The organism is Acetobacter sp. DmW_136, from assembly GCF_008690365.1.
GTDB lineage: Bacteria > Pseudomonadota > Alphaproteobacteria > Acetobacterales > Acetobacteraceae > Acetobacter > Acetobacter oryzifermentans.
This window is the reverse complement of record NZ_VHON01000028.1, coordinates 1-57,671: the sequence shown is the minus strand read 5'-3', so window position 1 is coordinate 57,671 and position 57,671 is coordinate 1. Positions and strand designations below refer to the sequence as shown.

At 52.7% G+C, this 57,671-nt stretch carries 53 protein-coding genes, 1 other RNA gene, 2 pseudogenes and 1 riboswitch (1 of these 57 running past the window's edge); of the genes and pseudogenes, 24 read left to right on the top strand and 32 right to left on the bottom strand.

Features of this window, described 5'->3' with window-relative positions:
* Positions 1 to 317: the 3' end of a S10 family peptidase gene (locus FKW31_RS09735; RefSeq protein ID WP_150178425.1), read on the top strand. 1,276 nt of this gene lie to the left of the window's left edge; the window shows 317 of its 1,593 coding nt (coding positions 1,277-1,593); its start codon lies off the left edge, out of view; its stop codon occupies positions 315 to 317.
* Between the two features lie 68 nt (positions 318 to 385).
* Here the strand turns inward: FKW31_RS09735 and rpsI are convergent, their stop codons facing one another.
* Both rpsI and rplM read right to left on the bottom strand, forming a co-directional pair.
* A complete protein-coding gene (gene rpsI / locus FKW31_RS09730) occupies positions 386 to 874 on the bottom strand; it encodes a 30S ribosomal protein S9 (protein WP_003624653.1) in 489 nt (162 codons plus the stop codon).
* A gap of 5 nt (positions 875 to 879) precedes the next feature.
* Positions 880 to 1,356 (bottom strand): 50S ribosomal protein L13, encoded by a 477-nt coding sequence (gene rplM / locus FKW31_RS09725; RefSeq protein WP_006115057.1) that lies wholly within the window; start codon positions 1,354 to 1,356, stop codon positions 880 to 882.
* Between the two features lie 206 nt (positions 1,357 to 1,562).
* Here rplM and FKW31_RS09720 point away from each other — a divergent pair, with 206 nt between their 5' ends.
* Positions 1,563 to 2,894, top strand: coding sequence for a hypothetical protein (locus FKW31_RS09720; protein WP_150178424.1), 1,332 nt, complete (start codon positions 1,563 to 1,565; stop codon positions 2,892 to 2,894).
* The gene (locus FKW31_RS09715; protein WP_150178423.1) at positions 2,894 to 3,766 is read left to right on the top strand and encodes an NADH-ubiquinone oxidoreductase; all 873 of its coding nucleotides are present in this window, start codon (positions 2,894 to 2,896) and stop codon (positions 3,764 to 3,766) included. Before FKW31_RS09720 ends, FKW31_RS09715 begins: the two co-directional genes overlap by 1 nt.
* A 27-nt stretch (positions 3,767 to 3,793) precedes the next feature.
* Here FKW31_RS09715 and phoU read toward each other — a convergent pair whose 3' ends face one another.
* Genes phoU through pstC form a run of 4 tightly spaced genes read right to left on the bottom strand, consistent with a single transcriptional unit; the run spans position 3,794 to position 7,216 of the window.
* On the bottom strand, positions 3,794 to 4,510 hold the full coding sequence (phoU, locus tag FKW31_RS09710) for a phosphate signaling complex protein PhoU (RefSeq protein ID WP_006115060.1): 717 nt from the start codon (positions 4,508 to 4,510) through the stop codon (positions 3,794 to 3,796).
* Between the two features lie 17 nt (positions 4,511 to 4,527).
* Entirely contained in the window at positions 4,528 to 5,358 is an 831-nt protein-coding gene (pstB, locus tag FKW31_RS09705) for a phosphate ABC transporter ATP-binding protein PstB (protein WP_089179738.1), read from the bottom strand.
* A complete protein-coding gene (gene pstA, locus FKW31_RS09700; RefSeq protein WP_006115062.1) occupies positions 5,355 to 6,230 on the bottom strand; it encodes a phosphate ABC transporter permease PstA in 876 nt (291 codons plus the stop codon). Before pstA ends, pstB begins: the two co-directional genes overlap by 4 nt.
* Before the next feature lie 2 nt (positions 6,231 to 6,232).
* Positions 6,233 to 7,216 carry a phosphate ABC transporter permease subunit PstC gene (gene pstC, locus FKW31_RS09695; protein WP_063354702.1) on the bottom strand — a complete coding sequence of 328 codons (984 nt, stop codon included), beginning with the start codon at positions 7,214 to 7,216 and terminating at the stop codon, positions 6,233 to 6,235.
* 264 nt (positions 7,217 to 7,480) lie between these two features.
* Between pstC and ilvD the strand changes: the two genes are divergently transcribed.
* Positions 7,481 to 9,349 carry a dihydroxy-acid dehydratase gene (gene ilvD / locus FKW31_RS09690; RefSeq protein ID WP_150178422.1) on the top strand — a complete coding sequence of 623 codons (1,869 nt, stop codon included), beginning with the start codon at positions 7,481 to 7,483 and terminating at the stop codon, positions 9,347 to 9,349.
* Positions 9,350 to 9,474: 125 nt separating this feature from the next.
* Here ilvD and FKW31_RS09685 read toward each other — a convergent pair whose 3' ends face one another.
* From FKW31_RS09685 to FKW31_RS09660, 6 genes are all read right to left on the bottom strand, one after another.
* On the bottom strand, positions 9,475 to 10,170 hold the full coding sequence (locus FKW31_RS09685) for a hypothetical protein (RefSeq protein ID WP_035352260.1): 696 nt from the start codon (positions 10,168 to 10,170) through the stop codon (positions 9,475 to 9,477).
* A 465-nt stretch (positions 10,171 to 10,635) separates the two neighbouring features.
* A complete protein-coding gene (locus FKW31_RS09680) occupies positions 10,636 to 11,631 on the bottom strand; it encodes a quinone oxidoreductase (protein WP_150178421.1) in 996 nt (331 codons plus the stop codon).
* Between the two features lie 101 nt (positions 11,632 to 11,732).
* On the bottom strand, positions 11,733 to 12,761 hold the full coding sequence (locus tag FKW31_RS09675; RefSeq protein ID WP_006115067.1) for an aromatic acid exporter family protein: 1,029 nt from the start codon (positions 12,759 to 12,761) through the stop codon (positions 11,733 to 11,735).
* A complete protein-coding gene (locus tag FKW31_RS09670) occupies positions 12,762 to 14,294 on the bottom strand; it encodes a DegQ family serine endoprotease (protein WP_150178420.1) in 1,533 nt (510 codons plus the stop codon). It abuts the gene before it with no gap.
* A gap of 132 nt (positions 14,295 to 14,426) precedes the next feature.
* Positions 14,427 to 15,062: an SGNH/GDSL hydrolase family protein gene (locus FKW31_RS09665; RefSeq protein ID WP_150178419.1), complete on the bottom strand. Its 636-nt coding sequence runs from the start codon at positions 15,060 to 15,062 to the stop codon at positions 14,427 to 14,429.
* 33 nt (positions 15,063 to 15,095) lie between these two features.
* Positions 15,096 to 16,307 (bottom strand): OpgC family protein, encoded by a 1,212-nt coding sequence (locus FKW31_RS09660; protein WP_150178418.1) that lies wholly within the window; start codon positions 16,305 to 16,307, stop codon positions 15,096 to 15,098.
* Positions 16,308 to 16,464: 157 nt separating this feature from the next.
* On the opposite strand from FKW31_RS09660, the gene FKW31_RS09655 reads away from it, so the two are divergent.
* Positions 16,465 to 17,580: an Mrp/NBP35 family ATP-binding protein gene (locus FKW31_RS09655; protein WP_150178417.1), complete on the top strand. Its 1,116-nt coding sequence runs from the start codon at positions 16,465 to 16,467 to the stop codon at positions 17,578 to 17,580.
* 80 nt (positions 17,581 to 17,660) lie between these two features.
* On the opposite strand, the gene FKW31_RS09650 is transcribed toward FKW31_RS09655, so the two are convergent.
* The 3 genes from FKW31_RS09650 to thyX form a co-directional block, all read right to left on the bottom strand.
* Entirely contained in the window at positions 17,661 to 17,942 is a 282-nt protein-coding gene (locus FKW31_RS09650; protein WP_089179743.1) for a hypothetical protein, read from the bottom strand.
* Positions 17,943 to 18,065: 123 nt separating this feature from the next.
* Positions 18,066 to 18,344, bottom strand: a complete 279-nt coding sequence (locus FKW31_RS09645) for a hypothetical protein (protein WP_150178416.1) — start codon at positions 18,342 to 18,344, stop codon at positions 18,066 to 18,068.
* A gap of 22 nt (positions 18,345 to 18,366) precedes the next feature.
* A complete protein-coding gene (gene thyX, locus FKW31_RS09640; RefSeq protein ID WP_150178415.1) occupies positions 18,367 to 19,275 on the bottom strand; it encodes an FAD-dependent thymidylate synthase in 909 nt (302 codons plus the stop codon).
* A gap of 120 nt (positions 19,276 to 19,395) precedes the next feature.
* Here thyX and ssrA point away from each other — a divergent pair.
* The 4 genes from ssrA to FKW31_RS09620 all read left to right on the top strand — a co-directional run bounded on the left by ssrA (position 19,396) and on the right by FKW31_RS09620 (position 22,579).
* Positions 19,396 to 19,723: a transfer-messenger RNA gene (gene ssrA, locus FKW31_RS09635) on the top strand.
* Between the two features lie 167 nt (positions 19,724 to 19,890).
* Positions 19,891 to 20,427, top strand: coding sequence for an SspB family protein (locus tag FKW31_RS09630; protein ID WP_089179745.1), 537 nt, complete (start codon positions 19,891 to 19,893; stop codon positions 20,425 to 20,427).
* Between the two features lie 46 nt (positions 20,428 to 20,473).
* Positions 20,474 to 22,126 (top strand): fumarate hydratase, encoded by a 1,653-nt coding sequence (locus FKW31_RS09625; RefSeq protein WP_006115076.1) that lies wholly within the window; start codon positions 20,474 to 20,476, stop codon positions 22,124 to 22,126.
* A 60-nt stretch (positions 22,127 to 22,186) separates the two neighbouring features.
* Positions 22,187 to 22,579 (top strand): VOC family protein, encoded by a 393-nt coding sequence (locus FKW31_RS09620; RefSeq protein ID WP_006115077.1) that lies wholly within the window; start codon positions 22,187 to 22,189, stop codon positions 22,577 to 22,579.
* Positions 22,580 to 22,627: 48 nt separating this feature from the next.
* Here the strand turns inward: FKW31_RS09620 and FKW31_RS09615 are convergent, their stop codons facing one another.
* The 3 genes from FKW31_RS09615 to alr all read right to left on the bottom strand — a co-directional run bounded on the left by FKW31_RS09615 (position 22,628) and on the right by alr (position 26,845).
* The gene (locus tag FKW31_RS09615) at positions 22,628 to 24,160 is read right to left on the bottom strand and encodes a glucoamylase family protein (protein ID WP_150178414.1); all 1,533 of its coding nucleotides are present in this window, start codon (positions 24,158 to 24,160) and stop codon (positions 22,628 to 22,630) included.
* Positions 24,161 to 24,409: 249 nt separating this feature from the next.
* Positions 24,410 to 25,669: a D-amino acid dehydrogenase gene (locus FKW31_RS09610; RefSeq protein WP_089179747.1), complete on the bottom strand. Its 1,260-nt coding sequence runs from the start codon at positions 25,667 to 25,669 to the stop codon at positions 24,410 to 24,412.
* 30 nt (positions 25,670 to 25,699) lie between these two features.
* A complete protein-coding gene (gene alr / locus FKW31_RS09605; protein WP_150178413.1) occupies positions 25,700 to 26,845 on the bottom strand; it encodes an alanine racemase in 1,146 nt (381 codons plus the stop codon).
* A gap of 128 nt (positions 26,846 to 26,973) precedes the next feature.
* On the opposite strand from alr, the gene FKW31_RS09600 reads away from it, so the two are divergent.
* A complete protein-coding gene (locus FKW31_RS09600; protein ID WP_006115081.1) occupies positions 26,974 to 27,426 on the top strand; it encodes an Lrp/AsnC family transcriptional regulator in 453 nt (150 codons plus the stop codon).
* Positions 27,427 to 27,430: 4 nt separating this feature from the next.
* Here the strand turns inward: FKW31_RS09600 and rbfA are convergent, their stop codons facing one another.
* From rbfA to rimP, 5 genes are read right to left on the bottom strand one after another with little or no spacing between them, the layout of a single operon-like run.
* Positions 27,431 to 27,895, bottom strand: coding sequence for a 30S ribosome-binding factor RbfA (rbfA, locus tag FKW31_RS09595; RefSeq protein ID WP_006115082.1), 465 nt, complete (start codon positions 27,893 to 27,895; stop codon positions 27,431 to 27,433).
* Positions 27,892 to 30,567 carry a translation initiation factor IF-2 gene (gene infB / locus FKW31_RS09590; RefSeq protein WP_150178412.1) on the bottom strand — a complete coding sequence of 892 codons (2,676 nt, stop codon included), beginning with the start codon at positions 30,565 to 30,567 and terminating at the stop codon, positions 27,892 to 27,894. Before infB ends, rbfA begins: the two co-directional genes overlap by 4 nt.
* Positions 30,564 to 31,214, bottom strand: coding sequence for an RNA-binding protein (locus tag FKW31_RS09585; RefSeq protein ID WP_035352270.1), 651 nt, complete (start codon positions 31,212 to 31,214; stop codon positions 30,564 to 30,566). Before FKW31_RS09585 ends, infB begins: the two co-directional genes overlap by 4 nt.
* A 13-nt stretch (positions 31,215 to 31,227) precedes the next feature.
* A complete protein-coding gene (nusA, locus tag FKW31_RS09580; protein WP_003624601.1) occupies positions 31,228 to 32,772 on the bottom strand; it encodes a transcription termination factor NusA in 1,545 nt (514 codons plus the stop codon).
* Between the two features lie 30 nt (positions 32,773 to 32,802).
* Complete coding sequence (gene rimP, locus FKW31_RS09575) at positions 32,803 to 33,408, bottom strand: ribosome maturation factor RimP (protein WP_006115085.1); 606 nt, start codon at positions 33,406 to 33,408, stop codon at positions 32,803 to 32,805.
* 233 nt (positions 33,409 to 33,641) lie between these two features.
* Between rimP and FKW31_RS09570 the strand changes: the two genes are divergently transcribed.
* From FKW31_RS09570 to FKW31_RS09560, 3 genes are read left to right on the top strand one after another with little or no spacing between them, the layout of a single operon-like run.
* Positions 33,642 to 34,238 carry a hypothetical protein gene (locus FKW31_RS09570; protein WP_150178411.1) on the top strand — a complete coding sequence of 199 codons (597 nt, stop codon included), beginning with the start codon at positions 33,642 to 33,644 and terminating at the stop codon, positions 34,236 to 34,238.
* On the top strand, positions 34,235 to 35,518 hold the full coding sequence (locus tag FKW31_RS09565) for an AAA family ATPase (RefSeq protein ID WP_150178410.1): 1,284 nt from the start codon (positions 34,235 to 34,237) through the stop codon (positions 35,516 to 35,518). The genes FKW31_RS09570 and FKW31_RS09565 overlap by 4 nt, the downstream gene beginning before the upstream one ends.
* A gap of 43 nt (positions 35,519 to 35,561) precedes the next feature.
* The gene (locus tag FKW31_RS09560; protein WP_150178409.1) at positions 35,562 to 36,530 is read left to right on the top strand and encodes a hypothetical protein; all 969 of its coding nucleotides are present in this window, start codon (positions 35,562 to 35,564) and stop codon (positions 36,528 to 36,530) included.
* Between the two features lie 6 nt (positions 36,531 to 36,536).
* On the opposite strand, the pseudogene FKW31_RS09555 reads toward FKW31_RS09560, so the two are convergent.
* The 4 genes and pseudogenes from FKW31_RS09555 to acnA all read right to left on the bottom strand — a co-directional run bounded on the left by FKW31_RS09555 (position 36,537) and on the right by acnA (position 42,740).
* Positions 36,537 to 37,453, bottom strand: a pseudogene (locus FKW31_RS09555) (LysR family transcriptional regulator).
* Between the two features lie 211 nt (positions 37,454 to 37,664).
* Positions 37,665 to 39,224, bottom strand: coding sequence for an ABC transporter substrate-binding protein/permease (locus FKW31_RS09550; protein WP_082823214.1), 1,560 nt, complete (start codon positions 39,222 to 39,224; stop codon positions 37,665 to 37,667).
* Positions 39,221 to 39,982 (bottom strand): amino acid ABC transporter ATP-binding protein, encoded by a 762-nt coding sequence (locus FKW31_RS09545; protein WP_003624594.1) that lies wholly within the window; start codon positions 39,980 to 39,982, stop codon positions 39,221 to 39,223. Before FKW31_RS09545 ends, FKW31_RS09550 begins: the two co-directional genes overlap by 4 nt.
* A gap of 64 nt (positions 39,983 to 40,046) precedes the next feature.
* Positions 40,047 to 42,740: an aconitate hydratase AcnA gene (gene acnA, locus FKW31_RS09540; RefSeq protein WP_035352276.1), complete on the bottom strand. Its 2,694-nt coding sequence runs from the start codon at positions 42,738 to 42,740 to the stop codon at positions 40,047 to 40,049.
* 191 nt (positions 42,741 to 42,931) lie between these two features.
* Here acnA and ccmA point away from each other — a divergent pair, with 191 nt between their 5' ends.
* Both ccmA and ccmB read left to right on the top strand, forming a co-directional pair.
* A complete protein-coding gene (gene ccmA / locus FKW31_RS09535) occupies positions 42,932 to 43,678 on the top strand; it encodes a heme ABC exporter ATP-binding protein CcmA (RefSeq protein WP_150178408.1) in 747 nt (248 codons plus the stop codon).
* Entirely contained in the window at positions 43,675 to 44,343 is a 669-nt protein-coding gene (gene ccmB, locus FKW31_RS09530; protein WP_006115092.1) for a heme exporter protein CcmB, read from the top strand. The genes ccmA and ccmB overlap by 4 nt, the downstream gene beginning before the upstream one ends.
* 58 nt (positions 44,344 to 44,401) lie before the next feature.
* Here the strand turns inward: ccmB and FKW31_RS09525 are convergent, their stop codons facing one another.
* Together FKW31_RS09525 and FKW31_RS09520 are read right to left on the bottom strand one after the other, a co-directional pair.
* Positions 44,402 to 45,190 carry a YfdX family protein gene (locus FKW31_RS09525; RefSeq protein WP_193562067.1) on the bottom strand — a complete coding sequence of 263 codons (789 nt, stop codon included), beginning with the start codon at positions 45,188 to 45,190 and terminating at the stop codon, positions 44,402 to 44,404.
* A gap of 47 nt (positions 45,191 to 45,237) precedes the next feature.
* Positions 45,238 to 46,551 (bottom strand): type III PLP-dependent enzyme, encoded by a 1,314-nt coding sequence (locus tag FKW31_RS09520; protein WP_193562064.1) that lies wholly within the window; start codon positions 46,549 to 46,551, stop codon positions 45,238 to 45,240.
* 275 nt (positions 46,552 to 46,826) lie between these two features.
* Here FKW31_RS09520 and FKW31_RS09515 point away from each other — a divergent pair, with 275 nt between their 5' ends.
* Positions 46,827 to 47,807: a YihY/virulence factor BrkB family protein gene (locus tag FKW31_RS09515; protein ID WP_370513051.1), complete on the top strand. Its 981-nt coding sequence runs from the start codon at positions 46,827 to 46,829 to the stop codon at positions 47,805 to 47,807.
* Positions 47,808 to 47,906: 99 nt separating this feature from the next.
* Here the strand turns inward: FKW31_RS09515 and FKW31_RS09510 are convergent, their stop codons facing one another.
* Positions 47,907 to 48,500 carry a septal ring lytic transglycosylase RlpA family protein gene (locus FKW31_RS09510; RefSeq protein WP_089179755.1) on the bottom strand — a complete coding sequence of 198 codons (594 nt, stop codon included), beginning with the start codon at positions 48,498 to 48,500 and terminating at the stop codon, positions 47,907 to 47,909.
* Positions 48,501 to 48,760: 260 nt separating this feature from the next.
* Between FKW31_RS09510 and aroQ the strand changes: the two genes are divergently transcribed.
* From aroQ to accC, 3 genes are read left to right on the top strand one after another with little or no spacing between them, the layout of a single operon-like run.
* Positions 48,761 to 49,213: a type II 3-dehydroquinate dehydratase gene (gene aroQ / locus FKW31_RS09505; protein WP_035352282.1), complete on the top strand. Its 453-nt coding sequence runs from the start codon at positions 48,761 to 48,763 to the stop codon at positions 49,211 to 49,213.
* Positions 49,213 to 49,686 carry an acetyl-CoA carboxylase biotin carboxyl carrier protein gene (accB, locus tag FKW31_RS09500; RefSeq protein WP_006115098.1) on the top strand — a complete coding sequence of 158 codons (474 nt, stop codon included), beginning with the start codon at positions 49,213 to 49,215 and terminating at the stop codon, positions 49,684 to 49,686. Before aroQ ends, accB begins: the two co-directional genes overlap by 1 nt.
* Positions 49,686 to 51,029 carry an acetyl-CoA carboxylase biotin carboxylase subunit gene (gene accC / locus FKW31_RS09495; protein WP_006115099.1) on the top strand — a complete coding sequence of 448 codons (1,344 nt, stop codon included), beginning with the start codon at positions 49,686 to 49,688 and terminating at the stop codon, positions 51,027 to 51,029. The genes accB and accC overlap by 1 nt, the downstream gene beginning before the upstream one ends.
* Before the next feature lie 95 nt (positions 51,030 to 51,124).
* Here the strand turns inward: accC and FKW31_RS09490 are convergent, their stop codons facing one another.
* A complete protein-coding gene (locus tag FKW31_RS09490; protein ID WP_063354727.1) occupies positions 51,125 to 52,612 on the bottom strand; it encodes a sugar porter family MFS transporter in 1,488 nt (495 codons plus the stop codon).
* Between the two features lie 171 nt (positions 52,613 to 52,783).
* Positions 52,784 to 52,937: riboswitch (TPP riboswitch) on the top strand.
* Between the two features lie 83 nt (positions 52,938 to 53,020).
* Here FKW31_RS09490 and thiC point away from each other — a divergent pair.
* Positions 53,021 to 54,898 (top strand): phosphomethylpyrimidine synthase ThiC, encoded by a 1,878-nt coding sequence (gene thiC, locus FKW31_RS09485; protein WP_063354728.1) that lies wholly within the window; start codon positions 53,021 to 53,023, stop codon positions 54,896 to 54,898.
* Positions 54,899 to 54,970: 72 nt separating this feature from the next.
* Here the strand turns inward: thiC and FKW31_RS09480 are convergent, their stop codons facing one another.
* Complete coding sequence (locus tag FKW31_RS09480; protein ID WP_089179756.1) at positions 54,971 to 55,501, bottom strand: hypothetical protein; 531 nt, start codon at positions 55,499 to 55,501, stop codon at positions 54,971 to 54,973.
* Positions 55,502 to 55,575: 74 nt separating this feature from the next.
* On the opposite strand from FKW31_RS09480, the gene FKW31_RS09475 reads away from it, so the two are divergent.
* The 4 genes and pseudogenes from FKW31_RS09475 to FKW31_RS16420 form a co-directional block, all read left to right on the top strand.
* The gene (locus tag FKW31_RS09475) at positions 55,576 to 55,935 is read left to right on the top strand and encodes a cupredoxin domain-containing protein (RefSeq protein WP_006115103.1); all 360 of its coding nucleotides are present in this window, start codon (positions 55,576 to 55,578) and stop codon (positions 55,933 to 55,935) included.
* Between the two features lie 3 nt (positions 55,936 to 55,938).
* Positions 55,939 to 56,760 (top strand): FTR1 family protein, encoded by an 822-nt coding sequence (locus FKW31_RS09470; protein WP_150178405.1) that lies wholly within the window; start codon positions 55,939 to 55,941, stop codon positions 56,758 to 56,760.
* 33 nt (positions 56,761 to 56,793) lie between these two features.
* Positions 56,794 to 57,345 carry an iron transporter gene (locus FKW31_RS09465; RefSeq protein WP_006115105.1) on the top strand — a complete coding sequence of 184 codons (552 nt, stop codon included), beginning with the start codon at positions 56,794 to 56,796 and terminating at the stop codon, positions 57,343 to 57,345.
* Between the two features lie 164 nt (positions 57,346 to 57,509).
* Positions 57,510 to 57,671: pseudogene (locus tag FKW31_RS16420) on the top strand (carbohydrate porin); the annotation flags it as partial.

The window sequence follows — 57,671 nt, the reverse complement described above, 5'->3', positions numbered from 1 at the left end:
CATCGCTGAGCTATTCACTTTTGAACATGAAGGTGAATGAGGAGTGGGATTATCGGGATGGCGGCAGCCCCATTGTCCGCCCTATTCCGACGCTCCGCCGCCTTCTGGCACTTAACCCAACCCTGCGGGTTTTTATTGCCAACGGGTATTATGATCTGGTCTGCCCTTTTGCCTCATCCCGCTGGGTGGCTGAGCATATTCCAGTAGGCAGAAACCGCATTGCCCTGCACACATACCCCGGCGGCCATATGATTTACATCCGGGCAGACAGCCGCGCAGCACTTGCGCAGGATGCCAAAACTTTCATGACACCATAAAAAAAAACGGGTGGGGAATTGCTTCCCCACCCGTTTCCGCCAAACGGTAAACCGTTTTTCCTGACAGATCAGCGCTTGCTGAACTGGAAGGAACGACGAGCCTTGGCGCGACCGTATTTCTTACGTTCCACCTTACGAGAGTCACGCGTAAGGAAGCCAGCAGCCTTAAGGATGCTGCGCAGTTCTGGTTCGTAATGTGTCAGCGCACGGCTGATACCATGACGAACAGCACCTGCCTGACCAGACAGACCACCACCCGTTACGGTGCAAACCACATCGAACTGATTGTAACGGTCAGACACAAGGAAAGGCTGGGTCAGCAGCATGCGCAACACGGGGCGCGCAAAGTAAGTGCCAACCGGGCGACCATTAACGGTGATTTCACCCTTGCCAGGCTTGATCCACACGCGAGCAACTGCGTCCTTACGACGGCCTGTTGCATAGGAGCGGCCCTGCGCATCACGCTTGGCTTCATAAACCGGGGCATCAGAAGCAATTTCTGGAACCACGGTCTTCAGATCGGCCAGCGTGCCTGTACGTTCCTGAGTTTCAGACATTCTGCTCAGCCCTTCTGCACGTTAACAACGTTCTTGCGGTTCATGGCCGCAACATCAAGCTGCTGGGGGTTCTGGCCAGCATGCGGGTGTTCTGCACCAGCATAAACATGCAGGCTGCGCATCTGCTGACGCTGCAGCGGACCGCGCGTGATCATGCGCTCCACAGCTTTTTCAACCAGCTGACCCGGATTTTTGCCTTCAAGGCGCTGCTTTACAGTGCGTTCCTTGATGCCGCCGGGGTAACCGGTGTGATAGTGGAAGAGCTTCTGATCAGCCTTACGGCCTGTCAGGGCAACTTTTTCCGCGTTGATGACAACAACGTGGTCACCGCAATCAACATGCGGAGTAAACTGAGGCTTATGCTTGCCGCGCAGGCGCTGGGCAATGATGACGGCGAGACGACCTAGAGCGAGACCTTCGGCATCGATCAGGATCCAGTTCTTCGTCACCTCCGCGGGCTTCAGCGAGAGGGTGGTCTTCATGACACTGATTCCATACTAGAACAGTTGTGTATCCAAGATGGCGCCTTATGCGGTGCCTAAAACAAAACGTCAAGCATTGTTTGCGTTGATGTCTGTATTTTCAGGGGGTTTTCTATAGGTAACATGTTACCGTGCCAGCGCTTGCAGCCCCATCCGCCATGCACTAAAGCTGGTTTTGTGTCCCGAAACAGTAGGATTTCCAACGGGTGAAGAAGAACGTTCTGATCATGATTTCCGGCATTGCCATTCTAGGCGGCATTGGTTGGCTTGGTGCACGCCATGCCGAACACCTTATGCTGGACAAAAGCATAGAGCGTTTTAGGCAAACCTTGGGGCCTGATGCTTCTTTTACCTACAAAAAAGCCACCCCCGGTGTGCTGGGGCGCAGTGTAAAATTTACCAGCCTTGTATTCCGCCAAGGGCCAGAAACCATAACGGCAGATGAAGCAGAGGTTTCTAAACCCGTTACCAAGGGCTCCGAGTCTCCGCTTATCGAGCATCTTTCCTTCCGCAACTTTCAGATGGCAGATACGGCAGGCAGTTTACATCTGGCAAAATTGGCCATGGAAGGCGTTACGCTTCCGGTAAAGGAAGACGTGCACACGCCAGCCCATACGCTTTCTATCCAACATGCAGAAGCCACAAAGCTGCACGGGTTTATTGATAGCCTGCAATCCGATATCTCTGCTGATACTGTTACAGTAGATGATTTTGGAGAAAGCATGGCCTCGCATCTTGAGGCCACAAAGCTGCAATTTTCTGCGGATGTCCCCCCTGCCCGCCATGTTTCTGCTGACCATGTTGGCATTGATGGCCTAGATCTGGCTGGGTTGTACAATAGCCTTACAACCGGCGCGGCTTATACTGCCCGCAACGGCACCCGCGATATCCAGATTGATCATCTTGCCATTGATGGCGACAGCCCACTTTTGCGCGCTGTGAAAATTCTGTCTCATTCCAGCAAATCCGAATCTGCTGAGCAGGAAGTTTCCAGCGTGCAGGATGCAGAACTCTGGCCGAGCATGCCTAATCTCGCGTGGTTACCCACCCTGGGTTATGATCGCCTACACGCCTCTCTGGTTTTGAACGATACACATGATCTAAAAACAGACAAACTGCATATTGAAGAACTGAGTATAGATGCTGCTCAAATGGGCCGTCTGCATTTGGATGGAGATTTTGCGCAGGCAGGTTCCCACGCTGTTGTGGCTGCAAACGCAGATATGCAGGTTTTACATATGCATATGAACTATATGGATCATGGGCTTGTACCTAAAATATTGGATCAGGCTGCCAAGGCGCGCAACATGAACCTGCACGATATGCTGGCCACATGGCAAGAACAGACCAAGCAGGGCAATAACCCAATTCTGACCCAAGCACTTACCTATGCCCTACACCCTGAAAAAGGCCCGTTGGATATCTATATCCAGCCGCAACGCCCGCTCCCACTCATGACAGTTCTGGCATCTTTAGGGGCTGTGGGTGTGGCACCACAAATTGCGCAGCAGGTTGGCCTTTCCCTGCATACGCCGTAATGCTGCCTCTTCATACACTTCAGCCTGCGTCAGATCCGGTTCATGTTATTGGGGCCTCAGGCCGTTCTGGGCGAGCTGTGTGTCAGGCTTTGCTGGCACAGGGTATTCCCATCATCCCGGTTGTGCGTAACGCCAGCCGGGCTGATGGGTTAGAAAATATTCGCATTGCCGATCTGACAGCCCCTACCGAGCTTTTAAAACCCGTGTTGGTAGATGCCACGCGTATTGTCTGCACAGCGCACGCGCGTAATATCCCTGCCTTGCTGGCTGCTGCGCCAGCTTCTGCCAAACTGGTATGTCTTGGCAGCACACGTAAATTCACACACTGGCCCGATGCACACGGCAATGGCGTTCTGTTAGGTGAAAAAGCCCTTATGGCTTCGGGGCGAGACAGCATTATTTTGCACCCCACCATGATTTATGGCGCTCAGGGTGAAAATAATGTGCAGCGCCTAGCTGCACTCCTACGCTTTTTGCCAGTTATCCCTTTACCAAATGGCGGAACAGCTTTGGTGCAGCCTATCTGGCAGGGAGATGTAACCGCCAGTATTCTGGCCGCACTTGCACAAACATGGGACGGCCCACGCAGCCTTGTTATTGCTGGAAAAAACGCCGTAACCTACAAACAGTTTGTCACTTTGGTGGAACAGGCCAGCGGATTACCCCCGCGCCCATTTATTTCATTACCTGCCAAATTGCTGATGGCGTGCGCCCATGTAACCTCTCGGCTTCCGGGGTTACCTGAAATCGGGCCAGACGAAATTCGTCGCCTGCTTGAAAACAAGAATTTCGATATTTCACCAATGCAGCATTTTTTAGGCGTGCAGCCCATAGATCTGCAGGAAGGATTAGCGCGTACCTTTAAAGGCTGATACGCGCCAACCTTTGATCTTATACAATCAAGACTCTTTATGAGTGTCTTTTCTGGCAGCGCCACCGCGTGGGCGCACTGCTGGCAGCATATTGCCGGTTACAGCGTAGTACACCCGCTCTGCAATATTGGTGGCGTGGTCACCAATACGTTCCAGGTTTTTCGCAACAAACAAAAGATGGATACATGGGCCGATCTTACGCGGATCTTCCATCATATACGTGACCAGTTCACGGAACATGGCTGTATACAGCTCATCCACAGCGGTATCTGCATTCCACACTTCCATGGCGCGGGTGCTGTCATTTTCCACCATGGCCTCAATGGCCTTGTGCAGATTTTCCTGAACAAGACGCGCCATTGCCCGTAACGGGCTGAAGGAAAACGCACCGTCCAGCGGCTCCACCTTCATGGCGCGGCGGGCAATACTGGAAGCGTAATCACCAATACGCTCCAAATCACCGCTCATTTTCAGAACAGCAACAATCATGCGCAAATCCACCGCCATTGGTGCGCGCAGGGCCAGAATGCGGATCGCCAGCATTTCTGCCTCACGCTCCAGCGCATCCACCTCTGTATCCAGTTCGGGTGGTTCAATAGCGGCTTCTTCGTCCTGATCCACTACTGCGGCAATAGCCTGCGCGGTTTGGCGTTCCACCAAGCCACCCATGCGGGCAACAATTCCACGCAGTCGATCAAGCTCCTGATCGTATCGGGTAACGGTATGTGCGGGTTCGTTTCCCATAACGTGTTCCTTTCTGCTTACCCAAAGCGGCCGGTAATATAATCCTGCGTCTGCTGTTCACGCGGGGTTGTGAACATGCGCGCTGTGCTGTCCACTTCAATCAGCTTGCCCATATAGAAAAATGCTACCTGATCCGCACATCGCGCAGCCTGCTGCATGTTGTGCGTTACAATAGCAATGGTGAACTCTGTTTTCAGTTCATCCAGTAACTCTTCAATACGAGCGGTGGAAACTGGATCCAACGCACTTGTGGGTTCATCCAGCAGAATAACTTCAGGCCTTACGGCAATCGTGCGGGCAATGCACAAACGCTGCTGCTGGCCACCAGACATAGCCGTAGCAGAACTGCTGAGCCTGTCCTGAACCTCAGACCACAAAGCCACGCGTCGCAGAGCATCTTCTACCCGCCCATCCATTTCTGAACGAGAAACACGCTCATGCAGCCGAATGCCAAAAGCAATGTTATCGTAAATGGACATGGGGAATGGTGTGGGTTTCTGAAACACCATGCCAATACGTGAGCGCAGTACGTTCAGGTCCACTCCGGCAGACAGAATATTCTGGCCATCAAATATCACCTCGCCCGTGGCCTTTTGCCCCGGATACAGATCATACATCCGGTTCAGCACACGCAGCAGAGTAGATTTACCGCACCCTGAAGGGCCAATCATACCCGTTACGCTGCGTTCGGGAAAATTAAGAGAAATATCGTGCAGCGCGTGTGACTTACCATAATAGAAATTCAGATCCCGCACTTGCAAAGCAATCGGGCGGGCATCTTTTTCTGTCTCGGCAACAGTCACTGTCTGCTCTGCGGCAACGGTTTCCGTTTGGACCTCTATGCTCATGTCCGTCCTCCACGGGTTCCGACCCGCACCACAATATTAATAATCAACACACCAAGTGTAACCAGCAGCGCACCTGTCCAAGCCTGCTGCATCCAATCCTGATAAGCTGAACCTGCATACTGGTAGATAGCCACAGGCAGGCTGGCCATGGGCCGATTCATATCAACAGACCACTCGGAATTCCCCAGTGATGTAAACAGCAACGGTGCTGTTTCACCCGCCACACGCGCCACAGCCAGCAGCACACCTGTAAGAATGCCGCCACGTGCTGCACGCAGGCAGATAAACAGGATCACCCGCCATTTTGGAGCCCCTAGCGCAATACCGGCCTCACGCATGGCAACGGGCACCAGATAAAGCATATCTTCGGTTGTGCGCACCACAATCGGCATGGCCAGAATGGCAAGGGCCAGAGAGCCTGCATAACCAGAAAAATGTCCTAGCGGCGCCACCAGCACCATATAGATGAACAGGCCAATCAGAATGGATGGAGCAGAAAGCAGCATATCAGAAACAAAGCGCACCGTGCGCGCCAGCACGCTGTTTGTGCCGTATTCTGCCAGATAAATACCTGTCAGCAGACCTGCTGGCGTGCCCAGCAGAATTGCCAATCCGGTTTGCAAAATGCTGCCCATAATGGCATTGGCCAAGCCGCCATTCTGGCCCGGTGCGGCCATAGAATGTGTAAACAGGTTAATGCTTAGCCCAGCTAACCCGTTTTTAAACAGTGTCCATAAAATGGACCCCAGAACACACACAACAATCAGCATGGCCAACCAGCTCAGGCCGGTCGCCATTCTGTCGGTCACTTTCCTGCGCAACAGAAGCGAGGCAGAACGATCAGACCGAAGCAGGGAACGTGATGTGGCCATTCTTAACCTCCCGCAGCTTTCTGCCCACGGGCCAGAAGCCAGCGAGAGAACCAGAGTGTCAGGAACGAAATCGCCATCAGAATAGCCCCCAGCGCCATAAGAGACGCCAGCTTCAGGCTCCCTGCCGGGCTTTCGGGAAATTCCAGAGCAATAAGAGAGGCAATGGTGTTGGCCGGTGCAAAAAGTGACCAACCAATATGGTTGCTATCCCCAATAACAAAGGTCACAGCCATTGTTTCACCCATGGCACGGCCCATGCCCAACACAACAGCGCCAATCACACCCTGCCGAGACCACGGAAGCACCACGTTGCGCATAACCTCCCAGCGCGTTGCGCCCAACCCGTAGGCACTTTCACGCAATACCGTGGGCATGGAAACAAACACATCCCGCATAACGGCGGTAATGGAAGGCGTAATCATAATCGCCAGAATAAGGCTGGCAGTGAACAAGCCGGTGCCAAACGGTGCGCCTGCCACAAGCGCAGAAAGCCCAGGCACATGCCCGAACAGATGCCGCGCTGTAGGCTGCACATAGTGGGCAACCAACGGCACCACCACAAAAAAGCCCCACATCCCGAAGATAATGGAAGGAACAGCAGCCAGAAGCTGCACAGCCATGCCAATAAAAGCCGCCGCTGCCGGAGGCGCAAGGGCTGCCAGCCAGAATGCAGTCCCAAAAGCCAATGGCACCGCCACAACAAGCGCCATCGCACTGCTGACAATAGTGCCAAAAACGGGTGCCGCCGCCCCAAAATGCTGGGTAACGGGGTTCCACACCGCAGATATAAGGAATTCAGGCCCAAACACAGCAAAGGCTTTCCAGCCCCCTACTGCCATCACACCAATAATGGCCCCCAGCACCACCAGAACACCAACACCGGTTGCTATCACCAGCATCCTGAAGAAAGGATCTGCTGTGCGAACACCTCCGGCTGGGTGGTTCTTTTTTGTTGCGGGCAGGGGCTGCCTTGCGGAAATTTCCATCTGCTCTCCGTTCCGAACGTCCGCCGGATGCGAGGAGGAATACTGAACGCCTCCGTCTCCTGCAACATACCCCCCGCAAGAAAGCTGGGTAAAAGCAGATTTGTCACAAAACTGTAGCAGGAAAAACCACTATCCGCGGTCTAGCCACAATCCCGGCCTGACAGAAGTTTCTTTGTAGTCTAATGTGCAGCCCCCATATATCTGGCGGAAGCCAGATTGCTCCGGAACCACACAGCAGACAGAAACCAGAGAGAAGACCCCACCATGGCCGGTTACAGATCCCGCACCACCACACACGGGCGCAACATGGCAGGCGCTCGTAGCCTGTGGCGCGCCACCGGGATGAAAGACTCCGATTTTGGCAAACCCATTATTGCGGTTGCCAACTCCTTTACCCAGTTTGTGCCCGGCCATGTTCACCTTAAGGATATGGGCCAGCTTGTGTGCCAATCCATTGCAGAAGCTGGTGGAATTGGCCGTGAGTTCAACACCATTGCGGTGGATGATGGCATTGCCATGGGCCACGGCGGCATGTTGTACAGCTTGCCCTCGCGCGAGCTAATTGCTGATGCTGTGGAATATATGGTGAATGCACATTGCGCAGACGCATTGGTGTGCATCAGCAACTGCGATAAAATTACGCCGGGCATGCTTATGGCCGCCATGCGGTTGAATATTCCCACCATTTTTGTTTCCGGCGGCCCAATGGAAGCCGGGCGCGTAACATTGGCGGATATTGAACAGCGCGCAGACCTTGTGACCTCCATGGTTTCTGCTGCCAACCCAAATGTAAGCGATGCCGATTCGCTGGCTATTGAACGCTCCGCCTGCCCCACCTGCGGCTCCTGCTCTGGCATGTTCACGGCCAATTCCATGAACTGCCTAACCGAGGCACTGGGCCTCTCCCTACCCGGCAATGGCAGCCTTGTGGCCACACATTCCGCACGCCGCGGCCTGTTTGTAGAAGCAGGCCAGCGTATTGTGGATATGGCCCGGCGTTATTATGAGCAGGACGATACCTCCGTGCTGCCACGCAGCATTGCCACAATGGATGCGTTTGAAAACGCAATGTCCGTGGATATCGCCATGGGCGGCTCTACGAACACCGTACTGCACCTTCTGGCCTCCGCCCATGAAGGCGATGTGCCTTTTACGATGAAGGACATTGATCGCCTTTCCCGCAAGGTGCCGCATCTGTGCAAGGTTTCTCCTTCCCGCCCAGATGTGCATATGGAAGATGTGCACCGCGCTGGTGGTGTTCCAGCCATTATGGGTGAGCTGGATCGGCTGGGCCTGTTGCATCGCGATGTGCCCATGGTGCATGCCGCCAACTTGCCTGAAGCCTTGAAAAATTGGGATATCCGCGCACCAGGTGCTGAAACCAACACCACAGCACGAGACTTCTTCCGCGCCTCTCCGGGCGGGGTGCGCACTACAGAAGCATTCTCGCAGTCCAGCCAGTATCATGAACTGGATATGGATACAGAAAACGGTGCCATCCGTAATGGCGCACACGCGTATAATCAGGATGGTGGCTTGGCTGTTCTGTACGGCAATCTGGCCGAAGATGGCGCTATTGTTAAAACGGCGGGTGTTGCCGCTGGCTTGGAAACATTTTCTGGGCCAGCACGTATTTTTGAAAGCCAGGATGCCGCTGTTTCCGCCATTTTGGGCGACAAGATCAAACCCGGTGATGTAGTGCTGATCCGCTACGAAGGCCCCAAAGGCGGCCCCGGCATGCAGGAAATGCTCTACCCCACCAGCTATCTGAAATCCAAAGGGTTGGCTGAAAAATGCGCCCTCATTACAGATGGTCGCTTTTCGGGCGGAAGCTCCGGCCTGTCTATTGGCCATATCTCCCCTGAAGCAGCCGAAGGCGGGGTTATCGGTTTGGTAGAGGAAGGCGATATTATTGAAATTGATATCCCCAACCGCAAACTGGCTGTAGCTGTACCGGAAAGCGAATTGTCTGACCGCCGGGCACGTATGGATGATCTGGGTGATCAGGCATGGCAGCCCAAGCGTGACCGTGTGGTCTCCAACGCCCTGAAGGCCTATGCGGCCCTGACCACCAGCGCAGCCCGTGGTGCCGTAAGAGATGTAAGCCAGCTTACGCGGCGGACACCGCGTTAATACGCAGCTTTTCAGCACATTAAGCAACAAAAAGCCCCGGTGGAAAAATCCACCGGGGCTTTTTCATGCCGTTTCATCCAGACCGGATATCACCTCAAAAAAATGATATCCGCGCAGATAAACTCTTACTGCCCAGCTGCTGCCGGAGCTTCAAGCGGAGCAGCAGCAGGAGCCGCCTGTGTTGCAGGGGCTGCTACGCTATCACCACCCGGAGCAGCAAGTTGCGGCCCACTGGTGGGCGGCTGGGGCACGTTTTCATTGGTGATGACATAAGAAATGGATTCCGCACGGGTAATATCCACCACGTCACCAATTTTCAGAGTCGCCAGAAAATCCTGCATAGCCTGCGTACGCAAAACGGCAACATGCAGCGCGCCATCGTCCGTTACAAAAGAAACCGTGTGGGTTTTCAGGTCAATCGCCTTAATGGTGCCACGTTCACGATTGAAAGCTGCAATAACACCACGTGGGTGGCCGTGCGCATAACCACGGGCAGTTGTGAGTGTGGATTCGGGCAGCGGGCTACCTGGAGGGGCCATCTGGGCACCTAGTGTTTCCACAAAGCGAATTTTGAGGTGATCACCTTCATGCAGATGCGGCAGATCACGCACAGCACTACCATATTCAATGGTGATCAGATGCCCATTGCCTTCACGCAGCAGCACTTCACGCGCATCACGGTCCACTGTTTCAACCACAGCGGTTGCGGTCTGGTTTTTCAAAAGCACGGAAGCCTGAGCATGAGCTGCGGAAGGAGCAGCAGCTAAGCCAGCTACAGCGAGCGTGCACACAGCCACAGAACCTGTGACCAAAGAAGACATACGGGAAACGAGAGGATGCAACGCTCTTAATCCTTTCCAACATCAGTCTGATGCAGCCATGCGCCAGACACTGGGTTATTTTAATGCCCGTGATACAATGGTTTCACCATAACACAAGCCATGACGCCATGTTATGGTGTCTGACAACGACGCGATCAGAAAACAGAAAGCCCGTCTGGCAGACCAGACGGGCTTTGCTGCATGAAATCTGCAAGAAGCAAATTTTATGCGCAGGACTTCTTCTTACGCAGAAAATACACCACTGTTGCAATCAGTCCGGCAACCAGAAGGCCACGCACACATGGAGATTTCGGGCACTTAACCGCACACTTGGACATGTTTTGTTATCCTTGATCTATTCCGCCCGTTACAATCAGGCAGATAAGTTACCCTACCCTATACGGGCCTGCACGTCATGCCATTGAAATAAATGTTGGCATATGTTCATGACAGCTGCGCAAAAATCTAGACTGTCAGAATCGTACTACCTGTTGTGCTGCGCGATTCCAGCGCCCTATGCGCTTGCTCGGCTTCTGCAAGCGGGAAGCGTTGGCCAATTGCTGGCTTCAACACCCCCTGCTCTACCATTGCAAACAGTTCCTGCGCCCCAGCCTCCAACTCCTTGCGGTCTGCAATATATGTCATCAAAGATGGGCGTGTCAGATACAAGCTTCCATGAGCACTTAAGGTACCTACAGATACCCCGGTAACCGGCCCGGATGCATTACCATAACTGACCATAAGCCCACGTGGCGCAAGGCAGTTCAGGCTGGTTTCAAAAGTATCTCGCCCAATACTGTCATATACAACGGGTACCATTTTCCCGTCAGTCAGTTCCCGTATCTGGGCAGGTAAATCTGATATGCCAATAACAACATCTGCCGCACCGCAAACCTTGGCAATAGCCGCTTTTTCCTCTGTAGAGGTTACGCCTATCACCCGCACACCCAGATGCCGCGCCCACTGGCACACAAGCTGCCCAACACCCCCTGCCGGGGCATAAACCAAAATATCCTGTCCTGTACGAACCTGATAAACTTGGCGCAACAACATATGGGCCGTAAGGCCACGTAAGGTAACTGCCGCAGCAATCTCAAATGGAATAGCATCTGGCAACACCACCAGCCTGTCTGCTGCAATGGTGCGATAACAGGCATAGGCCCCCAAAGCTCCGGCATAAGCAACTCGCATACCGGGCCGAAGATGTTGTACCCCGTCACCCACTTTTTCCACCACGCCTGCGCCCTCATTCCCCGGAATAGCTGGCAAAGTTGGAAACGGGTACAGACCGGAACGAAAATAGGTATCTATAAAATTAACACCTATGGCTTCCTGCCGTAGCAGCACTTCCCCTTTTTGAGGCTGGGGAACCGGAAGCGTTTCAACACGCAATACATCTGGTGGCCCTGTGTGATGTACACGCACAACTGTGTTGAGATCACTTGCCATTTCTTGCCTCATTTTCCACTGCTCGCTGCATGCCCCTCCGTCATGTTTCCAAGCAACACAGCGGCCTATAAGTTTATAGCGTTCCAGACATGCAGGGCCTGCCTTCCTGAAAATCAGGGGCGGTCTGCGTCATCCTCACCCAGAAAACTGATAATATGCTTCAAATCCGTAAGCAGGATTCCCACAACAAAACGTATGATGGGGTCTGCCGTTTCATCTTCTGCTGGAAGGGCAGAAATAACTTCTGCCGCCACACGGCTATCATTACCTGAACGGGCAGTGGCTTCATCATTGCAGCGCTGAATAACCCATTGGAACCCACGCAGCAGACCAGCACTAATGGTGGCCACCTGTTGTGGAGGGATAGTGGAGCCTGAATGTGGAAAACGCAGCATGGCGCGCGCTACCACCAATGCATCCATTTGCAATTGCCGCACTTCCTTGGGCAGTTGCGCCAGCATGGGGTCTCGTTGCTCCAACGGTTTCCAGTGTTCGCGCCGCGCCTCTTCCAACGCAGCCTGAACCTTGCGCAACGATGCCGCGCAATCATCATTCATGTCCTGAATGGTCACCCAGTCTGTATTTCCAGAGCGAGCTTTTTGCAGCATGGCCACAATTTGCGTCACTGTTTCCGCAGCGTTGCGAAAGGCATCTCGTCGTGCCTGCTCATGCAGCACAACGTACGTTACCAGTGTGGAAACACCTACCCCGATCAGAATAGCCAACACGCGCTCAATAGGCCGGAGGTAAGGATCTCCTTCTGATGGAAACAAAGTGGCAATCATAAGCGTAACCACGCCCATGCGTGCTGCGGGCTTCCAGCTGACCAACACGGCCAGTGGAATAAAGGCGATTGCAAAGGCCTCCCATAATGGCCAACGCAAAAACATCATCAGCGTAATGGGTACAATACTGGCAACCGCTCCAATCAGGGTGCCAACAATCTGATCCCGCCCTTTGGAAATAGTATCCGTAATGCTGTTTTGCGTGACAATGACGGAGGTAATAATGGCCCAACCCGGCTCCTGCAGATTGGTAAGCCACACCATAAAGCCAGAAAGACCAACGGCACTCAGCAGCCGTACGGTCTGCCGCGCCACAGCATTGTTCAGCCATGGCGCCTGAATAGAAAATGGAACCATTTATTGAGACGTATCTTCACCCGTTAAGGAAAACGGAATCCAGCGCAAACCATCCGAATCATGCACAAGCAGCAGCACTGAACGCTTTTTGTCCTTCTTGGCTGCTTCAATCCGTTTTTTCAGATCTGCTGGCGTATTGACTTCTGCCTGCTGCACTTCGGTAATCACATCTCCGGGCTTTAACCCTCGGTCTGCGGCAAGACCATCATCCTGCACCGATGTCACCAGCACCCCTTTCTGATTTGCAGACAGGCCGTATTTCTGCCGGGCTGCTGTATCAATCACACCAACAGAAAAACCAAAATCTGCAAAACTAATAGTTTCCTTGGTTTTAGATGGGGCCGCTGGTTTCTGCGGTGTATCAGCCGCAGGCTCGGGCAATGCTGCAATAGTGACAGGCAGATCCAAGATTTTACCATGCCGCCATACACCAAGATGGGCCACACTGCCTACCGGCAATTGGGCAGAAAGGCGTGGTAATGCCTTGCCTTCAATCGGCTGCGCATTCAGCGCCTGAATAACATCCCCGGTCTGCAAGCCCGCTTTGGCAGCGGGGCCATTTTTTTCCACCCCGGCCACCAAGGCGCCGCGGGCAGGCGTAAGCCCCAGACCATCCGCAATATCCTGCGTAACATTCTGGATTCTCACTCCCAGCCACCCGCGTGAAACCTTGCCGGTTTTACGCAGTTGCTCGACCACATTGCGGGCCTCGTTGGAAGGAATGGCAAACCCAATACCAACAGATCCGCCGGAGGGCGAATAAATGGCTGTATTTACGCCAATAACCTGCCCATTCATATCAAACAACGGGCCACCGGAATTGCCTTTGTTGATAGGCGCATCTGTCTGGATGAAATCATCATACGGGCCTTGGTCAATATTGCGCCCGCGTGAGGAAATAATACCTGCCGTAACCGTGCCAGACAAACCAAACGGGTTGCCAATAGCCAGCACCCAATCCCCCACTCTGTGGCTATCACTATTACCGAACTGTACAAAAGGCAGAGGCTTTTTACTTTCCACCTTCAGCAGTGCCAGATCTGTTCTATCATCATGCCCAACAGCCTTGGCCGTTAGTACCGTGTTATCCTGCAAGGTAACCGTAATACGGTCTGCCTTACGGATAACGTGATTGTTGGTCACGATGTACCCGGTAGGATCAATAATAAAGCCAGACCCCAATGCCTGCATCCGCCGTGGCGGTGCATCTGGCTCGGTCTGCCTGTTCATGAAATCATGAAAGAACTTCTCGAACGGAGAGCCCTGCGGAAAATTGGGCATCTGTGGCAGTTGGTCATCTTCATCATCATCGTCCGAATCTGCCCGCACTGTCTGGGTGGTAGAAACATTCACCACAGCAGGCAAAAGCTTTGCCGCCAGATCTGCAAAGCTTTCCGGCACACGCTGCGCAACCACGACAGGTGGCGCAGTCGTGGAAGCCTGATCTGCCTGCGCAGGATACGCAAAGCTTGCCCCCGCCAGCAAAAGACCAGACAGAGAAAAAACACGGGCAAAACGGGCAGATATACGCATGAAGAAACAGTCTTTCTGTCAGACAGCGGCAGGAAAGGATATTGTGAGTTTATGGCATGAACATACTGAAAGGTCAGCCCGATTTACACATGCGGTTTTTTGTTCTGCCCATATCGACCCAATTTGAAGCCGTTATTCCGCCGCTAAATCCAACACCCACTGAGCCACGGCCTCACCTAACAGGCGGTAGCCCGTATCACCCATATGAATGCCATCGGGGGAAAGATCTTCCCGCCCTAAACCGTATGCTTTGCTCCACAGCTTCATCAGCTCAAAACGTGGGAACACGGGCATTTCCAGTTCCTGCCCCAGCGCATGCACCGATGCCTGAAAAGCTGACGCCACGGGGCATTCATCCAACAAACGGCACCATTGCAAATCCATGAGCGCAACGTCTGCTCCATTTTCACGCAGGGCAAGCAGATCATCCCGCGTTATCTGTTCAAAATCTGTCAGATTTATGCCTGTTAGCGGATCATTTACACCGCCTTGCCAAATTACAAGATCTGCCTTGTCCGCCAGAACCTGTGCCAGCCGTGCATGCATCTGCATGGCCCCTTGCCCACCAATACCGCGATTGATGACTTCCAGCTTATCAGGCACCGCAGCGCGCATTTTTTGCTCAAAAACACCTGCATAACTGGTAGCGAGTGATGAGGCACCTACCCCTTCTGTAGAGGAAGATCCAAACAACGTTATTCTTACTGGCTTTTTGTGCCGCAAAAGCTGGGCCACATGCGGTAGGGAAGAAACCTTGGTTAAGGACATGGTGTTTCCTTCACAACAATCGCTGGCGCTGTCTTACTTACTGGCAGCCAATGCAGCCCGTTGGCGTGTACGGCGGGCATCCAGCCAAGCAGCCAGCCAGAACAGCACAGCCAGCCCCACAATGTTGACCGCCACCTGTAAGCCCCAACCTTCACCAAACGTGCTAAAAATAAGCCGTGCGTACAGATCCAGCACCGTGCCCACCACAAAGATTTCCAAGGAATGACGGCCAACCCGTGCCAGAATTTGCCCCAGCTTACTTTCCGCCGCCCACTGCCGCGCTTTATCTGAGGACTGAACCAGATAAAAAATGGCCACAACATCCAGCAGACGAAACGGAGAAAGCCATGTTTTAGCAGGCGCTATGGAATCTCCAAACGGGCGGAAATCTGGCAGCCCCCACAATGTCCATGGAAAAGCCTGAATGGCAGAAAACGCCAGATACAACATGCTGGCTATCACCAGTAACCGCTTCTGCGGCAGATCCCCCCCACGCCGCTCGGTTTCGGCTGAGGCCGTAAGACCCAGCGCAAACAGAAACTGCCATGCAAACGGGTTGAAGTACCACCCATCCGGGTCCAGCCAGTTAGGAAAGTTTATTTCTGGATCAAAATTAACGAACAACCATACGGCACCAGAAAGCACGAGCGCGAGTGAGCGATGCACACGCATTAGCACATAAAAAAGTGGGAACCCGCCCAGCAGAACAATATAAAGAGGCAAAATGTTAAGGTTACTGGGCAAGGCATCAAACATCATCACACGCCAGACCCAGCCCATGCCATGTGCCAGTTCAGGCTCCAGATAATCGACTGAAACCGGAGTAAAATGACGCCATGCCCTTACGGTGAAGACATAAGCCGCCACCATAATAGTCTGGCCAATATAAAGCTGCACACACCGGCGAAAAATCCGCTTTAGAATTGTGGGTACACCGTATTTTCTAAAGCCACGCCCATATGCCAACCACGATGCATACCCTGCAAGCAGCACAAATACTTCCGCCGCATCTGCAAACCCGACATTGCGCATGGTAAAACGGTTGAGCAGGTTTTGAGGGATATGGTCTATAAACATCATCAGCAACGCCACACCACGCATGGCATCAATCCGATGATCTCGCCCTCGGCCCGCAACAGGCTTGGGTGGCTGTGCAGAAACAACACCAGATCCTGAAGTTTTTTCAGCCTGTGAGGTCATTTTGTTCACCCGGCCATCCGCCACTGCATTTACCATGTGCGTCATCTACCGGCCTCATCTGTTCTGTGCCAGAAAAAATCTGTCACACGCAGGAAACACTCTAAGCCTGCACACCATCCCGCGCAGCGCTGCCTCTTGACGGCAAGCCATGCTTGCTGTTGCCAACACATCAAACCTCATTACCTTCAACAGGAGCAAAATTGTGGCCCAGCCTCCCTCCATTTCCTCTCAGGACATCGCGCGCGTTCTGGAAAATGTAAAAGACCCACAAACGGGCAAAAACCTGCTGGCTTATGGGCATCTGGAAGGCTGTTCACTCACAGAAGGCAAGCTTTCTGTGGCCTTTGCTGTCGCGCGCGAACACGCCCAAACAATTTCTGCTTTATGTGATGGTGCAGCCCGCCAACTAGAAACACTCCCGGGTGTGCAAAGTGCAAGCATCATTCTCACCGCACATCGTCCCGCCGGGGCAGCAGCTAAACCCAAATCAACATCTGGCGGACATCGCCCTTTAGGGGGCACGACACCCGCTAATGGCAATGCCCCTATTCTTCCCGGTGTAAAAACCATTATTGCCGTAGCTTCGGGCAAAGGCGGCGTGGGCAAATCCACCACCGCAACCAATCTGGCTGTTGGGCTTGGTTTGGAGGGCCTGAAAGTTGGTCTGCTGGATGCCGATATTCACGGCCCTTCCCTGCACCGCATGTTGGGCGCAAGAGGCAAGCCTGAAGTTGTAGATGGCAAGCTGCAACCCGTTGAAGCATGGGGCATCAAGGCTGTTTCCCTTGGCATGCTGGTAGATGAAAAGGCCGCCATGATCTGGCGAGGCCCCATGGTGATGGGCGCCATCAACCAACTGCTGACAGATGTGACATGGGGAAATCTGGACGTGATGGTGGTGGATCTTCCACCCGGCACTGGGGATGCGCAGCTCTCTCTTACGCAAAAAGTGCCTCTAACTGGGGCTGTTATTGTGTCCACTCCGCAGGATATCGCGCTAATTGATGCGCGCCGTGGGGTGACAATGTTTGAAAAAGTAAATGTGCCCGTATTGGGGCTAATTGAAAATATGTCCTATTTCTGCTGCCCGAACTGTGGACACAACACAGAACTATTCGGCCACGGCGGCGCCAAAAAAGAAGCCGGAGCCATGGGCGTACCTTTCCTTGGGGAAGTCCCTCTGCTGGCAGACATTCGCGCCAGCGGAGACAAAGGCGTGCCTGGCATTATTGAAAACCCGGATGGTGAAGGCGCCAAAGCGTGGCGCCACATTGCACATACAGTTGCAGAGATGCTGCGACCACAGATACAAAAGTAAACAATTTTAAAAGCAGAAACAGGCCTTTCCATTAAGTAGTAAGGGAAAGGCCTGTTTTTTCTATAAACCTAACAAACAGTTTATTTGGATTTCGGCTTATGTGCCGGAGATGTTTTTGAACCTTTTTTGAAAAAAGCCCGGCACTTGGGGCTGAGCTTATCCTGCTTACGTTCCATACATGCTGTAATTTTCTTTTCATTGGGAATAGCCAGAGCACAAAGGCGCACAGCATCCCCTTTACAGGCTTCTGTCTGCTTATCCCGCAATGTGTCTGCATGAACAGGATATGCCAGCCCGATCATGGCCACACCAGAAAATACCATAGAGATACGCCGCATAAAATGTGTCATTCTATACTCCATTAAATTTCAGAATTTTCCAAGCACTTGTAACATGCCAAGATTAAGGATTTGTACATTTAAAAATACTCACAAACCCAAGCAGGTTGAAAGACATATCCTCACCTGCCCTTCTGCATGACATCCTTACCGGCCAAGCTGAGGGCAGATATTTTTTATTCCACCTTGTGCATGATCACAGAATTGGAAATGCCAATTATCTTTGGTGGGTGGAGCATTCAAAAACAGAACACCCCACACAACTACAAGCGCTACGGCAATAACCACAAAAGGCCATAGTGGCGGCAAATGCCCTGCCTTCAAAGGTTTCCGTAGCGTTGTGCTTTGCTGGCCTTCCTGCACAATCTGCTCAAAGAACGGTGTTCCCCCCTTTGATGCATCTGTATCATCCGGCTTGTTTATCATGATCAGGATAACACTCTAGCAATCAGCCTTTCAAACTGGCCAGCATTTCATCCCATTCACGGCGGCTAAGGCCAGAACCTTTCTGCTCTACTGTTTCTCCAGCCAGCATACGGCGCAAAACCTGCATCATTGTTGCCGAGAACGTGACAGCACCACGGCGATATTCTTCAAAGGCGCTGGCTGTTACCGGCACCCATGCATGCAGAATTTTCAGCATGATTTCTGCATAAACCCGGATTTCATACTGCGCATGCGGGTCTATCCGCAGGGCCAGAAAGTGCATGAGGTTATGGAGGTCTATTTTCCAGTACCACTGGGTATAGGTGTTCAGGGTCAGATTGATACGCCCCAGTTCACGCGCCAGACCGTATCCATTTTCTGCATCCAGCATTTTTTCGTAATCACGATACGTGCGCATGGCATCATCACGCAGGATATCCAAAACCTCGGCTGCCTGCTCTGGAGCCAGAATCTGCCCTCGGCCCTGCCGGTTTACTTCGCTCTGGGCGGCCATATGCTCTGGCTCAGGCAGGTAAAATTCACTGTCCAGAATGGAATAGCGTGCCGAATATTCATTCACGCTGGCCATGCGATGGCGAATCCACTGCCGCGCCACAAAAATCGGCAGTTTGACGTGAAATTTCATCTCACACATTTCAAACGGTGAGGAATGGCGATGGCGCATCAGATACCGGATCAGCCCCGCATCTTCTGAAACCTTGCGGGTGCCCCGACCGTATGAAACGCGTGCAGCCTGCACAATGGCAGCATCGTCCCCCATATAGTCAATAACACGCAAGAACCCATGATCCAGCACTTCCTGCGGTTCATACAGCATAGCTTCCAGCGCCGGCACGGTAGGCCTGCGCGTGGCAAAGGTTTCCTGCCCGTGAGCTGCTATTTCCGCCCGCTGTTCGTCGGTCAGTGACATGGTCTGGCCCTTACTAAAATCTTTGCAAAACACGGAACTGAGCCAATAGCGACCACCCCGCGAAACGCGGGTATTTTACGTACACAACGCACTATAGGAAAGAGGGAGAAAGGGTTAATTCCGCTTGCAATCCATTACCGGACTTCCTATGTTTGGGGTGTGAGAAGTTCGCTTCTGACTATGGCAATAAACGGGGTATGGAATAGGCGTAGTGGACCCGGGGGCGGTACCCGGCGTCTCCACCAATCATTCAGCCTGTAAAGGTTTGGACAGATGGGGACGAAATAGGCTCGACACGCGCAGTAAAGATATTCTTTTTGCCCGGTATTGTACCACCGTTATCGGGCTATTTTTACAAGTGCCAATGATAACACTGAGGTGCTCGCTGTCGCTGCATAAGCGATAAGCGCGGTTCGGGAGGGCACCGGGCAACAGAAGCCCTCCCACCTCATTTCCCCGTTCAGTTCTGCTTCAAACACCACAGCTTGCATGGCTGGTGTTGCAACAAACATGCCCGGCGTGCTTGCGCTTGCGTGATCTTTCGCGCATCCCTGCGTTATATAGATATCGATCAAAAAGCCGGGGTCTCCCCGGTGGCGGCAAGGAGAAAATGATATGGCTGATGACCACGACCCCACACAGGACGAATCCCTTTTTCCGGCCACCAGCCTGCTGCCTTATGAACGCTGGTTGAACGATGCCTCACGCAGCGTGATGCTGAATGCGCTCGAACATGTGAGCCGTGAAGGGCTTGCAGGAGAGCACCATTTCTATCTGACTTTCCTTACGGATTTTCCCGGCGTGGATATTCCTGCCCGACTTCGCGCCCAGTATCCGCATGAAATGACCATCGTGCTCCAGCACCAGTTCTGGGATCTGAAGGTGGACCGAGCAGCCAAAACTGTTTCTGTCGGCCTTTCCTTTGGGGGTGTTGGCTCCATACTGGTTATTCCCGTGCAGGCCATTACTGGGTTTGCTGATCCTGCCGTAAGGTTCAGCCTGCATTTTGCTGCCATGGAGCCAACGGAGGAACCCACACCGGAAGAACCTACCACTGGCCAGCCCGAACAGGACAGGCCGGAGGAAAGCGACTCGTCCTCACAGGTCGTGAGTCTTGACGCTTTCCGCAAGAAAGGACCATCACCCGCCTGAAGCCCCGGCGCAAACGGGGCCAGGTTGACGGAGAAGACACGAAGAAATGACCAGCCAGCCCCCTCGCCCCCCGGTGCCGGAATTTGCCTATTCTCCCCTATTCCCGCTGGGAGAGGATAAAACCACCTATCGCAAGCTGGATCTTGCGGGTGTGAGCACATCACAGTGCGGTGGCAAAACCGTGCTGCATGTTACCCCCGAATCCCTTACAGAACTGACAGCGCAGGCTTTTCATGAAGTGGCGCATTTTCTGCGGCCAGCACATCTGGCGCAGCTTGCTTCCATTCTGAAAGACCCCGAAGCTTCGGATAATGACCGCTTTGTAGCGCTTGATCTGCTAAAAAATGCCTGCATTGCAGCAGGTGGCGTGCTGCCCATGTGTCAGGACACTGGCACCGCTATTGTGTTCGGCAAAAAGGGCCAGCGCGTCTGGGTGGAAGGGAACGAGGAAGTTGCCTTCTCCAAGGGGGTGTACGAAACCTATACACGCACCAATCTGCGCTATTCCCAGATGGCGCCGCTAACTATGTTTGATGAAAAAAACACCGGCACCAACCTGCCCGTTCAGTGCGATCTTTTTGCCAGCCCCGCTGGTGAGCACGATGAACAGATGGATCTGATGTTCGTGGCCAAGGGGGGAGGCTCTGCTAACAAAACCTTCTTGTTCCAAGAAACACGCGCCCTGCTGGGGTCTGAACAGCAGTTGCTGGATTGGCTGGACACCAAAATCAAGACGCTTGGCACATCTGCTTGCCCGCCGTACCATCTGGCCATTGTTATTGGCGGTATGTCTGCCGAACAGACACTCAAAACAGTTAAGCTGGCTTCCACCCACTGGTACGATTCCCTTCCAACCAAAGGGGATATGACCGGCCACGCCTTCCGTGATGTTGAGATGGAACAGAAGGTGCTGGAACTTACCCGCAAGTTGGGCATTGGCGCACAGTTTGGTGGCAAATATTTCTGCCACGATGTGCGCGTTATCCGCCTGCCCCGGCACGGTGCATCTTTGCCTGTTGGCATTGGCGTTTCCTGTTCGGCAGATCGGCAAATCAAGGCACGCGTTACAGCCGAAGGTTTCTTTCTGGAACAGTTGGAGCATGACCCTGCCCGCTTCCTGCCTGAAACCACAGATGAACATCTGGAAGGCGAAGCCATCAAAATCGACCTGAACCGGCCGATGGATGAAATCCGTAAGGAGCTTTCCAAATATCCCGTCAAAACCCGTTTGGCTCTTACAGGTACCGTGGTGGTTGCGCGTGACATTGCCCATGCCAAATTCCGCGAACGCCTGCAAAAAGGCGAAGGCCTGCCGCAGTATCTAAAAGATCATCCCGTTTATTACGCAGGTCCGGCCAAAACGCCAGCTGGCATGCCTACAGGCTCCTTTGGCCCCACAACTGCTGGCCGTATGGATTCTTACGTAGCAGAACTTCAGGCCAATGGCGGTTCCTACGTCATGCTGGCTAAAGGCAACCGCTCCAAGGCCGTAAAGGATGCCTGCCAGAAATATGGTGGCTTCTATCTGGGGTCTGTCGGCGGCCCTGCCGCACGCTTGGCTAAAGACTGCATCCGCAAAGTAGAAGTGCTGGAATACCCCGAACTGGGCATGGAAGCTGTCTGGAAAATTGAAGTAGAAGATTTTCCTGCGTTTATTGTTATTGATGATAAGGGCAACGACTTCTACGCTGAGTTGTAAGACAGCAGCCTTGGCCCCTTTGCTGCAAAGGGGCCAACAGCAAGGGAGCGATGCGGTTTCATGCGTTTTACAGTAGATCGGTTAGACCATGTGGTGCTGACCGTAAGGGATGTAGAAATTTCCGCCTCATGGTTCCAGCGTGTGCTGGGGATGGATCGGGAAGAATATGGCCGTAACAATCGCACGGCGTTACGTTTTGGGGGACAAAAACTTAATCTGCGCCCTTACAACGCCGAAGGGTGGGAAACTGCCACTCACGCCCTACCCGGTGGAAACGATTTATGTTTTGTAACTGCCATTACCAGTGAAGATGTTTGCGAACACCTAAAAACCTGCGGTGTGACCATTGTAGAAGGCCCCGTGGCACGTCTGGGTGCATTAGGCCCTATTACATCCGTTTACTGCCATGATCCGGATGAAAATCTTATCGAAATTGCATCTTATCAAGGTTAAAAAATGGCTTCCCTCTTAAGTTTTATAAAAGAGGGAAGCCTGTCATTTTCAGCCTTTACGGCGCACGATTGATGAAGGTTGTTGCGCAACCTGTTGCAGCCACCCACCATGAAAACCAGCTTGAAGCAGGCCGCGGCGAATAACGGTGCTTTGCCGCATTGTCTCCCACACAAAGCCACTCCGCCAGTTTTCCACCATCAGCAAAATAGGCCCTTGGTCGATACCCAGGTAAGTATTATCCGCCCAGTAATCCTGCTTTGCATCATGAAAACTGGGATTGAACGAATCTGCAAAACCATATTTGCCATAAATATGATTTCCGTATTTGCTTTTCATAGTGCGTAGCGCTGGAATAGCAATTTCTGGCGCAAAGGCAACAGAACCACCGGCTGCCGTTGGGGCAATGGTGCCATCATCCTGCGTATAATCACGCCCAACACCGCGTGCACTGTAAGACAGAAAATGGCGTGTCTGCCCGTTTTCTGTTTTGGTCACATCGCCGGGACCATCACTGGCTGTCAGGCCCCATGTATTGGCATCGTATCCCTGCCATTTACCGGGGTTAGACACAGCATAATTACGTTGTGCATACACAGCGCGCCGGCTGTTTTCAAAATAATCAATGCCCTTGCTGCTAATCCAATTATCCTGAATGCCACGGAAATCTATCCACGCGTGGGAATACTGATGCCCAAACAACGGCGCAAAATTCAGGAATGTCTGCCCGTACTCCTCGCCCCATCGCTTATCATTTGTTGCCAACCACGCCTGCCAAGAAACAGGCTGTAAGCCATGTTCTGGGGCACCTAAAGCAAGAATATACAGCATCATCCCTTCGCTGTACCCTTCCCAGTAATTGGGGAGGAAACCATGCTCGGGTGACCACCCCATGCTCAACCGATGGTCCGGACGTTCCATCCACTGCCAGTCCACCCGATTAAAAAGTTGGTCTGAAAGCTGGCGAATTTCTTTTTCCTGCGTTGTATCCTGCGTATAAAAATTACGACAGAACAGAACACCCTGCATTAATAATGCGGTATCAATACTGGAAAGTTCAATATCCGGATTCAGACGCAAGCCTGTGCGGTTATCCAGAAAATGATAGAAAAACCCGTGATAACCAGAAGCTTTGTCCGCACTCTCATTTTGCGGTAGTTTCCACATATAGCGCAGCGTTGTAAGCGTACGTTCTACAGCCTGCTGCCGCGAAATATAATGGCGCTTAACACCAATACCATAAGCAGTCAGGCCAAAGCCTACGGAAGCAACACTATCCTGCTTTTGATCTGATGGATAGCGATCTGGAATAAGCCCCGTAGCCGGATCTGCTGAATCCCAAAACCACTGGAATGTACGGTGTTCCAGATCCGATACCATAGCCACATCAGCCGGTGTGGGAACATAAGCCTGTGGTGCCTGCCCAGAAGGTGCAAGCGCATAGGCCTGCCCACTAATACTGGCAACACCAAGAAAGAGGCTTCCGGCAAGGAGCAAAGCCCCTGTTTTTAGAAAAGATTTTCTTTTTTCAGAAAGATCCGGCTTTTTACTTTTCCATACATCAGGCACGCACTTTGTTTTCATAACCGCCAAAAATCCGATTGTTACCCCAAACCGCCCCGACCATTACGTTACAAAACCGCACTGCCACGGCTTGTATGCAAGACGCATGAAAACATTCCAGCAACTGTGCAAAGTTCCCACAAACGTGAGCATGAAACACAGAGCATGCAAAAACAATGCTTTTCAGGATAGATTTTTTGCGGTGCGCACAAGCGGAAAACGCATAAAGCACTTTCCGCCCGCACCTGAAAACAAGTTCTGATAATGAAATTATGACTGACGATAACGGAAGATATTCAAATCAGCCGTATCAATATCTGGCTTTTTGTTGGACATAAGATCCGCCAAAACTTTGCCAGATCCACATGCCATAGTCCACCCTAACGTACCGTGCCCAGTGTTCAGGAACAGATTATCCAAGCCTGTGCGCCCGATAACTGGTGTGCCATCTGGAGTCATTGGGCGCAGCCCTGTCCAGAAAAGCGCCTGCTCTACATCGCAACATCCAGGAAACAAATCTGTTACGGAATGTTCCAGCGTTTCACGCCGTGGCTTACGTAAACGGCGGCTAAAACCAGCCAATTCCGCAGTGCCCCCAATACGCACTCTGTCTCCCAGCCGAGTAATACCAATTTTGAATGTTTCATCCATAATAGTAGAAACCGGCGCAGCATCTGCATTTTGAATAGATGCTGTTAAAGAATAACCTTTTACAGGATATACTGGAAGATCAATCCCCAAAGGCCGTAGAAGGGCGGGAGAAAAACTGCCTAATGACAGTACATAGGAATCTGCGGTTAATACGCCGCGAGACGTTTCTACACCCGTAACACGCCCACTTTCTGAACGAATGCGGCGCACAACCGTATCGTACAGAAACTTCACGCCTGCTTCCTGCGCCATACTGGCCAAACGCTGTGTGAACTTAAAGGCATCTCCGGTTTCATCACCCGGCAAACGCAAACCACCTACAATCTTCTGGCGAGATGCGGCTAAACCTGGTTCGGCAGCCACGCAGCCTTCTACATCCAAAAGTTCGTAGGGCACATTGTATTGTTTAAGAACAGCAATATCCTTGGCTGTTGCATCAAGCTGTTTCTGGGTTCTAAAAACCTGTAGCGTGCCCTGCTGGCGGTCATCATACGTAATGCCTGTGCTGGATCGTAAATCCTGCATCACATCACGGCTATATTCTGCCAACCGAACCATACGGCCCTTATTGCGATCATACGCAGCAGCCGTACAGTTTTCCAACATCTGCAAAAGCCATTTCCACAAATGCGGGTCTGGCATTGGCCAAAACACAAATGGCCGATACTTCATCATCAACCAGCTAATGGATTTTAGCGGCACACCCGGTCCCGCCCATGGGGCAGAATAACCGGGGGAAACCTGCCCCGCATTAGCAAAACTGGTTTCCATACCAGCTTCCGGCTGGCGGTCCACCACTGTAACCTCATGCCCTGCCTTGGCCAAATACCAGGCAGATGTAACCCCTACAACACCACTTCCCAGAACCAGAATTTTCATTTCTGCTTATCTTTCTGTTGGGTAAACTGTTCAGGCAGCCGTTGTGTAAACACGGTGATAACGCCGCCCCAGAGATGTCAGTACTTCGTAACCAATTGTGCCTTCTGCTTTGGCTACAGCATCCACGCCGTAAGACGCGTTTAAAAGTTCCACCATGCTATCTTCCTCCAGCAACCCTTCGGGCACTTCAGAAAGATCAACAGTCATGGAATCCATAGAAATGCGGCCCAGAATTGGCAGCCGATACCCTTTATACCAAGCACAGCCAGCCGCAGCCCCTGCACGGGCAAAGCCATCTGCGTAACCAGTTGCAATGGTGGCAACACGGCACGGACCATGCGCTTGCCATGTCAGCCCGTAACCTACCCGATCCCCTTTGGATAAATGACGAATTTGCAGAATATGGGCTTGCAGGCCAACCACTGGCTTAAGTGGGTTCTCACCCTCATTTTGTGGTGCCACGCCATATAAAGCCGCACCAGGGCGCACGAGATCAAACTGAAACTGCGGCCCCAGAAAAATGCCAGATGAGGCAGAAAGGCTTAAAGCTGCTTTGGGCAGCATACGTGCATATGCCTCAAACCGTTCACGCTGCATGGTATTTGCTGGGTTTTTTGGAGTATCTGCGCAAGCAAGATGGCTCATCACCAAGCTGACGGATAAGCCTTCCAGCAGTTCTGGAGATACTGCCAGTTTATGGATATCAGCTTCTGAAAGGCCAAAACGAGACATGCCCGTATCAAGCTGAATGGCCACATCCAGCGGCTTATCTATTTTGGCTGCCAGCTCTCGCAAAACAGCAACCTGTTCTAAACTATTCAGAACAGGCCGCAAATTATTGCGCACACAAACTTCAGCTGCATCTGGCCGAGGGCCGTGCAACACCGTTACCGACGTTGTGGAAGATAGATAGGGCCTAAGAGCAAGCCCTTCATCTATGTGTGCAACAAAAAAATGTTCTGCACCCGCTTTTTCCAAAACGGGAGCCACCTGCGCAACACCCAGCCCATAGGCATCTGCTTTAACCACTGCGGCGCAAACTGTTTTGCCCAATCGGCCTTTAAGGTAACGGTAATTTTCAGCAATGGCGGATAGATTAACCGTAAGAACTGCCCCTGCGCGAGATGCTGGCCACAGTGTTCTAGCTGAGGACGAAACAGTATTCACAACCGCCACCCTTATTTGTTTCGATTTCAGAATTTTAACAGGTATTTTATAAGATATCCTGTCTGTGTGTTGCAGAATATATTATTTTTCCTATATTTTAGAATAAAATTTCAATATCAGCCCACAAAAGGCAGATTATGCCAGACCGTGTAACAGAAGCTATTTTACGGCACCTTGAACATAACGGCCGCCTAAGCAATGCTGAACTGGCTGAAAAAGTGGGCCTTTCGCCTTCTGCTTGCCTGCGCCGCGTGCGCATGCTTGAACAACAGGGCACCATACAAGGCTACCGCGCCCTTATTACCCGGCAAAAAAGCCCGGCAGTTGCCACGATTATTGTGCAGATCACGCTGGAGAAGCAGACAGAAGAATGCCTTCGGCGTTTTGAAAGCCGCATCAAGGAATGTGCCGATGTTAAGGAGTGTTACCTGATGACAGGTGATGCCGACTATCTACTGCGCGTAGAAGCCCGAGACATGCAGGATTACGAACGTATTCACAAAGAGGAATTATCCCGCATGCCGGGTGTTGTGCGTATTCAAAGCAATTTTGCCATTCGCCCCGTTGTGCAGCAGGGCAAATGTAACTGAACGATTAGTCTTCCGGTTCTTCATCTTCCGAGGAAGCGCCCAAATCACGCTGCACTTCGGGTGAGCGCAGCAGTGTATCCATATGCATGGCCGTATCCAGCGCTGTATCTGGCTGGAAATGAAGCTCCGGCACAGTACGCGCACGTATTTTATGCGCAAGCTGTGTTCTTAACCACGGAGCCACCCGCTTTAACGCAGGTAGAAGCTCAGCAACATCACTACGTCCCAAACGAGTAATAAAGACCGTTGCGTGACGAAAATCTGGAGAAAGCCGCACCTCTGTTACCGTAAGGGCAACATCTACCAGATCCGGATCACGAAACGTGGTGCGTGCAAAAACTTCAGCCAGCACACGCCGCACTTCTTCCCCTACCCGCAACTGACGCTGCGATGGGCCAGATGGAGCAAGACCGGCGAGATACCCCGCCGGCCCTGCTACTTTACTGCCTGATCCGTTCTTACGGCTCATGCTGGAACCAGCTCACTTTCAAAGCATTCCACCACGTCGCCTTCGCGCAGATCATTGTAGCCTGCAAAGGAAAGGCCACATTCGTAACCTTTGCTAACTTCCTTCACATCGTCCTTGAAGCGCTTGAGCTGGCTCAAATCGCCTTCATGAACCACTACGCCGTCACGCAGCAGACGCACGCCACAGCCACGTTTGACAACGCCTTCTGTAACGTAACAACCAGCCACCTTGCCCACCTTGCTGATTTCGAACACACGGCGGATTTCGGCATAGCCAAGGAACTTTTCGCGATGCTTAGGTGCCTGCTTACCGCGCACAAGCTGTTCCACATCATCAGCAACCTGATAGATGATGGAATAGTAGCGGATATCCACACCTTCGCGCTGCGCCAGTTGGCGCGCCTGTGCTGTGGCACGCACATTGAATGCAATAATCACCGCATCCGATGCCTTGCCAAGCTGCACATCGCTTTCCGTGATCTGACCAACAGAAGCATTAAGAACGCGAACGCCCACTTCTTCATTTGCCAGCTTGAGCACTGTTGTCTGAATAGCTTCCGCAGAACCTTGAACGTCTGCCTTGATCAGAACAGAAACTTCTTTCTGATCACCTGCCTGAATACGGGCTAGCATCTGATCCAACGTGCCACGTGCAGCAACCTGACCAGCCACTTGATGTTCTTTCAGCTTACGCTGACGGAACTCGGAAATCTCACGTGCGCGGTTTTCGTTTTCAACCACCACGAACGGAGCACCAGCAGATGGCACACCAGAAAGACCCAGCACTTCAACCGGCATGGAAGGCCCTGCATCCGTAACCTGGCGGCCACGATCATCCAGCAGAGCACGCACCCGGCCCCATTCGGTGCCCGCAACCACGATATCGCCTTTATGCAGCGTACCTTTTTGCACCAGCACAGAAGCAACAGAGCCGCGGCCACGATCCAGACGGCTTTCAATAACGGCACCTTCAGCAGCCCGATCTGGGTTGGCCTTCAGTTCCAGAATTTCTGCCTGCAGAAGAATGGCTTCTTCCAGCTTGTCCAAACCAGTGCGTTTAAGAGCGGAAACTTCGATATCCTGAACGTCACCGCCCATGGATTCCACCACAATTTCGTGGCTCAGAAGTTCCTGACGCACCCGGTCAGGTTTAGCGCCCGGCTTGTCGATCTTGTTGATAGCAACAATCATCGGCACGTTTGCAGCCTTAGCGTGCTTAATGGCTTCAACCGTCTGAGGCATAACACCATCATCAGCCGCCACAACCAGCACCACCACGTCCGTAATGGATGCACCACGAGCACGCATAGCCGTAAAGGCTTCATGGCCCGGGGTATCCAAGAATGTGATCTTGGAGCCGGAAGGCAGAGTAACCTGATAAGCCCCAATATGCTGGGTAATACCGCCTGCTTCTCCACCCGCAACGTCTGTTGTGCGCAGAGCATCCAGCAGGGATGTCTTACCGTGGTCAACGTGACCCATGATTGTAACAACTGGCGGACGCGGACGCAGAGCTTCTGGTGCGTCTTCCACACCTTCAATCCCCAGTTCAACGTCTGCCTCAGAAACACGGCGCACGCGATGCCCGAATTCTTCAACAATCAGTTCAGCTGTATCTGCATCAATCGTCTGGGTAACTGTTGCCATCACGCCCATTTTCATCAGCGCTTTGATAACTTCACCCTGACGGGCAGCCATACGGTTTGCCAGTTCCTGCACGGTAATGTTTTCCGGCAGAACCACATCACGCACAACCTTCACCTGATCGGAACGCAAACGTTCCAGTTCAGCCTGACGGCGTTCACGCTCGCGCTGACGACGAACAGATGCGAGTGACCGCGTCTTATCATCATCACCTTCAATCGCGGCCTGCACGTCAATACGGCCTGCACGACGGCCACCACCGACATCGGACTTACGCCCACCACCACTTTTACGATGGTTACCAGGGGGCGCCTTGCGAGATGCACCACGGCGCGGCGCATCGTCACTTTCCATGTCACGGCCGCTACGCAGACGCAGTGTTTGCGCAGCCGCTGGTTCTTTTTCCTTAGCTTCAGCAGGCTGAGAGCGTGAGGGAACAGGCTTCAGCGGCTTGGCTGGCATAATTGCACGTTCAGCCAACGGACGCAGGCGCCCAACCGGCGGAGCCAGTGTGACTTCACCCGGAATGGGCACAGCCGAAACAACTGGCTCTTTCACGGCGATAGGCTGAATGGAATCAATGCGTGATTTACGCTCTTCCTCTTCAGCAGCAGCCTTTGCTGCTTCGGCTTCTTCAGCCGCGCGCTTATCTTCCTCTTCCTTACGGCGCGCTTCTTCAGCAGCCGAAAGAATACGGATTTTTTCAGCTTCGCGCTGCTCGGCTTCACGCCGGGCGGCTTCTTCCGCTGCTTTTTTCTGTTCCGCCAGCACACGCTGACGCATGGCCAGTTCAGCGGCTGTTAGCGTACGACCGCCACCGCGCGCTCCACCGGCACGTCCGCCAGAACCACCCGGGCCGGCACCACGTTTTTTGCGCACTTCAACCTGCACAACCTTGGAACGGCCATGACTGAAACTCTGCCGCACGGACCCGGCATCAACCGTCCGTCCGACCTCCGAACGCCCTGCCGGCCGAAGGGACAAACGCCCCTTACCCTGATCCTGATCCTGATCCTTGCCTTCGCTCATTGACCCGCCTGTTCACACCCATGCGCCGGAAAGGTCCGGGGCATGCGAGGGCCGCCTTCAGCAACCCCCGTAAAACGCTTATTCTCACAACGTAAGCGCTGTGCCAGCCCTCCGGCTGAAAGCGCCACGTTCACCACTCGTTCCCGCCCAAAAATCTTTGCCAGATCTTCAGATGACAACGCCTCAACGACAGGAATATCGCGTTGGCCGGAAACCAGCCTCTCCCGCTCTTCCCTGCTTCCATCCAGTGCATGAACAACAATGGCAGCTTTACGCTGCACCAGCCATTCCCGCACCTTCATAAATCCACTTGTAGCCTGACCAGCTCTGCGAGCCAGCCCTACAAGTTCACTCATCCGCCGGAGCAGTCCTGTTTCTACACGGGCTACTATATCTTCCGGCACCTTAACCTGTTGGCGTGCGGCGCGTGAAAAAACGCCCCGAACACGCGCCTGTTCTATCACATCCCGGCGGGGGCTCAACCATATTCCCCGCCCCGGCAGACGTGCATCTAGATCAGGCACCACTTCACCAGATGGTGAAATCACAAACCGGATCATTAAAGAAGGTTCGCCTTCTTCACGCGTTACCGCGCACCTCCGAAGGCTGCCTTTCTCTTCTGTTTCTGGCAAGAAATCACCACCCACTTTATATCAGGCCTCAGGCGTTGGCCTCACCTTCCTTGGTATCGGAAGGCTGCTGATTTTCATCCTCAAACCAATGAGCTCGTGCTGCCATGATGATTTCATTGGCGGCATCTTCCTCAATGGCATCGGTGCCCAAGATCTCAACCAGTTCATCACCGGCCAGATCTGCAAGGTCGTCTAAGGTTTTTACACCCTTTTCACCCAATGTCACAAGCATCTGGTTTGTAAACACGCCCATATCGGCAATATCGTCCACAACACCTAGCTCTTTCCGCCGATCATCCAGCTTTTGTTCCTGCTGAACGAGGTAAGATTCAGCACGCTGAACCAGCTCCTGAACGACCGACTCGTCAAACCCTTCAATGCCAATCAGCTCATCTGGATCTGCAAAAGCCAGTTCTTCGATGGAATGGAAGCCTTCCGTGACCAGCAGACCTGCAATTACGTCATCCACATCCAGCGCTTCAACAAACAGCGCTGTCCGACGGCGGAACTCTTCCTGACGGCGTTCGGATTCTTCCGCTTCTGTCAGAATATCAATATCCCAACGCGTCAACTGGCTGGCCAGACGGACATTCTGCCCACGACGGCCAATAGCCAAAGAAAGCTGCTCATCCGGCACAACTACTTCTACGCGACCGGCTTCTTCATCCATCACCACCTTGCTGACTTCAGCAGGCGCCAGCGCATTCACTACAAAAGTAGCGGCCTGCGGGCTCCACGGGATGATATCAATCTTTTCGCCCTGCAATTCGGCCACAACAGCCTGCACACGGGAACCACGCATACCAACGCAAGCCCCAACGGGATCGATAGACGCATCACGAGAAATCACGGCCATTTTGGCGCGAGAACCAGGATCACGCGCAACGGCTTTAATTTCAATAATGCCATCATAAATTTCTGGCACTTCCTGCGCAAACAGCTTGGCCAAAAAGGCCGGATGCGTGCGGGAAAGGAAAATCTGCGGTCCACGCGGCTCATCACGCACATCATAGATATAGGCGCGCACGCGATCCGAGTTACGGAACGTTTCACGCGGGATCAACTCATCACGTCGCAGCAGCGCTTCTGCCGAACCAATTTCAACCAGCAGATTGCCGTATTCGGTCCGCTTAACGGTGCCGTTTACAATTTCACCTACGCGATCCTTGAATTCGTTATACTGGCGCTTGCGTTCATATTCACGCACGCGCTGCACAATCACCTGCTTGGCAGTTTGCGCAGCAATGCGCCCAAAATCAATCGGGGGCAGTGGATCGATCAAGTATTCGCCTGCCTGAATTTCTGGGCGAAACTTACGGGCAATGGAGAGCGCAATCTGCGTATCTTCATTTTCCACTTCATCCACCACTTCCGTCCAACGGGACAAGCGCACATCACCTGTCTTGCGGTCGATGGTGGCACGAATGTCCTTTTCGTGCCCATATTTGGCGCGTCCGGCTTTCTGGATCGCCTGTTCCATGGCTTCCAGCACTTCTTCACGCTCAATACCTTTCTCGCGCGAGACAGCGTCTGCAACCAGCAAAAGTTCAGGACGGGAAACAGAGGTATCCATACTCTCAGCTCTCCAAAACAGGCAGCTTTATCAATGCACCTTGGGCCCGGAAGAATCGTTATCATTCTTCTGGGCGGGATCAGTGCCGGGCGCAGGTTGCACCATACGGGCACTAGCTTCAATCAGAGCATCTGTCAGCACCAGCCGTGCACGCCGGAGTTCTTCCAGCGGCAAGGCAACTTCCGTGCCATCATCCAGACGCATCCGCGCAACAGTTCCATCAGACCCCAGAACCACACCAGAAAAGCGGCGGCGCCCATTTACCGGCAGCAGAACTTCTGCCTTGGCCTGGTGCCCGGCAAAGCGGTTCCAGTCCTTCGCACGGGTAAGGGGCCGATCTATTCCGGCAGAGGAAACTTCCAGCGTCCACGCCCCAGGAATGGGGTCTTCAACATCCAGCACGGCACCTACCGCGTGGCTGATCCGCTCACAATCTTCCACATTAATCAGGGAACCATCTTTGCGATCCGCCATGATCTGCACGGTCGGACGCTCACGCCCCAGCACAGCAACACGCACAATCTCATAACCCATATCCTCAACGGCAGGGGCTATCAGCGCAGCAACGCGGGCTTCTAGGCCAGAGTGAGTAGAAAGGTCTGTATCCAATGCAAAAAAGGCGGCCGTCAAGGCCACCCCCCGAAACGTAAAACAAATTGAGAAGGATGGCTCTTTATGTAAGGGATGTGGAGTGAAACCGCAAGGGTAGAATAAAGCTACTGCCCGCCATGCAAATCTTTACCCTTTATAAAAAACAATTTTACGGGCTGGATGCAAATTGCACATTGCAGGGCACGCCGGACATGCTTTTATTAACCCTATTGCGACATATTTGCCATCCTCCACACTGCAAGGGCTGACCTTTCAATATGCACAAAGAGCCAGAACCCGCATGGAAGCCACAACCGCAGCCACAGGCAGCAGATAAACCTTCTGGCGTGCGTATGGCTCTGATTGGGCTGGCAACATGCGTTATCATGGCGGGAGCTGGCGTGCATTTTATGGGCGGTGGGCACGGAAATACCGCCCCCCCTGCAGCAGAAAACAACACCCAAGATCATGATAACAGCGCCAACCGTATGGGAATCCCCCTTACGCTAATTGCCTCGCAAAAAGCTGCTCAAGCGCTTGCCAAATCCGATTATACAGAACAGGAACAGGCAGATATTCTGGCAGGTATCAAACGGCGAGACATTCGCTTAGTGGCCATGCCTGTTTACGATGCCACAGGCGCAGGAGGCACAATTACGCTTATTTGTGGGCCGTGGCACCATACAGTGCATTTGTCCCCCACCCCGCAAACCGTCATTCTGCCCATTACGATCAGTGGCAATGTTGATATCATACCGGCATCAGACCCCGGGCCTACTGGTATTGGAAGCGGTGCCATTACGGTATTCGGCCCACAAACACTGCCGATTATGTATAAAGGGGATACTCTGCCACTAACGGTGATTGCGCAATGAAGGGACTTTTACCCGCCCTAAACCGGCTGATGCCGTTGATGATGGTGATCTTTCTGGTGCTTGCCAGCATACAGATTGCCCTCAGCCTGCATCTTTCCCTGCATTCCATTACGCATGTTTTGCAGTGGTGCGCACCAGCATGGCCGATTTTGGCCGTAAGTGGCATTATACTTACAGTAGCAGGGCTGCTGTTTGAAACACGCGCCGAGAAGCTGGCGCGCAAAGGGCTTTTACGCCGACGGGGATTCATCATGGACGTTCATGCCAGACTGACCAACCGCGCCGCACTGGAAGAAATGATGGCGCGCGAGCAGCGTGAAACCACCATTGATGCGGAAGAACTGGCAGCCAACCTACGCGCCCGCGTTATTGGGCAGGACCAGGTATGCGAGGATGTGGCTGCGCAGTTGCGCCGCCGCCTTGCCTTGCAGGTACGCGGGAAACCAGTAGGTATTTTTCTGCTGGCCGGGCCTCCGGGCACAGGCAAAACCTATCTGGCCAAACAACTTGCCCGCCAACTTGAACGCCCCCTGCTGCATTTTGACATGACACAGATGAGCAGCCCCCACGCAGCAACCCAGCTATTTGGCTCCCCCAAAGGTTATGTGGGTTCAGACACTTACGGAAAGCTGACTGGCGGCCTGAAGGAAAAGCCGGATGCTGTTGTGCTTCTGGACGAAATTGAAAAAGCACATCCGGATGTGTTCAAAAAGTTCCTGACAGCATGGAACGATGGGCACATTACCGAGGCCTCTACCGGGCAACAGATTTCTACCGTGCGCGCAATTTTTGTGCTGACATCCAACATTGCAACAGATGCACTAACAGAAATTGCAGACCGCCTACATGATGACCCAGACCGTATGCGCGCCGAATCGGTAGAAGCCTTGCGTCAGGCTGGGTTTGCGCCGGAAGTTCTAAACCGGTTGGATCGTATATTTATCTTCCGTCCGCTACAGGGGCTGGATATCGCCCGCGTGGCCGCGCTGGAAATTGAAACCATGATTGAAAGCTACGGCCTGAAAGTGGAAACCGGCGGTATTGATGCCACTCTGCTAATGGACGTTATGCGCCGCCAGAGCCGCATGGGAGATGCTGCCTCTGCCCGAGATCTGGTGCGTTCGATTGAAGATATGATCAGCGAATCCCTGATTGTAGCCCGCCAGCAAGGCGCCAATATGGTGCGGCTGGTAAAGGAAGATGATGGTGCAGTTGTTGCAAAAGTGGCGGACAACCGCACGGATGAAGGCGATGGCATTCATGCGCGCCTGATCCCATAAGCGGCCCTTTACTGTTTATTATTCCGGCACAAGGCTGTTCTGCATGTCTGCTTTTACCCGATTGTGGCAACGCGCTCCTGTTTGGCGTGTAGCGCTGTTTACCGCTGGCGCATGCAGTGTATTTTCCGTGATATTTCCTGCCCCTTGGCTAACTTCACGCTTGCCAGCTTATGCAAAACTTACATCCCAAATCAGCCATATGCTGCCTGCTGGTGCACCTTCTGCCGATTCGTCGGAAGATGCACTTCGTCCGGATGAAGATCGGCGCACCGTTTCCGCGCCCCCTATGGATGCACAATTTGAAGGTACGCTTTCTTTTGCGGGCCGCCAGCTTCCCTTACCTGCGGGCAAATGGCACCCTCTCCTGAATTATCAGGATGATGTTGCGCACGGGGAAATTCTGACATCGCTTTATGTGCGTTCTGAACAAGGCATTGTAACAGGCTTACTGGTTGCTCAGGCCACCACGCAATCTTTGCCCATTACAGATACGCAGCTTGTGCAGGATGAATGCCACAGCAACTTTAACTTTATGTCAGAAGCCCTCCCGCAAGATGGCACACACACAGAATGCTGGATGACATCCCCTATTCGAGTAGTGAATAACGTTTTTCTGACATCCAACCCCGCATTACAGGCTTTACTGGGAAGCCCCATGTTTATTCCCCCTGCTGTGCAGCGCCTGACAGGTATGGGCTTTGATCTGCCCCCCGTTCTGGTGGATGCCGGCTGGAATCGGATTGAAAAAAGCAAATCCGGCCCCGGTGTGGATTTCATGAGTGTTCACATGCTGACAAGCCCGGCGGAAGCTGGCAGTAAAATCGTACCAGGTGCGCCAGAAAACTGGTCTCGCGCAGGTATGTCCGATTCGTCTGCTGTGTCAGACTTTGTCCGCCGCACTAACGCATGGCTACGCGGATGGAGCCCTTATCTGCGCCAAGGGTTTGACAGCAAGCTACCGGATACTGCTCTACCCACAACTGTATCAGCAGACCCGGCGTTCCACGGTTAAAAACCGTTAAACGGCCTGATGCATCTTACCTTCCCGCAAGAGATCTGCGGAAACTTCTATCAGAAAATCCAGAACTGTCCGGGTGCGCAGGGGGAGTGTACGTGGGCCAGTATGCACAGCATAGAATGGCAGGGAAGGAATATTCCAATCTGCAAACAGGCGAGTAAGCCGACCATCGGCAACAGCCTCACGCACCTGAAACTCTGGCAACAGGCCAATGCCCAATCCAGATTCCACTGCATACAACACAGCTTCACTGCTATTGGCACGGAAAACAGCTGATGGTGCAATTACGCTTTCTTCACCATCCCGCTCAAAATTCCAATCCAACCGACTAGAGCCGTAATTATATACGACTCCCGGATATTCAGGCAGATCACGCGGGTGCATTGGCTTGCCACACAGCGGGCCAGACAAGATGGTGCGGCCACCAACCATTTGCGCACAACGCCCAGTTTACGGGCAATAAGAGAACCCTCGGCTATGTCCCCTACCCGCACAGCCAGATCCAGCCCTTCTTCTACCAGATCACCAAATGCATCACGCATAACAACTTCAATAGCCAGATCAGGGTGCCTTTCTAGCAACTCTCCTATCCGGCGTGTCAGACACAATCCAAAAGCTGTGGTTACCCCCAGGCGCACCAAACCAGATACAGAAGCACGACGGCGCCCCAGCACTGTTTCTGCCGTTTCCAGAATTTCCAGCACTTCATAAGCATGCGGAAGAAGGCTTCTGCCATCTTCCGTCATGGTAAGGCTGCGCGTGGTGCGCGCAAACAAAGTTGTACCATAATGCGCCTCTAACAACGCAATATGGCGGGAAATTGTGGGCTGACTAACACCTGTCTCACGCGAGACGGCAGAAAACGAGCCTGTAGCCGCAACGCGAACAAAGCTGTGAAGCGCGGAAAGAAGATCCATTGAAGTCCAGCACTGTTCCTGTGAACACGCGGATATTACATTACAACTTCTTACCAGCAAGAAGTGTATCTAATGTTGCGCGTATTCCTGATTTATCGGCAATTTTGGAACAAGCTGGCAGGTCGCACAACATCCGTCAGGCTCTATTCCGCCATGTGACAGATGCACTTGCATTTGTCTTGCATGACGGAACAGATATCCCAAACAAGTTTTACCGGCGGCGCATATGCGGTTGTGCCAGCTTTTTTTCTGCCATACGTGCCAGACGCACAAAAGGCAGCCCCAGCAACAGATAGGCTGCGCCTACCATCAGCCCTGTTCCGAAATAGTCGAAATAGGAAGAAGACAGACGGATGTAAGTCTGGGTCAATTCTGTCAGCGTGATCACGCTGACCAGTGATGAATCTTTCAATAACGAAATAAAGTCGTTGGTCATAACAGGCATAACCAGACGGAAAGCCTGCGGCACAACCACGTAACGCAATGCCTGAGCGTGCGTCATATTCAGAGCCAAAGCAGCTTCCATCTGCCCATGCGCCACAGATTGCAGGCCTGCGCGATAGTTTTCGGCCTCATACGCCGCATAATTCATACCCAAGCTGACAACGCCAGCCAGAAAGGGGGTAAGGCTGATGCCAAATTCAGGCAAGCCGTAGAAAATGAACAGAACCTGAATCAGCAATGGGGTGCCGCGCACCACTTCCACGTATGTGGTCGCCAACCAGCGGAGCGGTGTAGGGCCGTACAGGCGCAAAAGCGCCAACGCCAAGCCCGCTCCAACCGCCAGCACCATCGCACACAAAGAAACCAGCAGAGTCAGCCATGCGGCTTTTGCCAACTGCGGCAGAAACCCAACATAGCGATCCAGCTTAATGCGCCAGCCGCCTTTACCTTCCAGCTCCGCCACATATGCGTTCCACGCCGCAGGCGTAACGTTAAGCGTGGTGTGATCATTGGTGAACTGCGCCATTTCTGGCGTCCACAAATCCCACCGCAGCAATACGCGATGGAGCGTACCATCATGCTGCATGGTTGCCAGGGCGGCATTCACCTTTGTACGCAGGGCTACATTCTGCCCTTTGGCAAAAGCTATGCCATATTCTACACGGCCAATGGGTTCACCCACCACCTGCAAGGCTGGGTTGGTATCACCGTAATATTTGGCAATGGGGCCATCAATCAGAATGGCATCCGTGCGACCATTCGCCAGATCCATGAATGCATCGGTTTCTTCATCATACGTCCGAAGCTGAACCTTGGCGTTCTCCGTCAGGATACGCTCAGCTTGCGTATCCTTGATTGTGCCAATGGCATGACCATTCAGATCCGCGAGATTTTTAAGTTGCGGGCCATTACGCCGCACCACAATCCGTTCGGATGTGATGTAATATGGATTTGAAAAATCAATACCTTCGGCATGCTCATCTGTCATTTCAATGCCACAGATGACCATTTCATACAGGCCACGCTGCAAGCCGGGAATAAGACCATCCCAATCATTCTGCACGAACTGAAGCGGCGCACCCATGTGCTTGCCCAGCTCCTGCATCAGGTCGTATTCAAACCCGGTCAGCTTGTCCTGATCTTTCAGATCATGGAAGGTATAGGGTACGTCTGATGAAGCATCCGCAGCCCAGCGGATCGGCTTTTCTTCCTGTGCGTATGCCACATGCGCGCCAGCACCCAGCCAACTTGCGGCCAGCAGCAGACAAACACAGCGCAAAAACAAACCCCAAAGGCGTGGCGGGCAATGCTGTGCGTTCTGTTTCACAGAAGTGTCCTCAAAAAGCGGCGTGTCTGTTCATGGGCCGGGTTCACACACAGAACCTCCGGCGGGCCGGATTCAACAATATGGCCACCATCCATATAGACAATGGTATCCGATGCCACTTGGGCAAAACGCATATCGTGGGTGACGATAATCTGCGTCATCCCTTCATCATCAAGGGTGCGCATTACCCCCAGCACTTCTTCCGCAACAATCGGGTCCAGCGCTGATGTGGGTTCATCATACAGCATAATTTCTGGCCGCATGGCCAAAGCGCGTGCAATGGCGGCGCGTTGCTGCTGCCCACCAGAAAGCGAAACTGGGTAGCGTTGCGCCACGCGCGCCAACCCTACTTTTTCCAGCAGAGCCATAGCCTCGGCACGTTCAACTTCTCCGCCCTCCCCCTTAACCACGCGGGGGGCCAGCAGAACATTGTCCAGAACTGTAAGATGGGGAAACAGGTTAAAGCTCTGGAACACCATGCCCACGTGAGTGCGCAAGCGGTGTGCCATATGCTCATCTGCGCGACGCCAGACGGCATCTTTGCGCTCTATGGTCACCCCCATGGCGGTTATCTTACCGCTATCGGGAATTTCCAGAAAATTCAAACACCGTAGAAAAGTGGATTTTCCGCAACCGGATGGGCCAATAATAGAAACCAGCTCACCCTTTCGCACCTGCATGGATACACCACACAGGACATCCCCTTCGCCGAAATTTTTGTGCAGATGTTCCGCACTCAAAACGACTGGGTCTTCCACAGAAAACGCCGACCCGGTGCGCACCGGGTCGGCATCTCGACGTTCACCTTGAACGAAATGGTTCTCAGGCAGCTTTCGTCATCCCTCGCAAGACGTACTGAAGGATGCCACCATGCCTATAATACTCGACTTCGTCTAGAGTATCGACACGGCAAAGCAGTGGTACTTCCTGCGTGGAGCCGTCATTTCTTGTAATTGTCATAATTACATCCATGCGCGGCGAAAGTTTATCAACACCCTTGATGCTGATCACCTCGTCACCCTTCAGACCAAGGGTCTTACGAGTTGTGCCATCCTTGAACACCAGCGGCAGAACGCCCATGCCCACAAGGTTGGAACGGTGGATACGCTCAAAGCTTTCAGCAATAACGGCCTTTACGCCCAGCAGCAGGGTGCCTTTTGCGGCCCAGTCACGGGAAGAACCCATGCCGTATTCCTTGCCACCGATGACCACCAGCGGAGTATGTTCCTTTTTATACTCCATGGCCACATCGTAAATGGCGCCTTCCTTCCCATCTGGGAAGTGCTTGGAATATCCACCTTCCGTACCCGGCAACATTTCGTTTTTGATACGGATGTTGGCAAAAGTACCACGCACCATCACACGGTCATTCCCACGACGGGAGCCGTAAGAGTTAAAGTCTTTCGGCTCAACCCCGTGTTCCATCAGGTAACGACCAGCCGGTGAATCCTTTTTAATGGAACCAGCCGGAGAGATATGGTCGGTCGTGATGTTATCACCCAGCAGGGCCAGAATACGCGCACCTTCGATATTGCCGGGAGCTTTAGGCTCAACGTCCATATGCTTGAAGTACGGCGGATCCTGCACGTAGGTAGATTTTGGATCCCACTTATAGGTTTCAGAACCCGTAGCAACCTTCAGGCCCTGCCATTCCTTTGTGCCCTTGGACACGTTCTTGTAACGGTTGATAAACTCGTCACGGCTGATGGCAGAAGCAATAAGGTCTGCAATTTCCTTATTGGTGGGCCAGATATCCTTCAGGTAAACTGGCTTGCCATCCTTGGATGTGCCCAGCTGTTCCGTTGTAATATCTTGCCGCATGGTCCCCAGAAGGGAATATGCAACCACCAGCGGCGGGCTTGCCAGATAGTTGGCCCGAACGTTGGGGGAAATACGGCCTTCAAAGTTACGGTTGCCAGACAGGACAGAAACAGCAACCAGGTCGTTGTTTTCAATCGCATCCACAATGTGGGAAGGCAGCGGGCCGGAGTTACCGATACAGGTGGTGCAACCATACCCAACGGTATTGAAGCCCATGGCATCCAAGTCGGTCGTGAGGCCAGAACGGTTCAGGTAATCTGTAACAACCTGAGACCCCGGAGCCAGAGAGGTTTTCACCCAAGGCTTAGGCTTCAGGCCCAGAGCGCGTGCTTTACGGGCAACCAGACCAGCCGCAATCAGCACAGCCGGATTGGATGTGTTGGTGCACGAGGTAATGGCGGCAATAACAATATCGCCCTGCCCCAGATCATAGTTTGTTCCGGCAACCGGCACCTTTTTATTGGCATCGTTGGCGGCTACACCCAAAGAGCTGGTCAGTTCTTTTTCAAACGCAGTTTTGGCGCTTTTCAGCTCCACGCGGTCCTGCGGACGCTTGGGGCCTGCCAGAGACGGCACAACCGTGCTGAGATCCAGCTCCAGAACATCCGTAAAGACGGGTTCCGGTGTTTCGTGCGTGCGGAACATACCCTGTGCACGCAGGTATTCTTCAACCAGCTTAATGCGATGTTCATCGCGGCCAGTCTGACGCAGGAAGTCCAGCGTAAGCGCATCAACCGGGAAGAACCCGCAAGTTGCACCATATTCCGGAGCCATGTTGGCAATGGTTGAACGGTCAGCAACCGGCAGATGGTCCAGTGCCGGGCCAAAGAACTCAACAAACTTACCAACCACGCCTTTTTTGCGCAGCATCTGGGTAACTGTCAGCACCAGATCGGTAGCTGTTGCGCCTTCTGGCAGCTTGCCTGTCAGTTTAAAGCCGATCACATCCGGGATCAGCATGGCAATGGGCTGGCCCAGCATTGCGGCTTCAGCCTCAATACCACCCACACCCCAGCCCAACACACCCAGACCGTTGATCATGGTGGTGTGGCTGTCTGTGCCGTAAAGGGAATCCGGGTAAACGTATTCCTTACCACCAACATTGGCAGTCCATGCCACCTGGGCAATGTATTCCAGGTTCACCTGATGGCAGATACCCGTATCTGGCGGCACAACAGAGAAGTTTTCGAAAGCTTCCTGGCCCCAGCGCAGAAAGGCATAACGTTCTGCGTTGCGCTCAAATTCCAGAGTGATGTTTTCCTGCAGCGCTTCTTTTGTGCCTGCATAGTCCACCATCACGGAATGGTCGATCACAAGGTTGACCGGAACCATTGGGTTTACCTTCTGCGGATCCCCCTTCAGGCTCACAATCCCATCGCGCATGGCTGCAAGATCCACCACACCCGGCACGCCGGTGAAGTCCTGCATCAGAATGCGTGAAGGCTTGAAAGGCACTTCCTTGCTGCTGCTGCCTTTTGGCAACCAACCTGCAATGGCCTTGGCGTCATCTACATTGTAGGAGCGCCCATCTTCAAACCGCAGAATATTTTCCAGAAGAACCTTCAGCGAAACCGGCAGGCGACTTACGTCGCCAATGGTTTTTGCCGCTTCGGGAATGGAAAAATAATGGTAGGTCTTGCCGTCAACCTCAAGGGTGCGGCCTGTCTTTAGCTTATCGTGCCCAACCGTTTTCATAATCGCTCTCTCCCCGATCACAGCCGATGGCTGGTGATGCGTTCAGGACACCGTAAACATGCCATTCGGCGCCGAGTGCCTGCCTGATCTGCCGGGCAACCGGCTTGATATCCCGTTGGGCCTAGAACATACCGGCAGTTGGAAAAGGCACAAGGCGGGGAGCGACCACGAGAACGCGAGCACCCCGGCTTTTGCGGCCTTGCACGGTAACAATAAGGAGAAGTGTTATCGCCGACAGTCCTTTCCCTGCCGGGCACTCTGCCCCAACCAGGCCTGTAACTGGTGCATTTCCGGCACTTTATGCTGAGGATCTTTGTGTTTTCCGTGGGGAAAGACTGGTACTGGACGGTATCAGCTTTCAGATGGAAGCCGGAGCCGCCATGCTGCTAACCGGCCCTAATGGTGCAGGAAAATCCACTTTGCTGCGCGTTCTGGCGGGCCTACGCAAACCCGATTCCGGCCAGTTGCTCTGGCATGGCGAATCGGTTTTTGCAGATCGCGCGGCCCATGCCAGCCAAGTGGCCTATCTGGGGCATCAGGATGCGCTTAAGCCGGGGCTGACTGTAACCGAAAACCTCGCATTATTCGCACGTGCAGGCCAAGGTGACATGCAGAAGGCCCTTGAGGCCATGGATCTGCTGCCACTTGCCAATCTGCCAGCCCGCCTACTTTCTGCTGGACAGAAACGGCGCACGGCGCTTGCGCGTGTTTTGCTGGCCAATGCGCCTTTATGGTTGCTGGATGAACCTAGCCTTGGCTTGGATACCAATGCCATTACCCTGTTAGGACAAGCCCTTACAGCACATAGGCAACAAGGCGGGTTGGTGATTGCCACCACACATGTGCCCTTACCGCTAGAAAACGTGCAGCCCCTTACATTGCCGGGCGCGGGCGATTCGGCTGCTTCCACCTTTTGCCAGCAGGAGGATGACGCATGATCGGGCTGTTTTGGGCCATTGTTGGGCGTGACCTGCGCCTTGCCCTCCGGCATGGGGCAGACACAATGGGGGCCATTCTCTTCTTTATTGTTACGGCCACCCTGTTCCCGCTTGCTCTTGGCCCATCCCCAGAATTGCTGCGCCATATGGCGCCCGGCATTATCTGGGTTTGCGCCCTGCTGGCTGCTCTTCTGCCACTAGATCGACTATTTGGTGCGGAGCTTGAAGATGGATCACTAGATCAGCTCCTACTTCTGGGCGTTCCGGCCTCCCTTGTCGCCTTAGCCAAAATAACTGCACACTGGTTGACCACAGGCATTCCCCTGCTTTTGGCCGCCGTACCATTAGCCACCATGCTGGGATTGCCAGCTTCTGCCTTGCCTGTGCTTTTGGCCGGGCTTTTCCTTGGATCTGTTGTGTTATCTCTGATTGGGGGGATGGGCGCATCTATTGTGCTGGGCGCACGACGCGGTGGTGTGCTGCTACCACTGCTTACGTTGCCCTTGGCAACACCTGCGCTAATTTTTGGAGCTGCGGCTATTGATGCCGCATCAACCGGCCTGCCTTGGCAACCAGATTTGGAACTTTTGGCAGCCTTTGTGGTGGGGGCTCTCCCACTCTGCCCGCTGGCAGCCGGTGCTGGGCTGAGGGCCGCCGCAGAATAATAAGCATCTGCTGTTATGGCCCTTTGAATAGGCCATAACAGCAGCATATTTGGCAAAATTACTTAGATGTATTGCCAGATGTCGTCTGCTGATGGCTGACAGCCTGAATATCAACAGAGGCATAACGCACAGAATTTTCCGCATCACGCAGGGCTTCACTTGCCTTGTACGGATCGTTCTTGATGAACTGTGCAGCGTGGTTCACGTCCTGCCGTGTCTGCTCCAGCGGCACAGCAGCAATGACGTAATCTGCATCCACACCAGAAACTTTTAGCACTTCAGAAGCGCGGTCCGGGTCACCTGCACGCAGGTGGCGGTTTGCCGCGGCAACAGCTGCACTTTTTTCTGTTGTGGGTTCAACTGTTTCATCCAGAACCAGTTCGCCATCAATCGGCAACCAAGCCACAGGCGTAGTGCTGCCCGTGCCTTTTTTAGCTGTCTGAGCCTGCTTGGTTTTCACCGGCATCAGTTCAGCTTCTGCTTTCTGGAAAGCAGTATTATCGGCCCGTGCCCGATCCAACGCCTGCTGTGCGCTTGTAATCAGGGTTTTAGCCCCTTTGAGGTCACCATCAAAAATGGCGCGGCGTGCCAGCATCAGTTCTTCAAACGCTGTGTTCCCATCGTCTGAAAGGCGGCCGAAATCCTGCGTTGCCGCAGATGTTGCAGCATTTGTTGCAGGCACAGCGGCCGTAGATGCTGCCTGCTGCTGTGCCCATGCTGGCGCAACAGCCGTTGTTGCTGCCAGTAGAGCGCCCAACAGCATACCCGTTTTCTTCATGATTTCTCCCTTTCTGAACGCCATCCATAATGGCCTTGTTTGCGTTCTAATTGTTGAGCGAGAAAGCACGAAAGCAAAGGCAGGCAAACACAAGGCTGGCCTGCCCTCACATCGGATCAGATATAATGCTCGGTTAATGGCGCAAAACCATTAAACCCCGTCGCACAGTAAGTGGAGACATAAGCACCGGCCCCCAGCAGATCGACCTGTTCCCCCGCAGCTAAGTCCAGCGGCAGTTCGTAATGCGTTTTCTCGTACATGATATCCGCACCATCACAGGTTGGCCCGGCCAGCGCCACACGCCCTGTTGGAGAACCATCCCGACTGGTGCGAATCGCGTAACGAATGGATTCGTTTTCTGTTTCCGCCAAGCCGCCAAACCGCCCGATATCCAGATATACCCAACGCAGCCCATCCTTGCGCCCACGCGCACTGACAAGCACAACTTCCGAGCGCACCACACCGGCTTCACCCACAATAAAGCGGCCAGGTTCCACCAGCATTTCTGGCAATGCATTGCCAAAATGCTCTGTCATGGCGCGGAAGATGGCCGTAGTGAAGTGATCGATTTCAGGCACATCATCCCGGTAGCGGATGGGAAAACCGCCCCCCAGATTGACCATGCGCAAATCCAGCCCGGCAGCACTTAAATCTGTAAACAGAGCCGCCGCACGGGCAATGGCAACCTCATAAGCTTCTGCAGAAAGCTGCTGGCTGCCCACATGGAAGGAAAGCCCATACGGGTCCAGCCCCAGTTCTCTGGCTGCCAGCATCAGTTCCTTGGCGGATTCGACGGTAGTGCCAAACTTGCGGGAAAGTGGCCATTCTGCCCCGTAATTATCCACCAGAAGGCGGCAATAAACGCGGCTTCCCGGTGCGTGTGCAGCCAGTTTTTCCAGCTCTTCCCGGCAGTCAAAAACAAACATCCGCACACCGGCGTCATAAGCAGCACGGATAGCAGAAACCTTTTTAACCGTATTCCCAAAGGAAATGGCATCCGGGCTGGCGCCTGCCTGCAGGCATAGGGAAACTTCTTCCCACGAAGCGGCATCAAAGCAGGAGCCAAGCTCAACCAGCTGCCGCAGAATAGGCTGTGCTGGATTAGCTTTAACGGCATAGTAAATACGAGCCTGCGGCAAAGCTTTGCCCAATGCATGATAGCGGTCTGCTACGGCATCCACATCGAGAACAAGACAAGGCGTTGCCGGCTTTTGCTCGGCGAGAAAACGGGTGATTTTGGGATTCATATCCCCACTCCCCCAGATCAGGCTCCTCCGCCTGAACAGCGCGGAGAAGGACGTTGCGAAACGGTCTAACGGACCAGCGACCAAAGGCAGATGCACGAAACATCCCGATTGCCAGAACGCTTGACGTCGTTGCGTAACCTCAGAGGGCCAGTGGCACGTGCGTTGCTGCGTAGGGGCGTGCATATGAGGCCAAAGCGCAACAAGTGCAAGTCAAAAACATTCAAAAAACAAAAAAACATGGCACTTGGCCATCATGCCCGATAAGACAAGGCAAGCTTTATACACGGCATTTATGCTCGTTTTTGGCAAAAGCATGCAGAGTTAACTTTTTGTTCCTGCAAGAAAGCATGCCTCTTTACCGCACACCATGCCGTTATTGTTATTGGTGTGCTGCTACAAGTTTATCGCTGGTGCCGCAGAAGGTGCCTCTTACCTTAACGAAGGACGCTCCAATCCCGATGCAGGTTATCTGTCAGCCCGATACGCGCCCATCTGTGCACCCGGATTCTCACTCCCACACGATTCATGAAAACGTGCAACCCAATTTTTCTCGCCCTTCTGAACTGGGGCGGAAAGATTGGAAGATTATTTTACAGCGCACAGTTAAAAGCCTTATTTCAGGCCCCACCACATTGGTGGCCGCTGGTTGCGCATTTTATACCACGCTCTCCCTATTTCCGGCCATCAGCTCCCTGATCTCCATTTATGGGTTGGCTTTTGATGTGCAGACCGTGGCGCCACAGATGGAAGTCTTGCGCAACCTGCTGCCACCCAATGCCTTCACTCTGCTTTATGATCGTGTGCAAACGCTGGTAGCTGAGCCGCCCTCATCCCTCACATTCAACCTGATTATTTCAGTCAGCGTGGCTTTGTGGTCTGCCTCTGCGGCAACGCGGTCTATTATTTCTGCCTTGAATATCGCGTATAATACACGTGAAAATCGTAATTTCTTTATATTTCAGATTACTGCCTTTGCCCTTACTCTTTGCGGCATTCTGGGCGCAGTGCTTACTTTGGCCCTTATGGTAGCCATGCCTCTGCTGCTTAACCTTCCGGCATTGCTACACATTCCCACCCCTCCCGGTTCCATTGAATTTATGGCCCGGTGGAGCGGCCCGGTGGTGATGTTTACATTTGAAACTCTGGCTCTTTCCGCACTGTACAGATTTGGCCCCAACCGGCACATTTCCACCCAATGGCGCTGGGTTCTGCCCGGAGCCGTCTGCTCCACGCTAACGTGGATTGCGGCATCACTCGGCTTTTCCTACTACGTGGCACATATTGCCAGTTACAGCGCCACTTATGGGCCACTAGGGGCCTTTATCGCCATTATGATGTGGTTTTTTGTAACCGCATGGGTGGTACTTATGGGGGCTGAACTGAATGCTGAGATGGAAAGTTACGCCCGTGGTATTACACGGCAGCCTCTGGAAGTTTGATCAACCAGAATCCAGACATCATCAAAAGGGGGTATCCTGATCAGGATACCCCCTTTTGATTCTCTACAATGCTTTTTGTAAAAACCTGCCGTATTCGTCTTAACGGCGGTGACGTGCCCTATGAAGAGGGCGTGCTGTGTGCGGTGCGGTGTCCTGCAAGGAAAGGCTGCTATCAGCCAAACCACCTTCATCTGGCGCAGATGCCACTTCAACCGGAGCGGGCTCTACCCGCACATGGGCAATACCACTGTTCAACATCCCCAATTCCGCGGCTGCGGCTTTGGAGACATCAATAATACGGCCACGGCTGTAAGGCCCACGATCATTGATTGTAACCACCACAGAGCGGCCTGTATCTTCTGAAACAACCCGTAGTTTACTGCCCAACGGTGCCGTAGGATGCGCGGCTGTTAAGCTGCCCTTGTCAAACCGCTCCCCCGAAGATGTGCGTCGATTATGGAAGCGCCCCCCATACCAACTGGCCACACCTTTTTGAAAAATGCGCTGCGCCTTATTTGTATCAGAATCCGCAGTGGCGACTGTCTGTGCGCTACGCCCAGCCAATGCACGGCGGACAGAATCTGCCCACGCCGTACCACCTTGCCCGGCCTCTGCTGCCTGAACAGCGGAAGCCGACAAAAGAGAAGACATAACAAACACACTTCCAAGAAGTGCCCGGCGCAGGGCTGACATCCGCCTGTTTACTCCATTTTCTGACATCGTTCTGTTCGCCAGAAGACCGTGTTCACACTGTAAAAGCAATCTTTTTCAACCTCCAGAATGCAAATACAGATTTATAGTCACTTATGTTCAACACGCTTATCGTGACAAAAATATGGCCTTAAAGCACGCAACTCCGGTGCACGTATTTTTGCTAGACTGCATTTTCCTGCCCACCAGCATGCCTCTTCTCTTGGATACGGGGCAGCATCGTGCTACGGCCCCTTCCTGTTATGGAAAGACCTCTTATTGCTGTACTCAACGGCCCCAACCTGAATATGCTTGGCCAGCGCCAACCCGAAATATACGGGCGGGCAACGCTGGACGACGTGGAACAACTTTGCCTGCAAACAGCTGAAAAGCTGGGCTTGGCCATAGATTTCCGCCAGACCAACATTGAAGGTGAGCTAATCTCCTGGGTGCAGGACTGCCGCAAGCGTGCGCGGGGCATTATCATCAACCCGGCTGGCTATACACATACGTCTATCGCCCTGCTGGATGCCCTGCTGACAACAGACTTGCCTGTGATAGAGGTTCATATCTCCAACATTCACCGCCGCGAGCCATTCCGCCATCATTCCTATGTCTCTCGCGCTGCTACAGGCGTTATCTGTGGGCTAGGCGTGGCGGGGTATTCTCTGGCATTGCAGGCAATGACCGATCTTATTCTGAATGAGGATGACTGATGAGCGGATTGCTCGTGGATGCGGAGGCCATTCGGGCTCTGGCTGAAATTCTGGCCGAAACCGGCCTGACTGAAATTGAAGTATCGGAAAAGGACAGCCGCATTCGCGTTGCCCGCATGCCTGCCCCCGTGCAAGCTGTGGCCGCCGCGCCTCAGGCCGTTGCAGCTCCGGCACCGGCACCCGCCGCAGCCCCGGCGGAAGCCGCAGTGCCTGCCGCCCCGGCAGACCTTTCCCGCCATCCGGGCGCTGTAAACAGCCCAATGGTGGGTGTGGCTTACCTGACCCCAGATCCGTCCTCCCCTCCTTTTGCCAGCGAAGGCCAGATTGTAACTGCTGGCCAGACCCTGATGCTGATTGAAGCCATGAAAACCTTCAACCAGATCAAGGCTCCTAAAGGTGGCACGCTTAAAGCCCTGCTGGTGGCTTCGGGCGATCCAGTAGAATACGGCCAGCCGCTTGCTATTATTGAGTAATGTTTTCTAAGATCCTTATCGCCAACCGAGGCGAAATTGCCCTTCGTATCCTGCGCGCCTGCCGGGAGCTAGGGATCAAGACCGTAGCGGTACATTCCACTGCGGATGAAGACGCCATGCATGTTCGGCTGGCAGATGAAGCTGTTTGCATCGGGCCACCAGCCTCGCGCGATTCTTATCTGAACGTAGCTGCAATTCTTTCTGCAGCCACCATTACCGGGGCGGAAGCTATTCACCCCGGTTATGGTTTTCTTTCAGAAAATGCTGATTTTGCCGAAACGGTGGAAGCACACGGCCTAACCTTTATTGGCCCTACGGCGGAGCATATCCGCATGATGGGGGATAAGATTACCGCCAAAACCACCATGCAGATGCTGGGCGTGCCCTTGGTGCCCGGTTCTGATGGTGAACTGACAAGCCTAGAAGAAGCCCGCGAAGTTGCTGACAAAGTGGGCTACCCAGTGCTGATCAAGGCTGCGGCTGGCGGTGGTGGCCGTGGCATGAAGGTGGCCCAAACGGCTGACGATCTGGAAGATGCCTGGAAAATGGCCCGCGCCGAAGCACGTGCTGCTTTTGGTAACGATGCTGTTTATCTGGAAAAATACATGGATCGGCCACGCCATATTGAACTCCAGATTCTGGGGGACAATTACGGCAACGTGGTGCATTTTGGGGAACGCGACTGCTCTCTCCAGCGCCGCCACCAGAAACTTCTGGAAGAAGCGGGTTCTCCTGCCCTTACGGCAGAACAGCGTGATGCCATTGGCCAGACAGCCACGCAGGCCCTTTCCAAAATGGGCTATCGCAACGCGGGCACGCTGGAATTCCTGTATCAGGATGGACAGTTCTGCTTCATTGAAATGAACACCCGCCTTCAGGTCGAACATCCAGTAACCGAAATGGTGTGTGATGTGGATTTGGTGCGTGAGCAAATCCGCTTGGCCGCTGGTGAGCAGCTTGGCTACACGCAGAAGGATATTTCATTTTCTGGCCATGCCATTGAATGCCGTATCAATGCGGAAGATCCAGACAACTTTACCCCCTGCCCCGGCACGGTTGCTGTTTACCATCCACCCGGCGGTTTGGGTGTACGTGTAGATAGCGCCCTTTACACCGGTTACCGCGTACCACCTTTTTACGACAGCATGATTGCCAAGCTGATCGTACACGCCCCTACGCGTGAGCAGGCTATTGCCCGCATGCAGCGTGCGTTGGATGAATTTGTGGTGGAAGGTATTAAAACTGTTATTCCGCTGCACCGCCGTATTCTGGAAGATCCAGAATTCCAGAAGGGTGAGTACACCATCCATTGGTTGGAGCAATTTACAGCCAAACCACACTAAACTGCGGTTTGACTGTTTTATGGCGACCACAAAAAACCCGGCGCATCTTTTAGGATGCCGCCGGGTTTTTTATATTTGGATCTTAAGATCAGCAATTAAGCACTAGGTGTCACCCCAACAGCTTCCTCTTCTTCCTCATCATAGGAGCGAATGCGCGGATCTTGTCCCACACGCGGGCGGAATTCACCACGGCGCAAAGCTGTTTCAATATCTTCCAATGTTGCCCCAGCTGTTTCCGGCACACAGAAGAAAACAAACAAGACAGACGCAAGGTTAACACCAGCATAAATCCACATGGTGCCACCCAAAGAAACTGTCTGCACCAATGTAAGAGCCGTGGATGTTACCAGCAGATCAGCCCCCCACAGCATGGCCGCATGTATACTGGTTGCCGCAGCACGCATAGGCAGCGGAAACAACTCTGCCCCCAAAAGCCAGCCCACAACCTGAATACCGCCAGAATTAAACAGCATAAACAGCAGCAAGAAGGCCACAATCAACCAGCTTCCCACACTCCCCTGAGCCGGGTGCATGGCAAAAACAATGCCCAGGCCAATAAGGCTTACAACAGAGCCCGGCCCCATAATAAGCACCAAGCGCCGACGGCCAATTTTATCGACAAACAAGCACCCAAGCAGGGTCATGATGAGATAAACAAGCGCGATTCCCAAGCTTGTCAGCAGTGCTGATGAACTTCCAAACCCTGCGTCAGACAAAAAGGTAGGGGTATAGTAGATCATCATCTCCAGCCCACCAGCCTGCGTAAAGAAGGCAATCCCTAAGGCAGCTATCAGCGCAGGGCGCACCCAAGGTAGCTTCAGGCCCTTCCAGCCACGTTCATCTTCATCTAGATTTACAACATTGGCGTGGATCTCATTGATCTCGCGCTGAATGACCTTGCGGGAAGAACGCACACGCCCAAGCTGCTCTACCGCAGATTCCAGCCCTTCATTTTCAGCAGTCCAACGTGGGCTTTTGGGCAGAAAAAACATGCTGATAAAAACAAAAGCAGCCGGGATAGCGGCCACAGAAATCATGGGCCGCCAACCCCATTTTTCACGCATGGTAAAACCAACCAAGTTGGCCAGAAAAATGCCAATCCCAATAGCCACGTTAAACAGCGTTACCAGATTGCCGCGCTTGCTGGCTGGGGCCAATTCCGAAATATATGTTGGCACCACCTGCGTGGCACCACCCACTGCGCAGCCCAAAAATACACGGGCAATAATGAGGCTGGTAAGATTGGGTGCGTAAGAACACGCTAATGCACCAATTACAAAAACTGCGGTAACGACCATAACCGAAACACGGCGACCAAAGCGTTCTGATAAGTTGGCAATGCCCATGGCACCAATAACAGCGCCTACCAGAATAGCTGATGTAACAATTTCCTCCTGACCAGCAGTCAGATGAAAATCTTTTGTAATAAGAAGAAGGGCACCAGAAATAATACCGGTATCGTAGCCGTAAAGACCACCACAGATGGCAGAAACAAATGCTGCAATCCACAACACGTGCTTGGCATACGGAGAAATATCGAGATTTTGTATAGCTTCTTGAGCTCGTTTCTTTTCAGATTTCATGCTGTGATTATGCCACGATTAGAAAATTATTGCATATCTGACATAATTTTATTTATTATGTCACAAATAGGCTTTTATGCCTTACGAATTTCACCCTTCTAAAACGCACGCATACGTTTTTCGTTTCCCTTTGATTTTTCTTGACATAATTGCACTTAAAGCTATCTGCTGTCCAATACCAAGGGGGGTTCCGGTAAGGAACTGAGAGGCCACTTTTTGCACGATTCGTTCGGGCACCGTGGCGACCCTGCCGCCAGAACATGATGTTTTGGCGGGGAACCTGATCCGGCTTATACCGGCGGAGGGACTGGTGCCTGAAAAGACAGATATGTTCTTCCCGAACCTAGCCGCCCACAAAAGCGGAGTCTCTTCAGACCTGTCCTCCTCGGCAGAGGAGACGATGACATTATGTCTTCAGTTGATTCCAAACAAAACGCGGCCCCTTCCAGTGTAGGGGGCAACCCTAAACCTGCCAACACGGCTGCACCCGCTCCGGGGCATGTCACCACCGGTGCTATCCGTGGTTCATGTAAAGTGTATTCTAGCCCCGCAGATCGGCCAGATATGCGTGTGCCGTTCCGCGAAATCATGCTGGAACCTTCTGCAAACGAACCCCCAGTGCGTGTGTATGATACTTCCGGCCCCTACACAGACAGCACTGTAGAAATTGACGTTAACAAAGGGCTACCCAAAATTCGGGCACCGTGGCTGACTGCCCGCGGTTTTGAGAACATCAAACCGCGTGACATTAAGCCAGAAGATAATGGCAATGCAGAAGGCACCTATCTTGTAGCCCCCTGCCCTGCTCCGCATACCGTGTTGAAGGGGCGAGAAGGGCAACTTGTTACGCAGTATGAGTTCGCTAAAGCAGGCATTATTACAGATGAAATGATTTACGTGGCCCACCGCGAAAATCTGGGCCGACAAAAAGCTGCTGATGATGCCGCCCAGTGTCTGGAAGATGGTGAATCCTTTGGAGCCAGTATTCCAGAATTCATCACGCCTGAATTTGTCCGTCAGGAAATTGCCCGCGGCCGAGCCATTATTCCGGCAAACATCAACCATCCAGAGTTGGAACCCGTTATTATCGGGCGTAATTTCCTTGTAAAAATTAACGCCAATATCGGCAATTCTGCCATTACTTCATCAGCGGCAGAAGAAGTTGAAAAGCTTGTATGGTCCATTCGCTGGGGTGCGGATACCGTAATGGACCTTTCCACAGGCCGAAACATCCACAATATCCGTGATTGGATTTTACGTAACGCTCCCACACCTATTGGCACAGTGCCACTGTATCAGGCTTTAGAAAAAGTCGGCGGTGATGTCAGCAAACTGAACTGGGAAGTTTTTCGCGATACTCTGATCGAACAGGCAGAACAGGGCGTGGATTACTTTACCATTCATGCGGGCGTACGGTTGCAGCATGTGCCGCTAACAGCTCATCGCGTTACAGGCATTGTTTCACGCGGCGGCTCCATCATGGCAAGCTGGTGCCTAAATGGTCACCGCGAAAGCTTCCTTTACGAACACTTTGCAGACATATGCGACATCATGCGCGCCTATGATGTTTCCTTCTCTTTAGGAGACGGCCTACGCCCAGGCAGCATTGCCGATGCTAATGATGCTGCACAGTTTGCCGAACTGGAAACCCTGGGTGAACTCACAGAAATCGCTTGGGCAAAAGGCTGTCAGGTTATGATCGAAGGGCCAGGCCATGTGCCCATGCACAAGATCAAGGCCAACATGGATAAGCAGCTTAAAGAATGTAAGGAGGCCCCCTTCTATACGCTTGGCCCGCTGACCACAGACATTGCACCGGGGTATGACCACATTACATCTGCCATTGGCGCAGCCATGATCGGATGGTTTGGCACCTCTATGCTCTGCTATGTCACACCCAAGGAACATCTGGGCCTACCAGACAGGAATGACGTAAAAACAGGTGTGATCACCTACCGTATTGCAGCGCATGCCGCTGATCTTGCAAAAGGTCATCCATCCGCAAAATATCGGGATGATGCGCTTAGCCGTGCGCGGTTCTCCTTTAGGTGGGAAGATCAGTTCAATCTTTCTTTAGACCCAGATACAGCCTGCGCGTATCATGATGAAACCATGCCGCGGGAGGCACATAAAAGTGCACATTTCTGTTCAATGTGCGGCCCTAAATTCTGTTCAATGCGTATCAGTCAGGATCTGAAGCAAGACGCCATACGCATTGCTGGCATGGAGCAGAAAACAGAAGAATTCCGACAAGCTGGTGGCAAAGTTTATGTGCCAGCAGAGTAAGTTACCAAACTGATAACAAAAAGCCCCGGGCCAATAGCCCGGGGCTTTTTTATGCCCTCAAAAATCACGTTGTTAGAAATAGTGCCTTAAATAAACTTTCGGCACGCCTTCACTGTTCAGGCATGAAAATACAATAACAGCGGCCCATACCACGCAGGACGCCACACAAAACGCTTTTGTCCATTTTGGCAGATCATTATCCCGACCAGCCATCACCGGCCAGTAAATAGATTTATGCCCAAACCATGCCAGAACACCCGCTACGGCCAATGCTATCAATTTAGGAGAAAGATACGCCCGATTGCCGATATGCACTGGATCATAAAAAAACAAAGCGAAACCAGAGATCATCGCCAAGGCATAACTGATATGCAGTGGCTTCACCATAAACCGTGAAATGCGCACCACTGTTGGCCGATCCAGATTTTGAATAACAGCGAGAATAAACAGAAATTCCAAACCAAAAAACGCTGCCATTGTAAGAATATGTACAATTCTCGCAAGGTAATGCACTGGCTGGAACCAGAAATGATAAGCCCGACTATCTAACGCCATAAGCAAGGAGTTGGGCAGGCGCAGGAACGCCAAGGGATGAGATGACATAAGCGTTAAGCTCGCGGGTTATCTGGTGTGATTGACTTTGACAATGATTCGCACTAATCCAAACGGCATGACTGATGGAGTATCATACAATGAAACTGCTTGTAGCAGCCATTCCTCTGTTAGCAGGTGCATGGATATGTTTCCCTCAGCAGGCCCATTCTCAAACAGTTTTTCAGCTTACTGTCAAAGATCATCATTTTGAGCCTGATCATATCACCGTTCCTGCTGGTGAGCGATTCATGATCGAACTCAATAATCAGGACACAACAACTGATGAGCTCGAAAGCTACGATATGAAATTTGAAAAAATTGTTGTTCCACAAGGAACAATCAAAGTGCATGCTGGGCCTCTTCACCCTGGAACCTATACTTTTTTTGATGATTACCACCCAGACGAGGCCAAGGGTACAGTTACAGCAGAAGAAAAGAAGTAAATTATGCTTGGAAGCCTGATTATTGTCTTTCGCGAGGTTATGGAAGCCGGGTTGATTGTTGGCATTGTGCTGGCAGCCACACGGGGCATTCCGGGGCGCGGATGGTGGGTTTCCGGAGGCATTGGCGCAGGTGTTGTTAGCGCAGCAATTGTAGCCATGTTTGCGGGTGAACTCTCTCAGGCTTTTTCAGGAAACGGGCAGGATATTTTTTCTGCTGTTATCCTGTGCATCGCGGTTCTTATGCTTTCATGGCATGTTATCTGGATGGCCAGCCATGGCCGCGAGCTTGCTCAGGAAATGCGTAGTGTTGGCAATGAAGTATCAGAAGGAAGCCGCTCTCTTTTCGCTCTGGCTACTGTTGTTGCAGTAGCTGTTCTGCGCGAGGGCATGGAAGTTGTGCTGTTCCTTTATGGTATTGCTGTTTCCGCACATACCGGTTTTGTGCCCATGTTTACAGGCGGCCTCCTTGGCGTTCTGGGGGGAGCTGCACTTTCATGGGCTCTTTATAGAGGTTTGATTATCATTCCTCTGAAACATCTTTTTGCAGTCACGAATGTTCTGGTCTCCTTTCTGGCGGCTGGTATGGCCAGTCAGGCTGCTGCCATCCTTGCGAATGATGATCTGATCCCCGCCATGGGTTACGATATCTGGGATACATCTTGGCTGCTGTCTGATGGCAGCATGCTTGGGCGCACGGCCAAAGTTCTGATTGGATACACAGATAGACCAATGGGCATTCAGCTGCTTGTATGGGTGCTGACACTTGCCGGACTGGTTGTTGCTGAACGCTTTGTTCGCACACGTCCTCAATCCAGCGCTTCATAATCAGTCACAGGTGCGCAGAAAATATCTGCCACTGTGCCTTACAAAAACTTGAGGTGCAGACATATGAAATCCTATCTTTCAATTCTTTCCGCGGCATCGGTTCTTACCCTTGCCATCGCTCTTCCGGCTGCAGCCCGCGAATACCCAGTGGGTGGCCCCGTGCATGCGCATGACATGGAAATTGCAGCAAACTACCTGCTTGATATTGACATGATGCCCATGACATCTGACATGGCGATGGGCAAAGATACCATTCATCTGGAAACCGATGTACATGCCACGGCAGATAACCAGTGGGGCTTTCCTGATGGAGCTTGGGTTCCTTACCTGAAGGTAGATTACACTCTGACCAAAAAAGGATCCAGCTGGAAAAATCAGGGCACGCTGCACCCCATGACAGCAAAAGATGGCCCGCATTACGCCAACAATGTTAAAATGGATGGCCCTGGCAGCTACACGGTTGTGTTTAACTATAGCTCACCGGAAGCCAACGGGTTTATTCATCACACAGATAAAGAAACCGGCACGCCGGGCTTTTGGCAGCCCTTTACAGAATCATTCACTTTTGAATACCCACAGAAGTAATAATGATGTTTTAAAAGAGAGGGCATTGCCCTCTCTTTTTTACATTCCAGCCCTGCGTTTATGAAGACAGCATTCTAATTGCATTTTTATACGCTCTAATTGAGAATGATTATCCGTTGCTAAATGCAGATCATCCGCGCCAATTACCAGAGCAGCTTACAACCATGCAAAAATCCCGTAAAATAAATAGAAAATTTCTAAAGTTTTTTTGTCTTTACGCGACAATTCTGACTACTCCCGTCTTAGCGCATGGTGAGGAGACGCAGATTGAGCAGGATCGTCGTCGGTTAGGCAATTCTGGGCCTCTGATTGAACAGATTGACCCG

Coding starts and splice junctions, on each gene's coding strand:
- FKW31_RS09645 (WP_150178416.1), bottom strand. CDS start 18,344: ATGATAAACAAGCCGGATGATACAGATGCATCAAAGGGGGGAACACCG.
- pstA (WP_006115062.1), bottom strand. CDS start 6,230: ATGGCCACATCACGTTCCCTGCTTCGGTCTGATCGTTCTGCCTCGCTT.
- FKW31_RS09680 (WP_150178421.1), bottom strand. CDS start 11,631: ATGAGGCAAGAAATGGCAAGTGATCTCAACACAGTTGTGCGTGTACAT.
- FKW31_RS09615 (WP_150178414.1), bottom strand. CDS start 24,160: ATGAAAACAAAGTGCGTGCCTGATGTATGGAAAAGTAAAAAGCCGGAT.
- rpsI (WP_003624653.1), bottom strand. CDS start 874: ATGTCTGAAACTCAGGAACGTACAGGCACGCTGGCCGATCTGAAGACC.
- FKW31_RS09520 (WP_193562064.1), bottom strand. CDS start 46,551: ATGCACGCCCCTACGCAGCAACGCACGTGCCACTGGCCCTCTGAGGTT.
- FKW31_RS09675 (WP_006115067.1), bottom strand. CDS start 12,761: ATGGTTCCATTTTCTATTCAGGCGCCATGGCTGAACAATGCTGTGGCG.
- FKW31_RS09670 (WP_150178420.1), bottom strand. CDS start 14,294: ATGCGTATATCTGCCCGTTTTGCCCGTGTTTTTTCTCTGTCTGGTCTT.
- FKW31_RS09715 (WP_150178423.1), top strand. CDS start 2,894: ATGCTGCCTCTTCATACACTTCAGCCTGCGTCAGATCCGGTTCATGTT.
- pstC (WP_063354702.1), bottom strand. CDS start 7,216: ATGGAAATTTCCGCAAGGCAGCCCCTGCCCGCAACAAAAAAGAACCAC.
- phoU (WP_006115060.1), bottom strand. CDS start 4,510: ATGGGAAACGAACCCGCACATACCGTTACCCGATACGATCAGGAGCTT.
- FKW31_RS09475 (WP_006115103.1), top strand. CDS start 55,576: ATGGAGTATCATACAATGAAACTGCTTGTAGCAGCCATTCCTCTGTTA.
- FKW31_RS09620 (WP_006115077.1), top strand. CDS start 22,187: ATGCGTTTTACAGTAGATCGGTTAGACCATGTGGTGCTGACCGTAAGG.
- FKW31_RS09510 (WP_089179755.1), bottom strand. CDS start 48,500: ATGTCAGCCCTGCGCCGGGCACTTCTTGGAAGTGTGTTTGTTATGTCT.
- thyX (WP_150178415.1), bottom strand. CDS start 19,275: ATGTCACTGACCGACGAACAGCGGGCGGAAATAGCAGCTCACGGGCAG.
- FKW31_RS09610 (WP_089179747.1), bottom strand. CDS start 25,669: ATGAAAATTCTGGTTCTGGGAAGTGGTGTTGTAGGGGTTACATCTGCC.
- accB (WP_006115098.1), top strand. CDS start 49,213: ATGAGCGGATTGCTCGTGGATGCGGAGGCCATTCGGGCTCTGGCTGAA.
- accC (WP_006115099.1), top strand. CDS start 49,686: ATGTTTTCTAAGATCCTTATCGCCAACCGAGGCGAAATTGCCCTTCGT.
- FKW31_RS09650 (WP_089179743.1), bottom strand. CDS start 17,942: ATGGAGTATAGAATGACACATTTTATGCGGCGTATCTCTATGGTATTT.
- aroQ (WP_035352282.1), top strand. CDS start 48,761: ATGGAAAGACCTCTTATTGCTGTACTCAACGGCCCCAACCTGAATATG.
- thiC (WP_063354728.1), top strand. CDS start 53,021: ATGTCTTCAGTTGATTCCAAACAAAACGCGGCCCCTTCCAGTGTAGGG.
- FKW31_RS09665 (WP_150178419.1), bottom strand. CDS start 15,062: ATGTCCTTAACCAAGGTTTCTTCCCTACCGCATGTGGCCCAGCTTTTG.
- FKW31_RS09560 (WP_150178409.1), top strand. CDS start 35,562: ATGTCTGCTTTTACCCGATTGTGGCAACGCGCTCCTGTTTGGCGTGTA.
- FKW31_RS09660 (WP_150178418.1), bottom strand. CDS start 16,307: ATGACGCACATGGTAAATGCAGTGGCGGATGGCCGGGTGAACAAAATG.
- FKW31_RS09565 (WP_150178410.1), top strand. CDS start 34,235: ATGAAGGGACTTTTACCCGCCCTAAACCGGCTGATGCCGTTGATGATG.
- nusA (WP_003624601.1), bottom strand. CDS start 32,772: ATGGATACCTCTGTTTCCCGTCCTGAACTTTTGCTGGTTGCAGACGCT.
- pstB (WP_089179738.1), bottom strand. CDS start 5,358: ATGAGCATAGAGGTCCAAACGGAAACCGTTGCCGCAGAGCAGACAGTG.
- FKW31_RS09630 (WP_089179745.1), top strand. CDS start 19,891: ATGGCTGATGACCACGACCCCACACAGGACGAATCCCTTTTTCCGGCC.
- acnA (WP_035352276.1), bottom strand. CDS start 42,740: ATGAAAACGGTTGGGCACGATAAGCTAAAGACAGGCCGCACCCTTGAG.
- rplM (WP_006115057.1), bottom strand. CDS start 1,356: ATGAAGACCACCCTCTCGCTGAAGCCCGCGGAGGTGACGAAGAACTGG.
- FKW31_RS09570 (WP_150178411.1), top strand. CDS start 33,642: ATGCACAAAGAGCCAGAACCCGCATGGAAGCCACAACCGCAGCCACAG.
- FKW31_RS09600 (WP_006115081.1), top strand. CDS start 26,974: ATGCCAGACCGTGTAACAGAAGCTATTTTACGGCACCTTGAACATAAC.
- FKW31_RS09480 (WP_089179756.1), bottom strand. CDS start 55,501: ATGTCATCTCATCCCTTGGCGTTCCTGCGCCTGCCCAACTCCTTGCTT.
- FKW31_RS09685 (WP_035352260.1), bottom strand. CDS start 10,170: ATGTCTTCTTTGGTCACAGGTTCTGTGGCTGTGTGCACGCTCGCTGTA.
- infB (WP_150178412.1), bottom strand. CDS start 30,567: ATGAGCGAAGGCAAGGATCAGGATCAGGATCAGGGTAAGGGGCGTTTG.
- FKW31_RS09515 (WP_370513051.1), top strand. CDS start 46,827: ATGCAGGTTATCTGTCAGCCCGATACGCGCCCATCTGTGCACCCGGAT.
- ilvD (WP_150178422.1), top strand. CDS start 7,481: ATGGCCGGTTACAGATCCCGCACCACCACACACGGGCGCAACATGGCA.
- FKW31_RS09470 (WP_150178405.1), top strand. CDS start 55,939: ATGCTTGGAAGCCTGATTATTGTCTTTCGCGAGGTTATGGAAGCCGGG.
- ccmB (WP_006115092.1), top strand. CDS start 43,675: ATGATCGGGCTGTTTTGGGCCATTGTTGGGCGTGACCTGCGCCTTGCC.
- FKW31_RS09490 (WP_063354727.1), bottom strand. CDS start 52,612: ATGAAATCTGAAAAGAAACGAGCTCAAGAAGCTATACAAAATCTCGAT.
- rbfA (WP_006115082.1), bottom strand. CDS start 27,895: ATGAGCCGTAAGAACGGATCAGGCAGTAAAGTAGCAGGGCCGGCGGGG.
- FKW31_RS09625 (WP_006115076.1), top strand. CDS start 20,474: ATGACCAGCCAGCCCCCTCGCCCCCCGGTGCCGGAATTTGCCTATTCT.